Origin of the sequence: Rothia sp. HMSC065C03, assembly GCF_001837295.1 — a bacterium.
In the GTDB taxonomy this organism is placed as follows: Bacteria; Actinomycetota; Actinomycetes; order Actinomycetales; family Micrococcaceae; genus Rothia.
This window is the reverse complement of the sequence record NZ_KV832006.1, coordinates 161455-205153: the sequence shown is the minus strand read 5'-3', so window position 1 is coordinate 205153 and position 43699 is coordinate 161455. Positions and strand designations below refer to the sequence as shown.

At 61.6% G+C, this 43699-nt stretch carries 34 protein-coding genes (1 of these 34 cut by a window edge); 11 read left to right on the top strand and 23 right to left on the bottom strand.

All coding sequences use genetic code 11. The features are described from left to right. Positions 1-231 precede the first annotated feature (231 nt). From HMPREF2605_RS06580 to HMPREF2605_RS06550, 7 genes are all read left to right on the top strand, one after another. Positions 232-867, top strand: coding sequence for a DUF6318 family protein (locus tag HMPREF2605_RS06580; RefSeq protein WP_070847474.1), 636 nt, complete (start codon positions 232-234; stop codon positions 865-867). Further along, positions 822-1835 (top strand): YeiH family protein, encoded by a 1014-nt coding sequence (locus HMPREF2605_RS06575; RefSeq protein ID WP_070847472.1) that lies wholly within the window; start codon positions 822-824, stop codon positions 1833-1835. The genes HMPREF2605_RS06580 and HMPREF2605_RS06575 overlap by 46 nt, the downstream gene beginning before the upstream one ends. Before the next feature lie 92 nt (positions 1836-1927). Continuing rightward, positions 1928-2110, top strand: a complete 183-nt coding sequence (locus tag HMPREF2605_RS06570; RefSeq protein WP_049345143.1) for a hypothetical protein — start codon at positions 1928-1930, stop codon at positions 2108-2110. Positions 2111-2232: 122 nt separating this feature from the next. Continuing rightward, the gene (gene ybaK, locus HMPREF2605_RS06565) at positions 2233-2733 is read left to right on the top strand and encodes a Cys-tRNA(Pro) deacylase (RefSeq protein ID WP_005506356.1); all 501 of its coding nucleotides are present in this window, start codon (positions 2233-2235) and stop codon (positions 2731-2733) included. Positions 2734-2820: 87 nt separating this feature from the next. Continuing rightward, complete coding sequence (gene msrB, locus HMPREF2605_RS06560) at positions 2821-3297, top strand: peptide-methionine (R)-S-oxide reductase MsrB (protein ID WP_049352947.1); 477 nt, start codon at positions 2821-2823, stop codon at positions 3295-3297. 213 nt (positions 3298-3510) lie between these two features. Further along, a complete protein-coding gene (locus HMPREF2605_RS06555; RefSeq protein WP_070687033.1) occupies positions 3511-4776 on the top strand; it encodes an HRDC domain-containing protein in 1266 nt (421 codons plus the stop codon). Between the two features lie 224 nt (positions 4777-5000). Beyond that, positions 5001-5528, top strand: a complete 528-nt coding sequence (locus HMPREF2605_RS06550; protein ID WP_049345140.1) for a Rieske (2Fe-2S) protein — start codon at positions 5001-5003, stop codon at positions 5526-5528. Positions 5529-5701: 173 nt separating this feature from the next. Here the strand turns inward: HMPREF2605_RS06550 and dxs are convergent, their stop codons facing one another. The 3 genes from dxs to HMPREF2605_RS06535 form a co-directional block, all read right to left on the bottom strand. Continuing rightward, complete coding sequence (dxs, locus tag HMPREF2605_RS06545; protein WP_083324855.1) at positions 5702-7774, bottom strand: 1-deoxy-D-xylulose-5-phosphate synthase; 2073 nt, start codon at positions 7772-7774, stop codon at positions 5702-5704. 215 nt (positions 7775-7989) lie between these two features. Next, a complete protein-coding gene (locus HMPREF2605_RS06540) occupies positions 7990-9642 on the bottom strand; it encodes a class I SAM-dependent RNA methyltransferase (RefSeq protein WP_070847471.1) in 1653 nt (550 codons plus the stop codon). 240 nt (positions 9643-9882) lie between these two features. Beyond that, positions 9883-12024 carry an APC family permease gene (locus HMPREF2605_RS06535; RefSeq protein WP_070847469.1) on the bottom strand — a complete coding sequence of 714 codons (2142 nt, stop codon included), beginning with the start codon at positions 12022-12024 and terminating at the stop codon, positions 9883-9885. A gap of 193 nt (positions 12025-12217) precedes the next feature. Here HMPREF2605_RS06535 and HMPREF2605_RS06530 point away from each other — a divergent pair, with 193 nt between their 5' ends. Together HMPREF2605_RS06530 and HMPREF2605_RS06525 are read left to right on the top strand one after the other, a co-directional pair. After that, on the top strand, positions 12218-13084 hold the full coding sequence (locus tag HMPREF2605_RS06530; RefSeq protein ID WP_070847467.1) for a potassium channel family protein: 867 nt from the start codon (positions 12218-12220) through the stop codon (positions 13082-13084). Then, positions 13085-13738, top strand: coding sequence for a potassium channel family protein (locus HMPREF2605_RS06525; protein ID WP_005506372.1), 654 nt, complete (start codon positions 13085-13087; stop codon positions 13736-13738). A 127-nt stretch (positions 13739-13865) separates the two neighbouring features. Here the strand turns inward: HMPREF2605_RS06525 and HMPREF2605_RS06520 are convergent, their stop codons facing one another. The 5 genes from HMPREF2605_RS06520 to HMPREF2605_RS06500 form a co-directional block, all read right to left on the bottom strand. Beyond that, positions 13866-14672, bottom strand: a complete 807-nt coding sequence (locus HMPREF2605_RS06520; protein ID WP_070847465.1) for a DUF3159 domain-containing protein — start codon at positions 14670-14672, stop codon at positions 13866-13868. Further along, complete coding sequence (locus tag HMPREF2605_RS06515; protein ID WP_049326956.1) at positions 14662-15201, bottom strand: asparaginase; 540 nt, start codon at positions 15199-15201, stop codon at positions 14662-14664. The genes HMPREF2605_RS06520 and HMPREF2605_RS06515 overlap by 11 nt, the downstream gene beginning before the upstream one ends. Next, positions 15201-15995 carry a DUF3710 domain-containing protein gene (locus tag HMPREF2605_RS06510; RefSeq protein ID WP_070847464.1) on the bottom strand — a complete coding sequence of 265 codons (795 nt, stop codon included), beginning with the start codon at positions 15993-15995 and terminating at the stop codon, positions 15201-15203. Before HMPREF2605_RS06510 ends, HMPREF2605_RS06515 begins: the two co-directional genes overlap by 1 nt. 79 nt (positions 15996-16074) lie before the next feature. Further along, positions 16075-16521, bottom strand: a complete 447-nt coding sequence (dut, locus tag HMPREF2605_RS06505; RefSeq protein ID WP_049354821.1) for a dUTP diphosphatase — start codon at positions 16519-16521, stop codon at positions 16075-16077. Positions 16522-16765: 244 nt separating this feature from the next. Then, positions 16766-17065, bottom strand: a complete 300-nt coding sequence (locus HMPREF2605_RS06500) for a DUF4193 domain-containing protein (protein WP_005506382.1) — start codon at positions 17063-17065, stop codon at positions 16766-16768. Between the two features lie 326 nt (positions 17066-17391). Here HMPREF2605_RS06500 and sepH point away from each other — a divergent pair, with 326 nt between their 5' ends. Next, positions 17392-18564 carry a septation protein SepH gene (gene sepH, locus HMPREF2605_RS06495; RefSeq protein ID WP_210401042.1) on the top strand — a complete coding sequence of 391 codons (1173 nt, stop codon included), beginning with the start codon at positions 17392-17394 and terminating at the stop codon, positions 18562-18564. Between the two features lie 127 nt (positions 18565-18691). Here sepH and HMPREF2605_RS06490 read toward each other — a convergent pair whose 3' ends face one another. Both HMPREF2605_RS06490 and HMPREF2605_RS06485 read right to left on the bottom strand, forming a co-directional pair. Next, positions 18692-19972, bottom strand: coding sequence for an alkaline phosphatase family protein (locus HMPREF2605_RS06490; RefSeq protein WP_070847460.1), 1281 nt, complete (start codon positions 19970-19972; stop codon positions 18692-18694). A gap of 81 nt (positions 19973-20053) precedes the next feature. Continuing rightward, positions 20054-20647: a DUF5998 family protein gene (locus tag HMPREF2605_RS06485; protein ID WP_005506389.1), complete on the bottom strand. Its 594-nt coding sequence runs from the start codon at positions 20645-20647 to the stop codon at positions 20054-20056. A gap of 286 nt (positions 20648-20933) precedes the next feature. Here HMPREF2605_RS06485 and HMPREF2605_RS06480 point away from each other — a divergent pair, with 286 nt between their 5' ends. Further along, entirely contained in the window at positions 20934-23459 is a 2526-nt protein-coding gene (locus tag HMPREF2605_RS06480) for a DNA gyrase/topoisomerase IV subunit A (RefSeq protein WP_070847457.1), read from the top strand. Between the two features lie 230 nt (positions 23460-23689). Here HMPREF2605_RS06480 and HMPREF2605_RS06475 read toward each other — a convergent pair whose 3' ends face one another. The 13 genes from HMPREF2605_RS06475 to HMPREF2605_RS06415 all read right to left on the bottom strand — a co-directional run. Beyond that, positions 23690-27679, bottom strand: coding sequence for a thiol reductant ABC exporter subunit CydD/CydC (locus tag HMPREF2605_RS06475; protein ID WP_246828175.1), 3990 nt, complete (start codon positions 27677-27679; stop codon positions 23690-23692). Between the two features lie 178 nt (positions 27680-27857). Then, on the bottom strand, positions 27858-30107 hold the full coding sequence (locus HMPREF2605_RS06470; protein WP_070847453.1) for an ABC transporter ATP-binding protein/permease: 2250 nt from the start codon (positions 30105-30107) through the stop codon (positions 27858-27860). Beyond that, complete coding sequence (locus HMPREF2605_RS06465) at positions 30104-31231, bottom strand: efflux RND transporter periplasmic adaptor subunit (protein ID WP_070847451.1); 1128 nt, start codon at positions 31229-31231, stop codon at positions 30104-30106. The genes HMPREF2605_RS06470 and HMPREF2605_RS06465 overlap by 4 nt, the downstream gene beginning before the upstream one ends. Before the next feature lie 114 nt (positions 31232-31345). After that, the gene (locus tag HMPREF2605_RS06460) at positions 31346-32275 is read right to left on the bottom strand and encodes a multidrug transporter (RefSeq protein ID WP_083324854.1); all 930 of its coding nucleotides are present in this window, start codon (positions 32273-32275) and stop codon (positions 31346-31348) included. Positions 32276-32503: 228 nt separating this feature from the next. Further along, positions 32504-33574, bottom strand: coding sequence for a cytochrome d ubiquinol oxidase subunit II (cydB, locus tag HMPREF2605_RS06455; protein WP_049357651.1), 1071 nt, complete (start codon positions 33572-33574; stop codon positions 32504-32506). 21 nt (positions 33575-33595) lie between these two features. Then, positions 33596-35167 carry a cytochrome ubiquinol oxidase subunit I gene (locus HMPREF2605_RS06450; RefSeq protein ID WP_070847448.1) on the bottom strand — a complete coding sequence of 524 codons (1572 nt, stop codon included), beginning with the start codon at positions 35165-35167 and terminating at the stop codon, positions 33596-33598. 481 nt (positions 35168-35648) lie between these two features. Continuing rightward, positions 35649-37751, bottom strand: coding sequence for a DNA gyrase/topoisomerase IV subunit B (locus HMPREF2605_RS06445; protein WP_070847446.1), 2103 nt, complete (start codon positions 37749-37751; stop codon positions 35649-35651). Between the two features lie 223 nt (positions 37752-37974). Continuing rightward, positions 37975-39204, bottom strand: coding sequence for an RDD family protein (locus HMPREF2605_RS06440; protein ID WP_070847444.1), 1230 nt, complete (start codon positions 39202-39204; stop codon positions 37975-37977). Between the two features lie 319 nt (positions 39205-39523). Beyond that, positions 39524-40180 (bottom strand): non-canonical purine NTP pyrophosphatase, encoded by a 657-nt coding sequence (locus tag HMPREF2605_RS06435; RefSeq protein ID WP_070847442.1) that lies wholly within the window; start codon positions 40178-40180, stop codon positions 39524-39526. 38 nt (positions 40181-40218) lie between these two features. Continuing rightward, positions 40219-40950, bottom strand: coding sequence for a ribonuclease PH (rph, locus tag HMPREF2605_RS06430; protein ID WP_005506419.1), 732 nt, complete (start codon positions 40948-40950; stop codon positions 40219-40221). Positions 40951-41077: 127 nt separating this feature from the next. Then, positions 41078-41971 (bottom strand): MBL fold metallo-hydrolase, encoded by an 894-nt coding sequence (locus HMPREF2605_RS06425; protein WP_070847440.1) that lies wholly within the window; start codon positions 41969-41971, stop codon positions 41078-41080. Next, positions 41962-43014, bottom strand: a complete 1053-nt coding sequence (gene murI / locus HMPREF2605_RS06420; protein ID WP_070847439.1) for a glutamate racemase — start codon at positions 43012-43014, stop codon at positions 41962-41964. Before murI ends, HMPREF2605_RS06425 begins: the two co-directional genes overlap by 10 nt. A 154-nt stretch (positions 43015-43168) precedes the next feature. Next, a protein-coding gene (locus tag HMPREF2605_RS06415; RefSeq protein ID WP_070641903.1) for a DUF2017 domain-containing protein crosses the window boundary here: on the bottom strand, positions 43169-43699 show its 3' portion. 102 nt of this gene lie beyond the right edge of the window; the window shows 531 of its 633 coding nt (coding positions 103-633); its start codon lies off the right edge, out of view; the stop codon is at positions 43169-43171.

Genomic DNA, 43699 nt, shown 5'->3' with positions numbered 1-43699 from the left:
TGATGGGGATACGGAGTATTCGCTGCACCGCGATTGGCCCGACATGTAAAGCCCCCCACTATGGGTCTTACGCTGAGAAGCCACATGTTTGCCGAGAAGCCACTTTGTTTGTGGCTTTTCGAAACACATGTGGCTTCTCAGCTATCGGGTTCTTCCCTTCGGATGGTTATTCTTCAAGTTTTTAGCCAGCCTTCTATTCACACTTCACCCCGATATAAGGAATACACTTCCATGACTTCCAATCTTTTGACCCGCCGCGCGATGCTGAGCGGCGGGGCGTTGCTGGGCATGAGTGCTCTGCTTTCTGCGTGCGGCCAGCAGGCAAATAACGAGGCGGCAGCCACCGCATCCACCGCACCGAGCGAGACCACTTCAGCCACCGGCGGTGAGTCGCCCACAGCGAGCGCTACTCCATCCACTATCCGCGGCTATTCCGGCGGCTCGAAGGCACCTGATGGTGAGTACCGCAAAGCAGACGGCTACGGCCCTGCGCAGAATGTTCCTCTTCCGAAAGCCGAGCCGCAACAGTACCCCGAAACTACGCAGGGCCTCTACCGAATGATGAAGGACTGGGTGGTTGCCCATAACTATGCAATTCAGACTGGCGACTGTTCCTATGCATTCAAGTATGTAACAGAGGATGCTGAAGAATATGGGTTCTACGAATATCTTGAAGAGATGTACTCCCATGGAGGCTGGGTCGCCGATGGACTAGATATTTTTATCAGTATTCCGTTAATTTACAACCTTATTCCTACTTTCTATTTTATTTTTCTGACAAATAAGATTATAATAAGGAGTGTTTATTTTCGGAGGTTTTCATGTCATTTCTATCAAAAAATTGGGCAGGACTGTCAGTCTGTCTGATCATTTCTATCATCTCTTGGGTTTTAGGAGGATTTCTGCCTGTTGTGGGAGCACCTGTTTTCGCCATTTTTATCGGAATGATTCTCCATCCCTTTCTCACTTCCTATGCACAACTGGATGCCGGTTTGACTTATAGCTCCAAAAAACTGCTTCAGTATGCTGTTATTTTGCTTGGGTTTGGACTCAATATCTCACAAGTTTTCGCAGTTGGAAAATCTTCCCTTCCTGTTATCCTTTCAACTATTTCAATTGCTTTGATTATAGCTTTCTTTTTCCAACGCTTTTTTAACCTTGATACAAAGCTAGCTACCTTGATTGGAGTTGGATCTTCTATCTGTGGCGGTTCTGCCATTGCAGCGACTGCTCCTGTTATTCACGCCAAGGAAAAAGAAGTAGCCCAAGCCATTTCTGTTATCTTTTTCTTCAATGTCTTGGCAGCTCTTATCTTTCCAACTCTAGGTTCTTGGCTCCATCTTTCCAACGAAGGTTTTGCTCTCTTTGCGGGTACTGCGGTCAACGATACTTCCTCTGTGACAGCTACTGCTAGTGCCTGGGATAGTCTTTACAATGCAAACACTCTTGAGCCTGCAACTATTGTCAAGCTGACGCGTACTCTAGCTATTATCCCTATCGTTCTCTTCCTCTCCTATTATTGGCAAAGCCGTCAACAAGGCAACAGCCAAGGAGTGAAGCTTAAAAAAATCTTCCCCGTTTTCATTCTCTACTTTATCCTAGCTTCTCTGATAACTACTCTTCTCACATCTTTCGGTGTCAGCAATAGCTTCTTTTCACCTCTCAAACAACTCTCCATATTCCTCATCATCATGGCTATGAGTGCTATTGGTCTCAAAACCAACCTCATTGCTATGATCAAATCCAGTGGAAAATCCATTCTTCTTGGAGCCCTTTGCTGGATTGCTATCATCCTGACTAGTCTTGGCATGCAATTACTCATCGGTATTTACTAAGAAAAAAGGGAGCCTAAAGGCTACCTCAGAACGTAGACAAACGTCATTTTTGGCGTTTTATCTATGATGAAAAAACTAAAGAATACACTCTCATGCTGAAGCACATTTGGGAATTCGTAATGTATGTTGAACCCGACGGGTCATATACAGAAGACAAAAATACGGCCGAGGGGGACGATAGCGGCGCTTACATTCTCCAATATTCAGATGGATTTTGGACTGTCGTTGGCTCGCTTTCTCAAGAGCAGCTGAAGGAAAAAGGGCTACTGAAATAACCCCATAACCTTTGAGAAGCCACATGTGTTTCGAGAAGCCACCAAAGAAGTGGCTTTTCGAAACACATGTGGCTTCTCGGCGCATAGGTATCGGCGCATGGTGACTTCCGTAAAATGGTTGTATGGCTAAGAAAACTAAAGGTAAGAAGAGCGGCGCAGCAACCGCCGCCGTAGCACTGCTGACCGAGACGAACACCCCCTTCCAGATGCGTGAATACGAGCACGTTGAGGGCGTCACTTCCTTCGGTGAAGAGGCCGCGAAGAACCTCGGCGCATCCGAGGAGCAGGTGTTCAAGACCCTGCTGATTGTGCACGAGAAGGATTTCGCGGTCGCGATCGTGCCGGTCTCTGGCAAGCTGAACATTAAGGCTGCCGCGGCAGCCCTGGGTTGGAAGAGCGCCTCCATGTGCGACCCGAAGGTCGCTGAGCGCCGCACCGGCTACGTGGTGGGCGGTATTTCTCCGCTGGGTCAGAAGACTCCCTCCCCCACTCTGCTCGATGAGTCTGCGCAGCTTTTTGACACGATCATGGTTTCTGGCGGTAAGCGCGGCCTGGATGTTGAGCTCGCTCCGGACGACCTGCTGAAGCTCACCAACGGCAAGTACGCTGACATCCGCGCTTAGTCCGCGCTCAGTGGGAATAATCCGCCCGGCCGCGGCGTTACATATGTCGTAAGAGCCTGGGCATGAGAGCAAACTGAAGGAGTCATGATGGGCAATTCGCTACCCGGCGTGGGTGCTATCGCCAAGAACTGGCGTGAAGTGCTCAAGCCTGAAGAGTACGCTGTTCTGCGTGAGGGCGGCACCGAGCGCGCGTTCACGGGCGAGTACTGGAACACCCACACGGAGGGTGTGTATTCTTGCCGTGCCTGCGGTACGGAGCTGTTCCGTTCCGATCAGAAGTTCGATTCGCATTGTGGTTGGCCGTCGTTTTTCGCGCCGCTGGCTGAGGACCGTGTGCGTTACTTGGAGGACACGACGTTCGGTATGCGCCGTGTGGAGGTGCGTTGCGCCGCCTGCGATTCGCACCTGGGTCACGTGTTTGAGGGTGAGGGCTACCCGACTCCCACGGATTTGCGGTATTGCATTAATTCGGTGTGTCTGACGCTGGCCCCGGCTGGTGAAGCACAGCCTGGTGATACTCCGGTTGACGAGGCGCCAGCTGACGAGGCGGAAGCCGCCGAATAAACCCCGGCAAGACCCCCAGCGGGCACGCCGGTGAACCCCTTATTGTGAGTCTCTCTAAATTCGAGGCTTTAGGCTCGGGCGGGTAGAATGGCGTAGTGCCTTCGCGGGCACGCCACCCCGCCCGGGCTCATGTTTGCTCGGGCGTGCGCCTACCCGGGCATCTGGCGCATCATATGGGCGCGTCGAATCAGACAGAGGAAAAGGATTGAGTGCATGAGTACCGCAGCTGAACAGAATGCCGCAGGCACCCCTCAGCTGACCCTTAACGGTATCGAAGTTCCGGACGTTGTTCCTCTGGAGGCCCCTTCCTCACCGATTCCGACTCTCATCACCACTGAGAGCGGTCTGCGTCGTGCCGCTGAGCAGTTGGCGGCGGCGTCCGGCCCGGTGGCTGTTGATACGGAGCGTGCCCAGGGCATCCGCTACGGTTCGCGTGCTTTTTTGGTGCAGCTTAAGCGTGAAGATCAGCTGTACCTGATTGACCCTGAGGCGTTTAAGGATTTGCGCATTATTAACGATGCTCTGGCGGATGCTGAGTGGGTTATTCACGCCGCAATTCAGGACTTCCCGAGCCTGGATATGCTCGGTATGCGCCCGAACCGTCTGTTTGATACGGAGCTTGGTGCGCGTCTTGCCGGTCTGGAGCGCGTGAACCTGGGTGCGACCGTTGAGGAGCTTCTCGGCTATAAGCTGGCGAAGAAGCACTCGAAGGAAGACTGGTCGCGCCGCCCCCTGCCGGAATCCTGGTTGAACTATGCTCTGCTGGACGTTGACGTGCTCATTGATTTGCGTGACGCGTTGGAGGATTTGCTCCGCCAGCAGGGTAAGCTGCAGTACGCCCTGGAGGAGTTCGAGTACCTGTGCAAGACCCCGGTGAAGGATCCGACGGATCAGCCGGAGCGTTGGCGTAAGACGAAGGGCCGCACGATGTTGCGTTCGGTCAAGCAGCTGACGGCGCTACGTAACCTGTGGGTTGAGCGTGACTCGCTGGCACGTAAAAAGGACGTCGACGCGAAGCGTCTGCTGCCCGATTCTGCGATTGTGGAGGCGGCACGCACCATGCCGCGTAACGTTCCCGCCATCATGGCGATCCCCGGTTTTCAGACGCGTGGTTTGCGTCGTGAGGGACCGCGTTGGGTGCGTGCTATTGCTGCGGCGGCACGCGGTGAGAACGCTGTACCGTTCACTTTGCCGTCGACTGCCCCGCCGCCGTTGAAGGCGTGGGAGTCTAAGCGCCCCGAGAACTTGGCGCTGTTCACCGAGGTTCGTCAGGCGATTGATGAGCTGTCGGAGAAGCTGACCATTCCGGCGCAGAACCTGATCACGACCGATTATGTTCGCCGCCTCTGCTGGGAGCCGCCGGCTCGTTTTGACGAGCAGACCTTGCGGGATGCGCTCGCCGAGTACGGTGCGCGTTCGTGGCAGACGGGTCTGGTTGCCCCCGTGATTGCGCCGATTTTTGCCCGCCACCTGGGGTAGATTTCTCTAACGTTGAATAGATGTGCGTGCCGGTTGGGTGTGTTGCTGATGCGACCGCCCGACCGGCATTTTGTGTGCCTCGGGAGTTTGACACGGTAGTTTGTCCCGGTATTTTGCCTCAGCAGTTTGTCTCCGGTGCAAACGTGAACCAAGCTTAGCCTGCTCTCATTCGATTTTTGTCCCAAACCGGCATAGGGTGGAGAGAGTACACGAAAGGAACCACCATGCCCGCACCCAACGGATGCTGCCGCTCTCAGAAGGCATGCGCCTCCCCTGCTACTGAATCTGCAACCGTCGACACCGCAGTCGATACCACAGAAACTGATTCTTCTGCGCGCGTCTTCTCCCGCCGCGCAACCCTCATCACCGGTGCCGTCGCATCCGGTGCGTTGCTCGCCTCCTGCGCTGAAGGTGACTCCAACGTCACCGCCCCCGAAGGCACCGTTGAGGTAGGTTCCGCCTCCGCAGTGGGCGTGGGCAAGGCAGCTAAGCTGACTCACGGTTCCACGACCGTTATCGTGTCCCAGCCGTCCGCGGGTGAGTACAAGGCGTTCAGCACCGTGTGCACCCACCAGGGCTGCCAGGTGCAGGTGCAGGATTCCAACCGTATCGTGTGCCCCTGCCACGGCTCCGAGTACGCCGTAGCTGACGGCTCGGTCGTGCACGGCCCTGCAGAGGAGGCGCTGACCAGCTACCCGGTGCAGGTGAAGGGCGGCAAGATTTTCGTCACCCACACCTCCAACGATTCCTAAACCGGCGGCTCAGAACCTACGTACAGCAAAACCTCTACACAGCAAGACCTGCGCACAGCAAAGTCCCGCCCATCACAAACGATGGGCGGGGCTTTGTGCTGTCTTATGGTGCCCGCTGCTACTGATGCCCGTTACTAAGGCGCGCTCAGGCGGCACATCTCAGGTACGACCGCTTAGCGGGTGTGGCGCGGCTTCTGGCCCTCTTCACGAGCGAACGGAACCTTATCGCCAGCCAGCTGCGCACGCAAATCCGCGATAATGGTTTCGGCGGTCAGGCCAACCTCCTCCAGAATCTGCTCGCGAGAAGCATGCGGAATGAACTCCGCCGGAAGACCCAGCTCGCTCAGCGCGGTATCCACGCCAGCCGCACGCATTTCCTGGCGGATGCGCGAACCCACGCCGCCGGAACGCACGCCGTCCTCAATGGTCACCACAATGCGGTGGTCACGAGCCAGCTCAACGACCGAAGACGGCACCGGCATCACCCAGCGCGGGTCAACCACGGTGGACTGAATACCCTCGGCGGCAAGCACCTTGGACGCTTCCAGAGCCACGCGAGCCATAGCGCCCACGGCAACGAACAGTACGTCACGCTGACCGGTTTCCGGGTGGGGTTCACCGGTGCGTGCCAGCACGTCCACGCCGTCGCTGCGGCGCTCCAGGGCGGGAATGTCCTCGCCCACGGAGCCCTTCGGGTAGCGAATCACGGTCGGTGCGTCGTTAATAGCTACAGCCTCACGCAGCTCTTCGCGCAGGGTCGCGCCATCACGCGGAGCCGCCAGGTGCAGGCCCGGAATGAACTGCAGCATCGCCAAATCCCACATGCCGTGGTGGCTTGCACCGTCCGGGCCGGTAATGCCGGAGCGGTCCAGCACCACGGTCACGCCCGCCTTGTGCAGGGCAACGTCCATGAGCAGCTGGTCAAAGCCGCGGTTCAGGAAGGTTGCGTAGAGGGCAACCACCGGGTGCATGCCGCCGTACGCCAGGCCGGCGCTCATCGCCACGGCGTGCTGCTCAGCGATACCTACGTCAATAACGCGCTCGGGGTGGCGCTTCTGGAATTCGCGCAGACCCACGGGAATGAGCATCGCGCCGGTAATACCGACGACGTTCTCCTGCTCATCCGCAATATCTGCAATTTCGCGGCCAAAGACGCCGGTCCACGACTCAGAGGTGCTGGTCGAAACATCCTCACCGGTCAGCGGGTCAATCTGGCCCACCGCGTGGAACTGGTCGTCCTCATTAGCGCGGGCGGGTGCGTAGCCGTGGCCCTTCTCGGTAATGGCGTGCACAATCACCGGGCCGGCGTAGTTCTTTGCCGCGGTCAGTGCGTTCTCCACAGCCTGCTGGTCGTGGCCGTCAATGGGGCCCACGTATTTCATACCCAGGTCTTCAAAAATGCCCTTGGGTACGACGACGTCCTTAATGCCCGCCTTCATGCCGTGCAGGCCGCGGTACACCATCTGACCGACGGGGCCGCCACGCTGCAGACCGATGCGCACTGCATCCAGAGCGCTGTCGTAGCGGTGATCGAGGCGCACGCGATCCACCTGCTGCTGCACACCGTGCTTCAGCTCAGAGAGCTGGTTCGCGAAACCGCCAATGGTCGGCGCGTAGGAGCGGCCGTTATCGTTGACCACAATCACGACCTTGCGGGTGCGGTCGGCAGCAATATTGTTCACAGCCTCCCACGCCATGCCGCCGGTCAGCGCGCCGTCACCAATGAGGACCACGGTGTAGCGGTCATCTTCACCGTTGAGCTTGTGCGCGCGAGAAATACCGTCAGCCCACGAAATTGAGCTGGAGGCGTGCGAAGACGCAATAATGTCGTGCTCAGACTCGCCACGATCCGGGTAACCCGACAGGCCACCCTTCTGACGCAGAGTCTTAAACGCGTGACGACCAGTCACCAGCTTATGCACATAGGACTGGTGGCCGGTGTCGAAAAGAATGTTGTCCTTGGGAGATTCGAAGACACGGTGAATGCCGAGGGTCAGCTCCACAACGCCCAGGTTCGGACCCAGGTGACCGCCGGTCGCCGACACATTCGTCACGATGAACTGGCGAATCTCCTTAGAAAGCTCCTCCAGCTGCTCGTAGCTGAGGTTCTGCAGATCCGCCGGGGACTGAATGCCGGGGAGCAACTTGGCAGTGGCACCGTCGCCAATGCTGTAGTCTGCGGTGGGTGCGCCACCGGCGACGCTATTCGGGGTCTCCTCCTGCGGCAATGCGTTTTCAGCGGACATACACCCACACTCCTCAAGGTCGGGGCACGGCTCATTCCGTGCGTTGGTTCTTCAATGATTCTACCGTTTACGGTGCCAAAAAGCAGATTTATGCGCCCGCAGAGCAAGACGCACCGGGTTGAGTGAAAACGGCCTGAAATAACCCCTAGTGGGCTGGCTGGTGAACAGTCCAGCCAGCCCAACACGGTGGTTATCTACGTACGGCTAGTGCTGCGCTACTTGGTGCGGCGGCGACGCGGACGAGGCTTCGCCGGGGCACGCTCAAACAGCGCCACAGACTCCACATGATGCGTATTCGGGTACATATCAAACGCCCGAAGCTGCACCATATCCCAACCCAGCTCACGCAAAATACCGGTGTCACGGCCCAGGGCTGCCGGGTCGCACGCCACGTACAGAATACGCTTGGGGTCCAGCGCATCCAGGCGTTCCAGGGTGGTGCGGTTCGCGCCCTCACGGGACGGGTCAAGAACTACCGCATCGATAGCGGGGATTTCACCGAACTCAAGGGCGGTCTTCAAATCGACCAGGTGGCGCGCCACGTCACCGCGAATCACCTCAATACGGGTGTCCGCCGAGTTCTCGGTGCGGGAGCAACCATCCGGCGCGAAGTTCGAACGGGCATCCTTATGGGTCACCGGGGAGCCCTCAATGCTGACGACAGTACCCGTTGAGCCCACGGCGTCCGCGAGCGCGGCGGTGAACAGGCCCGCGCCGGCGTACAGGTCCAGGGTGCATTCGCCTTCCTGCGGGCGGAGCATGGTGAGCATGGTGCCGACCATGGTGGAGGGGGCGGCGCGGTGAATCTGCCAGAAGCCGCCAGCAGATACCTGGTAGCTGAAGCGGCGGGAGCCGAAGGTGACTTCTTCGGTGACGGATCGCAGGCCTGCGCCGAGCAGCTGGTCGCCTTCGGGTACGCGGCGGTAGGGGCTGTGGGAGGAGCCGGGGCGGCGGCGCTTGGGCTTGCCGTTGGAGGTGGACTGCGGGGTGAAGAACAGCGAAATCTTGCGCTTGGCGAGCAGACCCCAGGCGTCGGATGCCTGCTGTTCGATGTCCTTGGCGACCTCTTCGATGGAGAAGCGCGGGTCAACAATGAACTGCAGCAGGACCCTGCCGCGGGAGGAGACGGTCGCCTCAACCTCACGTACGCCGCGCAGGTTCAGCTTCTCAAGCTGCAGGTTGCGTAGCTCGGTGGCGGCAAGGGGAAAGTCGACGACCGGTACGGGCTGGGAGGCGCGGTACGGGTGCATGCCGATGCGCCAGGTGACGGCAGGGTTCTTCTTGCCGCCGTTCTTCTGCTCGCTGTTCTTCTCTTCGCTATCGTGCGCGCGGACCTTGGTCACGTTGTAGCGCACTCGGGTACGCCAGGACAGGCCCTCGTTGTTATCGCGCAGGGGAAGCTCTTCAACGATGAGGTTGGTCAGCAGGGGCGATTCAAGGGGCAGGCCGCCCAGTCGGTTGATTTGGGTGCGGACGATATCGGTCTTGTAGCGTCGCTGCTCATCCAGGTTGATGTGGCCGTACTCCATGCCGCCGAGCAGTTCGGGTACGCCGGTGGCGGCGGCGCGTTCCTCGTCGGTGGCGAGCGCATCCGCCTGAATCCAGGGGTGGGCACGGCGTGCCAGGGAGGGTACGGGTACGGAGATAACATCCGCGAAGTAGAAGCGGCGCTTGGGGCCGATTGCGGTGATGCGCACTTCTGCCTGTTCGCCGACGATGCCGTGACGCACGAAGATGACGCCCTGTTCGGTGCGCGCTACGAAAGCGCCGCCGTGCGCGGGTGCCTCACAGGTGACGGTGAGGGTCTGCCCGACGCTGTATCCGTCTACATTGTTGGAGGCGGCAGGCGTGGTAGCAGGGTGAGTCACAGCATTGTCTCCTAAAGAATCACTTAATGTGAATTATTTTACACCGGTTTGTACCTTTACTCCGATTCCGACGCCCCGCAGGGGGCACCGAATAGGACGTAAAGGGCAAAGTCCAGGCGCTATGCGGGGTTATTTGAACGAGTTACAGACCCCGGGCGGGGTGCCGGGCAATCATGCTGGGCGCCGGGCAATTATGCTGGGCGCAGGGCAATTATGCTGAGCGCCGGGCAAACGTTACGGCTAGTGCTTCTTCTCACGCGCCACGGCATCCGCCTCGTGCAGGCGACCGCGGTACACGGCGTGGCGGTTACTCTGAAACAGTTCGCGGCCACCACCGGCAGAACGGGTCACGTTCGGAGCGACTGCCGCCGTAGAACCGTCAGCCTCTGCGGTCGAATCGTTGGCAGTTTCTTTACCTTGCAGGCGCTGATCAAAAATTTCGTCGTACACTTCGTCCTCGTGCATCGCCCACGGCACAGTCGCGGTCATGACGCCCGGCTCGTGCAGAAGCGCCTGCTTGAGGCGGCGCACCGTGCGGCGGTGCAGAAGACGCTGCCACCAGTGCTCCACCACGAACTCGGGCAGGTACACCACCAAAATATCGCGGGGCGACTTCTTGCGGCGGCGGCGAATATACGAGACGACCGCCTCCACGGTGTCACGGTACGGCGAATCAATCACCGACAGCGGCACCGGAATGCCCAGGGCGTACCAGCGCTTCTTCACGACCTCCAGGGCGGCGCGGTCGTTGTTAACAGTCAGCGCCTCAATCGTGGAGGGGCGACCGGCACGCGCATACGAGAGGGCGCGAACCGCCGGGCGGCGCACACGCTCCACGTACACGATGGCGTGCACACGCGAAGGCAGGGCCGCCACATCCGCAACGGATTCAGCGTTCAGGGGGATGTCCAGGGCGGCATCCACCGCATCGTAGTGGCGGCGAGTCACAACCATACCTCCAACCATCAGGGCAATCATTCCAAGGGAGAGCCACGCACCGGCGGCGAACTTCGTCACCACGACGGTGACCAGCACCGCGGCGGTCACCATCACGCCCACCGCAGAGACCGCAATATCGCGCAGCAGGGCGCGGCGCGGCATCTGCGCCAGGGTGATGCGCAGCAGACGCATGCGGTAGCGCACCACCGCCAGCTGAACCAGCACCATGGACAGGCACATGCCCACGATGTACAGCTGAATCAGCGAATACACGTCCGAATTAAAAACGGTGGTGAGGAAAATCGAAATCGCAGACAGCGCCAGCACACCGTTCGCGTACAGGCCGCGCGAATCCACGCTGCGGAAGAACACTGGTAGGTACTGGTAGTCGGCCAGCGACGAAGCAATCACCGGGAAGCCCGTAAACGCGGTCAGCGAGGCAATAATCAGCACGCCCACCGTGGCAAAAACCAGCAGCTGCGCGAAGAACGGCACACCCTGATAAATTGCCAACGCCACCTGGTACAGCGCAGGCTTCTGGTGGAAGTACTCCCCCGGCGTGTGCCCGTCAATGAACAAGAAACGGGTCGTATCGTGCACCATGTGAACGCGGGTTGCCGCCGCAAAACCGAGCAGGCTCACCAGCAGGACCGAGGTGATCAGGCCCATCAGCATCATGGTGACCGCCGCGTTATATTTCTTCGGGCGGCGGAAATACTTCACCGAATTAGAGATCGTAGAAACACCCGAGAACGCCACCAAGCCAGCAGAGAACGAACGCGCCAGAAGTAGCACCAGCGCCAGGCCCTCAAGCGAATGGGTCTCCAGCTCAGGGGCAATCACGTAGGTCGCTGATTCAGCCAGCGGCAGCGTACCCGTGGCGGCACGAACCCAACCCACGATGAGAGTGACCCCCAACAGCGCCAAGAAAACGTACAGCGGCCAGTACGCAATCTTTCCCAGCAGCTGCACGCCACGCAACGCAAACAGCGTCAGGGCAACAATGAGCAACACCGCAATGAGGGTGCGCCAATCCTGAATCTGCGGGTACAGCGCCACCAAAAACGAGGACGCCGAAGACATAGACACCGCCACCGTGAGCATATAGTCCATCAGCGAGGATGCACCCATCACGATCGAGGGCAGCGCACCCAGCTTGCGGTGCACCAGCTGAATATCGCCCTCGGAAGCAATCTGGTTGATGTTGTACCGGTACGTGCCAATCACCAGCAGACCGACCATCGCCACACCCAAACCGATCCAGGGTGAAAAAGCGAGCGCAGACGCACCCGCAGCGGCAAGGGTCAGAATCATCTGGTCGGCGGCGTAGGCGACCGAAGAAATGCCGTCAGCACCGAAAAGAGGCAGGGCGTAGCGCTTCGGCAGCGCGACTGCCGAAAGATTTCGCGTGCTGACCGGCTGACCGATCAGGGCGATGCGCATCCTATCCCAACGATTCCTCACGCTGTTAAGGCTATCGGTCGCGGCTTCAAAGCTCAATTTTATTCAGCCGAATAGTGGGCATTGCGAGCGGAATATCACGGAGCATCGGCGTGGAGGCTCACCCGCCCATTACACTGGTAGAGGTAGGCGGTAACGCCTTATCACCGTAAAACATCAACACTCGGAGGGATGTATGCCTCACTTCGTCATTATGGGTGCCGGACGCGTGGGCGTCATGCTGGCGCGCACTCTGGAAGCTTCGGGGCATACGGTCGCCGTCATTGACCAGGACGAACGTGCTTTCCAGCCGCTGCGTAAGGGCTTTGAGGGCCGCCTGGTGACCGGTGTCGGTTTTGATGAGGACACCCTCAAGCGTGCCGGTATTACCGAGGCGTACGCTTTTGCCGCGGTCTCTTCGGGCGATAACTCGAATATTATTGCCGCCCGTGTGGCACGCGAAATGTTCAAGGTGAAGAACGTTGTGGCGCGTGTGTACGACCCGAACCGCGCCGAGTTCTTCCAGCGCATGGGTATTCCCACGGTCGCTTCGGTGCGTTGGTCCACCGACCAGGTGCTGCGCCGCCTGCTACCCGAGCAGGCGCTCAAGGGCGACTTCCGCGAACCCTCGGGCCGCCTCATGCTCACCGAAATTCCGCTCGACGACGGCTGGGCGGGTCACGCCCTGACCAGTATCGAACGTGCCGCCGGGGTGCGCATCGCCTACATCACCCGCTTTGGTGAGGGCATGCTCCCCCGCCCCGATTCCGCCTACCAGCAGGGCGATAGTGTGCACGTCATGATGCGCACCGACGACGTTGCGGACGTAACCCGTATTCTCTCCCGTCCGCCGCGCGTTGAAGACGAAGAAGTGGAGGCGAACTACGCCCCCGCCTCGGGCCACCGCAAGCACCCCCACGCCCCGAAGAAACCCGCTGAACAGAAGCACAACGACGCACCCGTTGCCGAGCATGAATTCCACCTCGGTGACACTCCCCCGGAGCTGCCCGACCCCCTCGAACTCATCGGCCGCCATCGTGATTCCTCGAAAGGTGAGAAGTAAGTGAAGGTCCTCATTGTTGGTGCTGGCTCCGTGGGTGCCTCCATCGCTAAAGAACTCATGATGAACGGCCACGACGTGACCATCATCGACTCCAAGCCCGAAGTCAAGAAGCGTGCCGATCTGCCCGGCGTGCGCTGGCATATAGGTGACGCCTGCGAGCTGTCCGTACTGCGCCAGGTGCACCCGAACAAGGCGGACGTGGTCGTTGCCGCAACCGGTGACGATAAGGCAAACCTGATGGTCTCCCTGCTGGTTCGCAGTGAGTTTGGTGTGCCGCGTACCGTGGCGCGTGTGAACAACCCGCGTAATGAGTGGCTCTTTGACGACTCCTGGGGCGTGGACGTTGCCGTGTCCACCCCGCGTCTGATGACCGCCCTCGTCGAGGAAGCCGTGGAAGTCGGCGACGTGGTGCGCCTGCTGACCCTGCAGGCTGGCGGCGCGACCCTCGCCGAGTACACCGTGCCGGATGACCACCCCGTCATCGGTTACCGCGTGGACCACGTGCAGTGGCCCGTCGATACGGTGCTCACCGCGATCCTGCGTGACGGCGCGCCAATCCCGCCCAGTGCCGACGTGGCGATTGAGGGCGGCGACGAGCTGTTCTTCATCACGACCATTGCCGGTGAGGATCAGATCCGCGCGCTGTTCGCCTAAGCGTTTATGCGCAAGCTTTTGCATAGCGTTTATACGTAAGTTTTTGAGGAGGCGAAAGCCCCGGTCACGGGTACCGGGGCTTTCGCTTACTTTTATGAAGCTATTTCACGAAGTTGCGGGCTGTGATTTAGCGGTTCTTGGAGCTTTCAGACTCTCCGGGCACCTCAGTTTCTTCAGCATCCAGCGCCTCGGGGTCCTCGCTCACCGGCGCCTCCTCGGGAGCCGACACACGCCACGCCAGCCACACGCCCAAAGCGTACAGCGGCAGACCCATAATCAGGCGGGTCGCGCCCAGCGCCTCCACATTATTCGCAAAATACAGGGGCACCTGCACGGCAAGGCGCAGCATCATCAGCACGGTAATAATCCAGGTCGCCAGCATGTACTGGCGCAGGCGCACCGGGTTCTGGCGCCAGCTCAGCGCCTCACCGCGAATGACCGCGAAAATCAGACCCATCAGCGGCCAACGCGCCAGCATCGACAGCAGATACGCCAGGATGTACACGCCGTTCGTCCAGAAGCCCACCACAAAGTAGTCGCTCGCATTACCGGTACGGTACGCGGCAAACGCACAAATCGCCACGCCCACCAGACCGGTCAGCGCACTCACCAGCTTAGAGCCCTGCACCAGACGAATCAGCGTGAACACGCCCGCCGCAGCCAACGCCGCAATCAGGGACAGGTTCAGTTCCTTCGTCACGGTGAACAGCACCAGGAACGCCACAGCGGGCAGGGAGGATTCCACCAGGCCGCGCCAGCCGCCGATAGCGTGCAAAATATCCACATCACCGTTGGCGGTGCGGCGCATATTCGCACCCATGGAGGCGCTCAGGCTCTGCGCGAGCTGGTTCTCCTCCCCCGCAGGGCCAGTTTCAGAGCTAGTTGCGGGGTTAGCGTTCGGATCGGGCTGGGTCGAAGACTGCTCAGCGCTCATGTTTTCCCTTCTCAGCAAAGAATTGCGGCACGATCTCATAGCGCGGGTTATAAATCACCGGCTGATGAGCCCTCACCGATACCACACCGGAACAGCGCAACAACGCACCGGCAAGCACGCCGGGCACCATCTGCTGCCCCTGCCACTTCAGCAGCACCCTATCCCCCGGGTTGAACGGCGCATACGGCGGGAAAGACACCTCGTGAGGCTCCTGCACCGCCACGGTCGCCAAAGACGCCGTGTTCAGATGGTGCTGCTTCTCGGGGTCCTCGGATTCCTCCTCGAAGTCCTCACCGGGCGGCTCCACAATCGGCATACCAATCAGCGCCAGCGGGCTCGACCACTGCAGGGGCTTCGACTTAGCCACCACCAGCTCGGCACGGTACATCGGCTTATCCTGCAGCGCAGGTAGCCATACCTGCTCCACGCGTCCGGCAAGGCGTACGCGAAAGCGCTCGGGGTACCCGGGAGCAAGAATCTGCTTCTCAGGAACCGCGAGCGCACTCGGGTAGTTCGAGAACTCAGGCATTAGCCAATCTCGGTAATCTCAGGGCCGCGGCGAGGCATCGGGCGCAGCTTGCTGTGCTCGTTCTCGGTTTCTTCCTCCACGGCGGGCTCTTCCTCAGCCGCAACGACCAGGTCGGCGGGCAGAGTCATGGGCAGCAGCTCGCGCGGCGGGCGCGGGTCGTCGCCACGGTCCACCACGACGGTGCGGAAGACTTCCTCCACGGAGGCGGCAGCCTTATCGTCACCGAGCACAGCCGCGCCAGAGATGACGCCGCGCAGGAACCAGCGGGGGCCGTCCACGCCCACGAAGCGGGCGATGCGCTCGCCGGGCTGACCGTCCGGGGTGACGGCGGGCAGGCGGGTGAGCATCTCGGCACCGAATACGCCGGCGTAGATTTCGACGATGCCGCCCTGGGATGCGACGGACTCGGTCAGGTCATGACGGATGTCGTCCCAGATGCCGGTGGTGCGCGGTGCGGCGAATGCCTGCACCTGCAGGGTTGCGCCGTCGCGGGTGATGGTTGCGGCGATAACCGCGCCGGTTGCGTCGTCAGTTTCGAGGCGCAGGTTCATGCCGTCGAGCAACTTGATGCGCAACGCGCCCAGGTCGACGTAGTCTTCGAGGTCTTCGGCGGTGACTTCTTCAATGTCGTGGGGGCCGTTGACGCGGTCGTACTTAATGACCTCGGGAGAGTTCTCCTCTTCCTTCAGCTCCTCAACCTCGACGTTGGTCTCTTCGACCTCTTCGGCGACAGCCTTGTCGATGGCGGCCTTTTCAGCCTCCTCGGCGCGCTTCTTCTTACCAAATCCGAACATGGTATTCCTACTTTCACCGCACGCAGGGTGCGGGGGGGGGTTCTTCTCTTCTCTCGTGCCGTTTCGCGGTGAGAGCAGACTAGTGGATTCCGCTGGAGCCGAAGCCGCTGGAGCCGCGTTCGGTCTGATCCAGTTCGTCCACCACGGTAAAGGTTGCGTGCTCGTACTTCTGAATGATCAGCTGGGCGATGCGGTCGCCGCGCTGCACGTGGAAGGACTTGGTCTTGTCAGTGTTGAGCAGGGTGACCATCAGCTCGCCGCGGTAGCCGGAATCAACGGTGCCGGGCGCGTTCACAATGGTGATACCGTTCTTGGTCGCCAGGCCGGAGCGCGGGTGCACCAGGCCAACGTAGCCTTCGGGCAGGGCGATTGCCACGCCGGTGGGTACCAGGGCGCGTTCGCCCGGCTCCAGTTCGAAGTCGATGCGGGAGCGCAGGTCAGCGCCAGCGTCGCCGGGCTTTGCGTAAGCGGGTGCGGGCAGCTCGGGGTCGAGCAGCTTAATGTGGACGTTTACGGGGGTCATCATGGTCAATACTCTAACCTTTCGCGGGTGTCTGTGCCATTACCTCGCGCTGTGTTGAGGCTCTACTGCGGGGTGTTTGGGGTGCGTGTTCGCGTTCAGCACGTGCCGCGGCGTGCCGTGCTGGGTACGACGCGGCGCTGTTTGTGTGTGTGCGCGCGGCTTTCACATACTCAACGGGGCGGGTGCACTCGGCACTCGCCCCGTCATGAGGTGTATGTCGGGTGGGTGTTATCCCTTCCCTAAAGTTTTAGCCCTCGCACTCGATGCAGTAGGACAGGCCGCCCTCTTCGCGCGCAATCTGCGAGCGGTGGCGCACCAGGAAGCAGGATGCGCAGGTGAACTCGTCGTCCTGAGCGGGCAGAACAACAACGTTCAGCTCCTCGTTGGAGAGGTCAGCACCGGGCAGCTCGAAGCTTTCTGCTGCGCTGTTTTCGTCTTCGTCCACCGCACCGGACTGCATCTCGGAACGGCGGGCGTTCAGCTCCTCGTAGGACTCTTCGTTCTGCTCTTCGTCCTGCTTGCGAGGTGCATCGTAATCAGTTGCCAAACTTTCACGCTCCGTTGGTTCTGTGGCTGTGTGTTGAACTAGGCCACGCTGGTTTAATGAGTGCTCTAGGTGCCGCTGGTGAGGATTTAACCCCGACGGCATGCCAGGTATTGTTCACCATTGGCACCCTATTTGTCTAATCCTGGGTAGGCTTTGGACTGTTTAGGCGTCACATTCTAGCTTTTTCGGTCCGAAAAGTACATCTTTTTTTGGGGAAAATCCCGCCTCCGCTACTGATTTACCGCGCTTTCACGGTACCCTGGAAGGTAGTTTGCGTTCCGTGCAACACATTCACGAACGCGTCCGGTTCACCTATGGAGGTTCTCATGCTTGAACTGCGTCTGATTGGCGTTCACGATGACGGCGAAAATCTGGTGCTTGAGTCTGCTGACGGCACCCGCTTCTTGCTGCCGATTGACGCGAACCTGCGCACGAGCATCACCAAGGCTCGCCGTATTCAGCCTGCCCGCGGTCTGGGCGCTAAGGGCACTTACGGCCCGCGTGATATTCAGACCCGTTTCCGTCAGGGTGCCTCCGTTGAGGAAATCGCTGAAGAGTCCGGCTGGGAGCCGGAGCGCGTGCGCCGCTACGAGTGGCCGATCGTTGCTGAGCGTGCCCACATTATTCGTGCGGCTCAGAGCGTGAAGATTGGTCGCCGCAGCTCCGCTTCGGGTACCGCACAGATTCCGGTGACTCTGAGCGCCCGCATTGAGGAAGTCTCCGAACGTTACGGTTTTGAGGAGGCAACCCAGGACTGGACCACCCGCCAGCAGGAGAACGGCCAGTGGCGCGTTGAAGTTGATATTGCGCTGAAGGATTCGGTGCGTCAGAACCTGCCCGCGCAGGTCGTCTTCCCCGCACGCTGGGTGTACAACCCCGCGAACCAGGGCCTGTACGCTTCGAATGAGGCGGCATACTTCCTGATGGGCAACAGTGAGGACGCTGTTGCCGCCGCCGCGAAGAAGGCTCCCGTGGAGGTTCCTCCCGCCCGCTTGCCGAAGGCACCCGAGCCCGTACCGGCACCCCTTACTTCTTCTGAGAGCGCTGATGAGCGTAAGCTCAAGGAGCTTCTGGAGCGCGCCCGCTCGGTGCGCCCCGCACAGGTTGAGGAGCCCGAGGTGTTCGTGCACCGCGAGTCCGCTCAGCCCGCTGAGCCTGCAGCACCGGCTGCTCCCGCTACCCCGGCTGCACCGGCAGAGGCACCGAAGGCTGCAGCACCCGTAGCTCCGGCACCCGCCGAGGCCGCATCTGCACGAGGCCCGCTGACCGGCGCACCCGCCGCACACACCCCCGCGGCGCATCCGGCACCGGAAGACTACAGCGAACACGCACCCGCCGCAGAGACTGCTGAGGCATCGGCGGCTGAGGCACCGGCAGAGTCCGCACCCGCAGAAGCTGCTGAAGAACCTGCTGAGGAGAAGCCCAAGTCCTCCTCCTCGAAGAAGCAGCGTGTAAGCGTTCCGGCGTGGGACGACATCATCTTCGGCAGCCGCAAGTAAGCGACCGCCCTCGCGCTGCCCGATAGGGGCATCGAGACGAGAGCATCTAGACATACGAAAACCGCTGGTTATTCACCCGAATAACCAGCGGTTTTTTATGCCCTCTGGGTTTTAGAAGACTAGTACTTTAGAAAGTCTTGAGCATGCGCAACGGCACCAGACGTTCCGCGTCCGTGAGCGAACCGTGCTGGCCAACCATGTGCAGGGCACGCTCCTGATAGTGGCGCATATCGTACAGCGCCCAGTCATCGCGAGCGCACACCATCAGGTCGCCAACGCGGCCGCGCGCCGCATCCGTGATGACCGGGCCGAAATAGCCGGCGCGCATCAGCTCGCGAGAGTCAATCACCCAGGCGCGCTCGCCCCAGTACTGCGCCCAACGCTGAGCGGTGGCGGTACGTGCCGCCTCCGAGGTGTCTTCCAGGTACAGGTGCACGGCGCGCGGTTCACCGGCGGTCATCGCGATGTTGCGGGTCAGCTCCTCCACGCCAGAGTAGTCGATGCGCTGGTGCTCGGGCACGTTCACCATGCCGTGATCGGCGGTCACGAAGAGTGCCGCCCACGCCGGGGCGCGCTCCGCCAGACGCTTCAGCGCCGAGTTCAGTTCCTCCAGCTGCTGTAGCCATTCGTCGCTACCCACGCCGTAGCGGTGGCCCGCCGCGTCAATCTCGCCCCAGTACAGGTACACGGTGGTCGGGGTGCGGCTGGAGAGCGCCTCCAGGGCGTAGGTGACGCGGGCGTTATAGCCGACAGCATCCACGAAGTCGCCGCCACGCAGCGCCGCCTCCGTCAGGCCGGTACCGCGGTACTTACCCAGCGAAATGGTGAGCACGCGGCGGTTCGTATGGTGGCGTTCCAGCACGGTCGGCAGCGGCTGCCAGGCGTGCGGGTCCACCGTCTGATCCCAGCCGGACAGGTGGTTCATGACCGAGCCCGCTCCCCCATTACCTGCCGGGTTGCGCACCTCGTAGCCGGCAATGCCGTGCGCGCCGGGTGCCGTGCCGGTGCCCAACGAGGTCAGGGAGGCGGCGGTCGTGGTGGGGAACGCGGCGTCCAGCGGGCCCAGGTTCAGGGTCTTACGCAGGGCGGGCGCGTAGCCGCTGTAGCTATTGAGCAGCTGCTCACCCAGGCCGTCCACCATGACCACGCAGGCGTGACGGAAAGACACCGGATCAACATCCTGCTCCGCGAGGCGACCGGCAAGGTTCAGCGGGTCGGCAACAGAGTTGAACGCCGGGTCAGAATCCAGGGCGTGCGCGGGGCGCGCCAGGCTTCGCTGAGCCACCAGAGAGGAGGCGGACTCCAGCACATCGGCGATGCTATTGCTACCGTAGGCGGGCGCGGGAGGCAACGGCGCGCCCAGAACATCGTGCAGGGTGGGCTGTTCGGTGCGGGACGGGGCCGTCATAGGTTCCTCTCGGGTGTGTGTCTCAGGGTGTGGCGAGCGCTAATCGCGAGCGCCGTGGGGGCAGGCGCGCGATGCCGGTGCTTATCGGCGGGTTGCGTACATGCGGGCGCGGTGCAGGGCACGCGCAAAATGCTGCGCACGCTGAACCGACTCCGGGCCGTCAGCAGTCGCAGAAACACGCACCGCAATGTCCTCGCGGCGCGCATCGCCGGTGAAGCCGTGGTCGGCGTTGCACTGCGGATCCTGGCAGCCGGCGGGAGCCAGCTCCATGTGCAGCGAACCGGTCCACGCGATCTGGAAGGAAATCTCAGTCGGGGCGGTGCTACCGGCGTTGTACGCCTGCGGCTGGCTGAAACCGTAGCTGATGGTGACCGCGTTCAGGGCGCTCAGGTGCACCGCCTCCACGCTCACATGCGCCACGGTACCCTGCGCGTCACCCTCGAGGTGCTGGTCGTCCAGGTGCGCAAAGATGACGTGCTCGCCGCAGAGCACCATCACGGTGATGTGGCGGTGAAAATCATCGCGCGAGAAGTGGGTTTCGTGCTGTACGAAGTGCGCGTCCGGGTTCATGCCCGCTAGCGCGTCATCCACCACTTCCAGCACGAGGTCGGGGTAGAAACCGGCATGCTTAATGTCTGCGACCAGTTGCTCGCGTTCGGGGGTGGTGGCGTACATCGTACCTCTTTCGTGCTGTGCCCTCATGAGGCGACGTCGGTCGGCGCACACGATGAGGGCGGTTAGGTATTACTCCCCTCTACCTTAGAGGGTTCCAGCCGGGCTGTGCTACTTGACCACGCTAATACAGGCTCATATGACGGTGTGCAATCCCCCGGTATGCTTCGGTTACTGCCCCGCAACCGCCTTGGCGCACCCCACAGATGACGCCGACCAACCAGCCCGTCTGATCCGCTACCACCCGCTAAAATAGGAGGAGCGAAAACACACCGACACGAGGAGATATATGGCTCGCCGATCCAAATCCGCCGTCAGCGACTACCCGGTGGATGTGGTAGAGAATATCGTCGACATCGACGTATCCGCCGAGATGGAAACCAGCTTCCTGGAATACTCCTACTCGGTGATTTATTCGCGCGCCCTCCCCGACGCCCGCGACGGCCTCAAGCCCGTGCAGCGCCGCATCCTCTACATGATGCAGCAGATGGGTCTGCGCCCCGATAAGGGCCACGTCAAGAGCGCCCGCGTGACCGGCGAGGTCATGGGTAAGCTCCACCCGCACGGCGACGCCGCCATCTACGACGCGATGGTGCGCCTCGCCCAGCCCTTCGCGCTGCGCCTGCCCCTCGTTGACGGTCACGGTAACTTCGGCTCCCTCGACGACGGCCCGGCAGCCGCCCGATACACCGAAGCACGCATGGCGCCCGCCGCGCAGGCACTCACCGCGGACCTCGAAGAAGACGTGGTTGACTTCGTACCGAACTACGACAACCAGTTCATGCAGCCCTCCGTGCTGCCCGCAGCGTTCCCTAATCTGCTCGTCAACGGCACCACCGGCATCGCGGTCGGCATGGCGACCAATATGGCGCCGCACAACCTGCGCGAGGTCATCGCCGGTACCCGCCATCTCATCGCCCACCCCGAGGCGACCCTCAAAGACATCATGAAGTTCATCCCCGGCCCCGACCTGCCTACCGGCGGCACCATCGTGGGTCTGGGAGGCATCCGTGATGCCTACGAAACCGGCCGCGGCACCTTCAAGACCCGTGCGAAGGTCTCCATCGAGCAGGTCAGCCCCCGCAAGCAGGGTATTGTCGTCACCGAACTGCCGTACATGGTCGGCCCCGAAAAGGTCATAGAAAAGATCAAGGACGGCGTCAACTCCAAGAAGCTCACCGGCATCTCCGACGTGGTCGACCTGACCGACCGCACCAACGGTCTGCGCCTCGTCATCGAAATTAAGAACGGCTTCAACCCGGAGGCGGTGCTCGCCGCCCTCTACAAGCACACTCCGCTTGAGGATTCCTTCGGCATTAACAACGTGGCGCTCGTGGACGGTCAGCCGCAGACCCTCGGTCTGCTCGACCTGATGCGCGTGTACATTGATCACCGCCTGAACGTGGTCCGCCGCCGCACCGAATTCCGCCTGGGCAAGCGCACCGACCGCCTGCACCTGGTGGAGGGCCTGCTCGTGGCGATCCTCGACATTGACGAGGTCATCCAGATCATCCGTGAGTCTGACGAGACCGCTCAGGCACGCGAAAAGCTGAAGGTCGTCTTCGACCTGACCGACACCCAGGCGAACCACATTCTGGAGCTGCGTCTGCGCCAGCTCACCAAGTACTCCCGCCTGGAGTTGGAAGCAGAACGCGACACCCTGCAGCAGGAAATCGCGGAGCTGCAGCGTATCCTCGGTTCCGATGCGGCGCTGCGCGAACTGGTCTCCGAGGAGCTCGCAGAGGTCGCCGAACGCTACGGCACCGACCGCCGCACCCAGCTCAAAACCAAGGACGAGATGCAGGTCGCCATTGAGGCAGTTACCGCGCAATCCAAGGCGAAGAAGAGCCTGGGTCTCGCCCTCGAAATCGCGGACGACCCGTGCTGGGTGTTGCTCTCCGCCTCCGGCATGATGGGACGAACCCCCGGCAAACCCATCCGCGAGGCGCTCGTGGATCCCGGCAAGCGTTTCAAGCACGACGTGTTCACCTCGATTGTGCCGACCACCGCGCGCGGCGAGATCGGTGCCGTGACCTCCGCAGGACGCATGGTGCGTCTGTCCGTCATGGACATTGCGGTGCTGGACGAGAACGGCGGCACCCCCTCCATGGCCTCGGCAGTGAAGGCAACCGAGCTGGTTCAGCTCGCCAAGGGTGAGAAGCTGGTCGCCCTCGTACCGCTGAACACGGTGCTGGCGCTGGCAACCGCGGGCGGCGTCATCAAGCGCGTGAACCCCGACTACCCGCTGAACCAGACCGAGTGGGACATCATGAAGCTCAAGGACGGCGACGAAATCGTGGCCGCCGCCCCCTGCCCCACCGACGATGCGGTGCTCACCTTTGTCACCCGCGATGCGAAGCTGCTGACTTTCGACGCTGCGAAGGTCCGCCCGCAGGGACGCACCGGCGGCGGTATCGCAGGCATCAAGCTTGCCGACGGCGACCGCGTGATTGCCCTGGGCGTGACCGCGCCCGGCGACGCGGCGGAGGTCGTGACCGTCACCAACGGCAAGGACGGCCTGGCGAGCGCCAAGGTCACCGCCCTGGCCGAGTACCCGCAGAAGGGCCGCGCAACCGGTGGCGTGCGTGCGCACCGCTTCCTCACCGGTGAGAGCCAGCTGGCTCTGGCATGGGTGGGCGTGGGCCCGGCGAAGGCGGCGTCCTCCGGCGGTGTGGCTCGTTCCCTGCCGACTGAGCACGGTGCCCGCGACGGTTCCGGCGTGATGCTGACCCAGAGCATCGGTATTGTGGGCCCGAACTATGCGGCTGTTTCCGCGGCGCTGGCGGTTAGCCCGGAGGGTGAAAAGCTCTTCTAGGCGCGCGGTTCACTGCCTTTCGTGGCGGCGCCACTACCCGCCGCTCAACGACCGATTGAGCCACCAGACGGTAGCTAAATCGCCACAACTCCAAATGCAGAAATGCCCCGGTACTTTCGTGAAGTACCGGGGCATTCCCATGCACACTATGTTTTTCTAGGGGCGTTTTTCTGAGGTGCCATTCCGGGGCACATCATCGGCGCGCCCCGTAGCCTGATAGAGCGCAACTGCTAGAGGCGAACCACTTCATCGCAGCGGGCAATATCCTCAGGACGGTGCGACACCAGAACCGTAGCCACGGAGCTGGAGCGGGTCGCCGCATCCAGGTCAGCCATCAGCGCGCGGGCAGATTCAGCGTCCAGGTGCGCGGTCGGCTCATCCAGCAGCAGCACCGGCGAGTTCACCAGCAGGGCACGAGCCACCGCCAGACGCTGGCGCTGACCGCCGGAAAGGAAGGAACCGCCAGCACCCACCGGGGTGCGCAGGCCCTGAGGCAGAGCGTCAAACCACTCGCCCAGACCCACACGGCGCAGAACCTCAATCAGCTCTTCCTCGCTCGGGCGATCCGAACGGTCACGAGCCAGCATCAGGTTACCCTCAAGGGTCGACTCGAAAATGTGAGCCGCCTGCGGGCACCACGCCGCGTAGCCGCGCAGCTGCTCACCTTCCAGGACCTCGCCGGAAGCCAGCACGCGGCCGGACTCCAGCGGCAAGAAGCCCAGAACGGTTGCAAGCACGGTAGACTTACCGGAACCGGAGGGGCCGGTCACCGCAGTCCAGGAGCCCGCGCGGGCGTTCATGTTCAGGTCGGTGAAGACCGGGTGATCCATGCCGGGCCAGCGGGCGGCAGCGTCCTGCAGGCTCAGGGCGGGTTCGGTGACTTTCACGCCGAGTTCCTGCGGGGTACCGCAGCTGACCAGGGTGGGTTCGCCGGGCTTCGGCGGGCGCGGGGTATCGCTCTTAGAACCAGCCGCAGATTCGGGGCGAGCAAAACGCTGAGCACGCTGACGGTCAGCCTCCAGCAGCTCCTCCATCTCAGCCTCCGCGCGGGCACGCAGACGCTCAACACGACGCGGCAGAACGTGGGTGTCCACCTCAGCCTCGGTCGGCACGGAACGCTTCAGGGTCGAGGTCGCAACAACGCCCTCCAGGGATACGTCACGCACACTCGGGGCAATCGTAGCGAGCAGGCGGCTGAACGCGGGCCAGGAGCGGACCGCCTCAACATGGCCCAGGGAGCTTTCCAGCATGCCGGTGCACAGCAGCACCACAATCGCCGCTTCGGGGGCACGCACGGTGCCGTCAACAGCCAGCGGGTACGCAATGACTGCGCTCGCCAGAGCCGCACCGAACCAGCTCAGAGTCACGAGGGTACGACCCACGCCCTGAGCGGTCGAGCCCTTCTGCAGGGCGGACAGGTTCTCGGCGTCCAGAGCGCCGTTAGCCTTCTCAGCGGTGGTTGCCACGCCGTTAGCGCGCAGGTCCTCAGCCGCCGAGAGCATGCCGGTACCCAGGCGCAGCATCTGCGCGGTGGAGCGGCGAGCCAGCGCCTCCGCACGGGCATCGGCGCGAAGTACAATCCACGGAGCCACAAAAGTACTAACCAGCACGGCAAGCAGGACCGGAATCAGAGCCTGCGGCAGAATGCACGCGGTTGTAATCAGCGCCGCGGTCATGACCAGCAGGTGCGCAGCCGGCGGAATAATAACGCGTGGCACGCCGTCGCGCAGCTCATCAATACCGCCCACGAGGCGTTCGAGCAGCGCGTCACCACGCAGCAGGGCACGCACGCTGCTCACGCTCTGCCATGCACCAACCCAGGCGCGCAGACGCAGAATATTTGCGGCGGCAAGAACCTTCGAGTGGGTCATCAGACGCTCAGCGTAGCGGGCGCAGGCACGACCCAGGCCGAAGAAACGCACGCCCACAATGGCGACCATCAGGTACATCATTGCCGGGCCCTCAGCGGCGCGAACAATCAGCCAGCCGGACAGCGCGGTCAGTGCCGCAGCCATCAGGGAAGTAATCGCAGCCATGATGACCGGGCCGGTTGCGGCGCGAACACCGATACCGGTCAGTTCCTTCAGGGTGCGCAGGCTTGCGAACAGGCCGGCAGGCTCGGCTTCCTTGACCTCGGCAGCTGCGGAGGCGCCCGCCGGGGCAGTGCTTTCAGCCTCGTACTCTTCCCTGTCCTTGAGCAGGTGCGCGGGGGCTTGCGCGGGAACCGCAACGCGGGCGGTATTCGCCTCGGCGGTCCATGTGTAGCCCTGGGCGGTCTGCACGGCACGAACGAGGATATCGCAGCCAGCGGCGAGCTCCTGCTCGTGGGTCACGATCAGAACGGTTGCGCCAAGTTCCGCCAGGCGGTGCAGGGCGCGGGTCACCAGGTATGCCGAGTAGGCGTCCAGGTGCGCGGTCGGCTCATCCACCAGGACGGTCAGCACGGTCTGCTCACCGCCGGCACGGTAGATAGCCTCGGCACGAGCCAGGGTACGTGCCACGGCGAGGCGGCGCGCCTGACCAGCACTGAGGGCACCGGGTTCAAGGGCGGTCAGCTTCTCCATGCCCAGCTGAACCAGCGGGCCAACCAGCAGCGCAGACTCGGCATCGGTGATGGACAGCTTCTTGGAGTCCATCGCTTCACCGAGCAGAGCGGCTGCACGCTCACGCTCCGCCTCGGTAGCGCTGAGTGCGTAGAGCGCCATTTCGGTCTGCACGGTCGGTGCGGTGAAGACCGGCGACTGCGGAATAACCAGGGTGGTTCCCAGACCGGTCACGCTACCGGTCAGGTGCACGGGCTCCTCCGAGCCGGTGGGCACCAGACCCTCGCGCACGGCACCGGAGAACACGTTCAGCAGGGTGGACTTACCGCAGCCGGACTCACCCATCACGCCGATAACTGCACCGCGTGCGTCCTGGGCGGTTTCAGTCTGGGTGTTGCCAACGCGACGGTCCAGGTTCAGGGACAGGTTAGTCAGCACGGCAGGACGCGCCGGGTAGCTCACCGACAGGTCCTTAACGGCGATGGTGGAAGGCTGGCCCTTCTGCGCTGCCGGATCCTGTGCAGACGAATCCTGCGCATTCGAGTCCGCAGCGGCGGCGGGCAGGGGCGCATCAATAATCTTCTGGGCGCTACGCAGGGCGGCAACGCCGTCCTCCGACTGGTGGTAGGCGGCACCCACATCACGCAGCGGCTGGTAGCATTCGGGAGCCAGCAGTAGTACAAGAATTGCGGTGTCCAGGCCCAGGGTACCGTTGACCAGGCGCACACCAATCAGCACAGCAATCAGCGCCACCGAAATGGTGGTGATGAGCTCCAGGGCGAGCGAAGACATGAAGGCGCTACGCAAAGTCTGCATGGTGCGTTCACGGTAACGCTGGCCGAGGGCGTTCATGGAGCGGGTCTGTGCACGTTCACGGCCCAGACCGATAATGACGGGCAGGCCGCGCACCAGCTCCAGAATATGGTCGGAGAGGCGGTGCAGTTCAGCCTGAGCTTCTGCGGTTTCGTCGCGGGTGTTCTTACCAATCAGAATCATGAACACCGGAATAAGCGGCAGGGTGCAGGCAAGCACCATGGCGCTCATCCAGTCTAGGGCCGCCACAACAACCCAGAGGATGAACGGCACAATCGCGGTGGACACGAACGCGGTCAGGGTCTTGGTGTAGTAGTCATCCAGGGCGTTCAGGCCGCGGGACAGCAGCACAGCGGTCGCGCCGGTACCCTCGGGGGTGTCCGCGCCACCGGTGGCGAGCACACGCTTGAGCAGCGCGGAACGAATTTGAGACTTCGCTCCGGAGGCGGCACGCTGCGCGCTCACAGCCAGCAGGTAGTCGGTGCCCGAGCGGACAAGCAGCGCAATGACGGCGACCGCGATCAGGCCGGGGGTGATGGCGTCACCGTCACCAAAGATGCCGCCGAGGCCGAGCAACCAGCCGCCGTGCGCCTCCAGCTGTGCCTGCGCGGAGCCGGCGAACTCAACGTAAGCGCGGTACACGTCCGGCGCGCTAGTCTCTTTGAGGCGCGCGTGTTCGGCTGCGACAGCGGCGAATCCGGCGTGTGCCGCGCGGGCAATAATCACAGCCAGGGCGGCGCTGAAAAGCACCGTCGCGAGGGTGTGCACGGCGGTAATAATGCCGAACGTGCTGAGGGTTTTACGGGCGTCAGGGCCCAGAGGCGGGCGACGGTCAGCGCGGTCGTTGCGCTTTCCTTCGGCCACCTCTGGTGCCTCTGTGTTCTGATGTTTGTCAGCGTGGCGCGGTGTGTGCGTTCGACTCACGTGTTGTCCTTAGTCTTCTGCTGTTTTTACCTCCCATCAGTTTAAGGGTTGGGCTATCCAATACCTATTTGACCAGTCAAGTTTCGGATAATTGGCTGGTCCTCACCCAGCGCTAGTTCTAGCCGCGCATCGCGTCGGCGGGGCTCTTGCGGGATGCCACCCACGCCGGGTATGCCGAAGACACCAGACCGGTAAGGGCGCCAACGCCCACGCCGAGCACCACGAATCCGGGTGAGAGAACCGCCTGCCAGCCCTGCACGAGCGAAAGAATAATCGTCGCAATCATGCCGGAGCAGGCGCCGATGGAGCCGCCGAGCACACCGAGCATGACGCCCTCCATGAGGAAGATGCGGGCGATCAGCCATTTACTCGATCCGATGGCGCGGCGCAGCGCAATCTCTGCGGTGCGCGATTGCACGGACAGGTACATGGCGGTTGCCGCCGAGAGGGAGGCGAGCACCAGCAGAATACCGGAGAGCACACCCACGTACAGGCCCAGATCCGAGGCGATAGACGCGCGTAGGCTCTGCAGGTCGGAGGGGGTTTCCACGTTAATCTGGCTGGGTTCAGCGGGCTTGAGCGTCAGCGGAATTGCCTTGGCGACCGCCTTGCCGTAGCCTCGTTCGGTTTCGGCAATGTAGGTCACCTGGCCGCGTCCGGTGCGCTGAAGGGTGCCCGGCGAGACAATGACCGTGTTCCTGAATTCGTAGCCGCTGTTGCCGGGGTCGAAGAGGCCGATGACCGGCATCAGCTGACCTTCCACCCAGATGCTCACACCGGGTGCCACCTGCGGCAGCCCGCCGAGCTTAATGCCGTAGTCGACGGCGGGTAGCTCGCCGGGCCTGGGCTCGGTTGTGGCGTTATCTGCAGCCTTATCTTCGGGAATAATGCCGAGGGCGCGGGCAGCGGAGACCGACACAATAGCGCCGGAGAGCTGCTCGGAGCGTTCACGGTCAGCAACGTTCTGCTGGGTGAGGGTCGAGTTCATCTGTTCGAGCGCACGCAGGGTTTCGGGGTTCATGCGGGCACCGATTTGCTCGAGCCGGGTCTTCGAGGTGGAGCTGAGACCAATCGCCGTTTTGGGTTCGTCCTCGTAGGGGCTGAACCGGGTGATTCGCACGTCGGCGGGTGCCACGCTGCTGACGAACCCGGTGTTCTTCACGTAGTCCAGCGCGCTAATGCGGTCGGCAACATTCTGCGCGGATTCGCCCTGCCGGTAGGTTCCGAGCATGTTCTGGTCATTGTCCCTGTCGCTGATGTAGAGCGTGGATTGTTCGGATCCGAGCAGGCGCTGGTTCACCTGGTAGCTGGCGGATTCGCTCATGCCGGAGGCGCTGATGAGTCCACCCACGCCCAGCGCGAAGGACAGACCCAGTAGCAGGGTGCGTAGCGGTCGTGAGGTGAGCGCGGAAATCGCCTCGATGCTGTCGTCGGTGAGGAAGCTTCCGCGGCGATGCGTAGCGGGCTTCTCCCCCGGTGCGAGGCTGGTGGTAGCATCTACCGGGGCACCAACCGTGGCTTCTGCCGGGGTGTCCGTTGCAACCGGCACAGCCTCGGCAACCGGCACCTCAGCGACCGGCACCGTAGCCAAGTCGGCGCGGCTCTGCTCGTGCAACTGCCCATCCTCAATGCGAATCACACGGCGGGCGGCGGCGGCAACCTCCGGGTCGTGGGTAATAACCAGCACGGTACAGCCGGTCGCGTTAATGCGCTGCAAAATCTCAATGACCTTGGCGCTATTGTGGCTGTCCAGGTTGCCGGTGGGCTCGTCGGCAAGAATCAGCGGCGGGCGCGTGGCGAGGGCACGAGCAATGGCGCAGCGCTGCTTCTCGCCGCCGGAGAGGTAGCGGGTGCGGATGCTGGCGCGGTCGCTCAACCCCAGAAATTCTAGGGTTTCTTCGGTGCGTTGCAGGCGCTCGCTGTAGGGTACGCCCTGCACGCGCAGACCCATGGAGGCGTTGGTCGTGCTGGTTTCGTCCAGCAGCATGTTTGAGGATTGGAAGATGAAGCCGAGGTGATCTCGGCGCATTTCGTCGCGTTCTCTGTCGCTGAGTCCTTCCGTGTTTTTGCCGAAGAGGCTGTAGGTTCCGCTGGTGGGAGTGTCGAGCAGACCAATGGCGTTGAGCAGGGTGGATTTACCGGAGCCCGACGGACCAATAATGGCGAGGAATTCACCGCGTTCGACCACCAGGTCGAGGTGGTCGAGGACTGCTCGTTCGCTCCCCTCGAAAACACGGGTAATGCCGTGCATTTCGATAGCGGGCGCGGTACCGAGCCCGGCAGCAGGTGTAGCGGCGGACGCTACGTTGGGCGCAACTGTAGGCGCACGTCCTGGGCTTGTGTCTGGGGTTATCTTACGGCGGCTCATGAGACAAGCACCTTCTGTCCCGTGCTGAGGTTCGCGTTGATTGCGGCGTATCCGCCGGCGGTGCGTAGAACCTCAACGTTGACTCGTTCGGTGGCGGGCGCATCCTTGCTGGTCGAGGTGGAGCTTCCGCCCTTTTCAACGAGCACGTAGGTGCCCTGGGAGTCCTGGCGTACCGCGGTAGTTGGCACCGCGAGGGTGGTTGAGGTGTTGCCCTTGCTGGTGATGGATGCGCTCTGCCCCGGAGTGAGCTTGCTCGGGTCGTCGGCGCTGAATCGCACGCTCTTTGCCGCACCCTTGGAGGGGTCGTTCTGCAGCTCACCAATGCTGGTGATGGTGCCCTCCACGCTGCCGGTGGAGGTGCGCAGGCTAACGCGGTCGCCGGCCTTGAGCTTGTTGGCAACGGAGAGCTCAACGCTGGATTCCACGTAGGGTTCGCTAGTTTCTACACTCGCGATGGGGTTGCCGTCGCTGATGAGCTGTCCGACTGCCGCAACTGCGGTGACGGTGTGGCTTCCGCCGGGCAGAATCGCGTAGTTGTTGCGGGCAATGCTGGTGACCCCTTCGCTGGGCACGCCGGTCAGGTGCGCGCGGTGCAGGCGCGTGACAGCGTCGAGGGTGTCTTCGGTGACGGTGCCGCTCTGAGCGGTGGCGTACCCGGCGGAGTTCAGTGCCTTCTGGAAGGCGAGCACGTCGTCGCCGTTATCGCCCAGGTTGAGGTCGCGGTACAGCGGCAGCGGTCCTTCCAGCACGAAGACGGGGTCGGCGCCAATGATGCCGATGAAGTCACCGGCTTTGAGCACGTTACCGGGCTTCTGGTTCTGGTAGACGAGCACCGGTTCACCGTTGGTGCGCGCGCTAATCGGGGCGGTCTCTCCCGCCTTGGTGGTTCCGGCGATGGCGAGGCCCTCGCTGACGGTTCGTTCTTCAACCTTCGCCCAGACCGGGATCACGGTTTTTGCCTGCACGGCCGGGTCGGGGCCCGTGGCGGCGTAGCGGGTGCCCAGGTAGAAGGACAGCATGAGCGAGCCGATGGCGAGGATAGCCAGCAGCAGGAGCACGCGGGGTCGGGCGATGCGCTCGCTGAAGCGGTGCCCGCTGTTTTGGTTTTTCGTGTGAGTGGTCATGGCGGTGTCTTTCTGAACTGTGTCAGCGCTGTCTATTTCTCTGCGCTGTCTATTTCTCTGCGCTGCCTATTTCTTAGCGCCGTCTTTCGGTGCGCTGTCTTTTAGTGCCCCGGTTTACTGGTGCTCCAGAACGTACTGCTTGAACTTCTCGTCACGCTCACGTTCTGCCTTGCGGTCCTGCTCAAGCTGTGACTGGTACTTGCGGATGAGCGGCATCTGGTACTGAGCTTCCAGGTCGTAGAGCTGCTTGCTCATGCCGACCTGCTGGTTACATTCGGCCTGGATGGTGGCGATGCGAATCTCTTCTTCGGAGGCGGGCTCGTTGAAACCGCCGTTCTTGCTCTGCTGCTCATTCAGCGGGCTTTCCTCGGCGACATAGCCTGCCTTAATGGGGGTGAGCCCCCGGTTTGAGACGCATTGCTTCCACTTCTCTTCGAGCTCGCGGTGCAGTTTGCTACCGTAAACGGCGTTGGTTGCGTCGATGGAGATACGACTGTATGTGGACTGCACGTCATTCTCGGGCCTCTTACCTTCGGGAACCGCGGCCTCCAGGGTCTCGCGGGCCTTGTCATGACATTCGGTGCGAAGCTGCTCCTCGGGGCTCAAGCTCTCCGGTGAGCTAAAGGAGATGGGGGCGGCGTTGGGGTCTCGCTTCTGGAATCCGTACTTCTTGGCGTATTCGACGTTCCAGGGACCGTACTTTCGGCCAAAATCGCCACGCGGCGCACTCTCAGAGTCGGGAGCCGGGATGGTGTAGTTCTGCCCGTGTTCGGCGAAGCACTGCTTCATGGCAATCTGCAATGCCGTGTATTCGTAATGAGTGCCCCCCTCGTAGTAGAGGTAATCGTCCAAGGGCATCTTCACGATGTCCTGTTCCGCGTCGAAGATGGCGTGGACGCTTTCGTCGCGTTCCAGCGGCGGGTTGAAGAGCGAGCATGCGCTCAGCGGGAGCACGCCGATGCAGAGCAGGGCGCCCGTGGCGAACAGGCGGCGGCGCGTGCCGGTACGAGGGGCGGGTCCGGTGCGGCGGTTGAGGGACTTCATCGTTGAACGCCTTTCATAAGAGTGAGTTGTACACCACATTACACCTTTTACTCCCTGTCGCGCCCGAATTTCGGGGGGGGCACCAAAAATTTTTGCGCGCCCACTCATCTGCCGAGAGCTGCAGCCTCTGCGGGAATATCCTCTGTAGGAATAGTCCTCTGGGGGCATAGAAAAATCCCCCGAACTTCTCAGAAGAGAAATTAGGGGGATTCTTCAATCAGCTACATGCTACTTGGTCGGCAGTTCAGCCAGTTCGGTAGCGTCGTGAGCCTCGGGGATGTGATCCACGTGCAGACGCTTACGGAAGACCCAGTAGGTCCATGCCTGGTAGACGAACACGACCGGCAGACCAAGGCAGGTCACGAAGGTCATAACGCCCAGGGTGTACTCGGAGCTGGAGGCGTTCGCAATGGTGAGCGAGTATGCCGGGTCCAGAGTGGAGGGCAGAACGTTCGGGTACATTGCGGTGAAGATTGCCAGAGCGCCGAATGCGAGGAACACGGACAGACCAGCGAAAGCGCGACCCTCACGGCCACCCTTTGCGGAGATCCAAGCAATCAGAACAGCAACCACAGCCAGGATGGTGCACAGCCAGGAGATGCCGTTACCGGTGGTGAAGTCCAGAGTCAGAACCCATGCAACGATCGGCAGCAGCAGGACGGGAGCCCAGCGTACCAGGGTGTTGCGGGCACGGTCGCGGATATCACCGTCGGTCTTCAGGGCGATGAAGGCAAGACCCTGAACCAGGGCGAAGCCAACGAAGCCCAGACCGCCGAGCAGAACCGGCAGGGAGACCCATGCGAAGGCGCCGCCGACGCGGTCGCCGTTCTCGTTGATGGGCAGACCCATGGAGGTCAGACCGAGCAGAGCGCCGACGAGCAACGCGATGAAGAAGGAAGAAACAGACAGAGCGATGTTCCAGTTACGGATCCACTTCTCATCGTTCTTCTTACCGCGGTATTCAATGGCGACCACGCGCAGAATCAGGAAGACCAGCGCGAGGGTCAGGGGGATATACAGAGCCGAGAAGAGGGCTGCGTACCAGATGGGGAATGCTGCGAAGATAGCAGCACCGCCGGACACAATCCACACCTCGTTACCGTCCCAGACGGGGCCGATGATGTTCAGCAGCAGACGGCGTTCCTTCTCGTTCTTGGTGAACTTGGAACCCATCAGCATACCGACACCCAGATCGAAACCGTCGAGAATCATGTACATGATGAGGAAGACGCCAATGGCGACAAACCAGAGGGTGGGCAGGCCAGGCTGACCGGCAAAGATATTGAAATCAAAGTTCATGGTGAATCAATCCTTACCCGCCTAGTAGGCGAACTCCAGCACATCGCGCTTGGACTTGTCGTTGGACTCGTCCTCGTGGGGCGACTGAACCAGCTCGGGCATTGCTGCCACAACACCGGCCTTGACGTACTTGATGAGCAGGTAAACCTCAACCACCATCAGCACGCCGTAGAGCAGGCCCAGGGTGAGCAGGGAGAAGAGGATTTCTTCACCGGAAACACCCGGGGAGATAGCTGCTGCGGTGAACAGGTGGATCGAGGGATCACCCTGAAGGTTCGGAGCCACAACGAAGGGCTGGCGGCCCATTTCGGTGAAGATCCAGCCCAGTGCGATTGCGAAGAAGGGAGCCATGATGGACCAGACAGCAACGTTCTTGAGCAGCTTGGACTCGGGAACGGTGCCAACGCCCTTCTTACGGGTTACCCACAGTGCGTAGAGGTAGAGGGGCAGTACGACTGCACCCAGACCAATCATGCCGCGGAAGCCCCAGTAGGAGACCTCGAGGGAGGGCAGGTAGTCAATCTTCTGACCTGCACGCTCGCCGTAGAGCGGGTTGTTGGGCAGGTTGGTGCCGAACTTAGCTTCGTACTCGGGCAGCAGGGTCTGAATACCCTTCACCGGGGTATCGAAGTTGTCGTGTGCCAGGAAGGACAGCACGCCGGGGACCTCGATGATGGGGGTGATCTTGTCGCAGCTCTGAGCGCCGAGCTCGCCGATGGTCAGAACAGAGAAGGCGGTACCGTCGTGGCACGCAGCTTCTGCGGCAGCCATCTTCATGGGCTGCTCGTGGATCATCATCTGTGCCTGCAGGTGGCCGGATGCACCAACACCTGCGAACGCGAGGAGACCAACGACTGCGCCCAGGCGCAGGGACTTGAGCCAAACCTGGAAGTCCTTCTTGTCTCGTGCGCCCTTGTCGGACTCACCAACGACGACCTTGCCGTCAACGACCTTGTCGATGCCGTCCTTGCGGCGACGCCACAGCTTGTACCAGGCAATACCGACCAGGAAGCCACCGGCAACCTGGATGGATGCGGTGATGACGTGAGAGAAGGTCACCCATGCGAGGGGGTTCATCAGCACTGCGCCAATGTCGGTCATGCGGGGACGACCGTCAATCATTTCTGCACCGACGGGGTGCTGCATCCAGGAGTTTGCAACCAGAATGAAGAATGCAGAAATCCAGGAGCCGAGAACTGCCATGAACAGCGAGAATGCGTGTACAGCAGGCTTGAGGCGGTCCCAACCGAAGATCCACAGACCCAGGAAGGTCGACTCAACGAAGAAGGCGAAGAGGCCTTCCATTGCCAGCGGAGCGCCGAAGACGTCGCCGACGAAGCGGGAGTATTCGCTCCACGCCATGCCGAACTGGAATTCCTGAACCAGACCGGTGGCCACACCCATTGCGAAGTTAATGAGGTACAGCTTGCCCCAGAACTTCGTCATGCGCTTGTATTCGTCCTTCTTGGTACGAACATAGCGAATGTACAGGTAGGTCACAACAAGGCCCAGACCCAGAGTCAGCGGAACCATGAAGAAGTGGTAGACGGTGGTAATACCGAACTGCCACCTACCAAAATCAAGGGGATCCATTGATAGGTCCTTACTATGTGTGTACTTAATGTGTGTTTGTGCCAGATTTCGGGTAGTCCGCCATCGATGGAGGGCATACGAGAGTTACTGACACACTGTCTCTCATGCTTCTAAGGTACAGGGTTTTCTTGAGAAGCTGTGAGTACGCTGTGCATAGTATGGACGTTTATTGTTTGACGTTTCGCTAAAGGTACGTTGAACGTTATCCCCCGGTGTGCGGGTGGATTGAGGGTTGGAACACGGAGGGGCTGTGTGGGTCTGAGAGGCACTTTCAGAACCGCGGTAAAACTTTGCAGTTTTATGCAGTTTATGCAGATTTTTGATGACACATTCTCGGAATATGACAGGCGCCTCAAGTAGTACTTAAGGCTTAAATTTGCATGATTTATGCTGAATTTACGCGGATTTCAGAGAATCAACGTGACTATTCTCACATAAAATTCCTGGATTGTGACACGCTAGTCACACACTCCCCCGCAGGTTACATATCGATGTTCTCGGTATCCAACTGATGCGCACCGGCAATGATGAACTCCTTACGGGGAGCCACCTCAGAACCCATCAACAGGGAGAACGCACGCTCGGCAGCCTCCGCATCCTCAATGCGAATACGGCGCAACATGCGATGACGCGGATCCATAGTGGTCTCAGCCAACTGGTCGGCGTCCATCTCACCCAGACCCTTATAACGCTGAATGGGTTCCTTATAGGACACGCCCTGCTCCTGCAAAGAATCCAGAAGCTCGTGCAGCTGCTTCTCCGAGTAGGTGTACACCATCTCGGTCGGCTTGCCGCGGCGCACCACCTCCACGCGGTGCAGGGGCGGGACCGCGGCGTACACGCGACCCGCCTCAATCAGCGGACGCATGTAACGGTAGAACAGGGTCAGCAGCAGGGTACGAATGTGGGCGCCGTCCACGTCCGCATCGGTCATCATAATGACCTTGCCGTAGCGAGCAGACTCCAGGTCAAAAGTACGACCCGAACCGGCACCAATCACCTGAATCAGCGCCGCACACTCGGCGTTCGCGAGCACATCGGTCACCGAGGCACGCTGAGTGTTCAGGATCTTACCGCGAATCGGCAGCAGGGCCTGGTACGAGGAAGAACGCGCCAGACGCGCAGTACCCAGCGCCGAGTCACCCTCCACAATGAACAGCTCAGAATGCTCAACATTGGTCGAACGGCAATCCACCAGCTTAGTGGGCATGGACGAAGACTCCAGCGCGGTCTTACGGCGCTGAGTTTCCTTGTGGATGCGCGCCGAGACGCGGGTCTTCATCTCAGAGACGACCTTCTCGCACAGAGCGGTCGCCTGAGCCTTCTCAGCACGCGCGGTCGACTCCAGGCGCGCCTTCAGCGCATCACCCACGACCTTCGACACGATCTGACGAACCGCGGGAGTACCCAGAATCTCCTTGGTCTGACCCTCAAACTGCGGCTCGGCAAGACGCACGGTCAGCACGGCGGTCAAGCCGGCGAGTACGTCGTCCTTCTCGATCTTGTCGTTACCCACCTTGTACTTGCGGGCGTTATCGGCAAGGTGCTTGCGCATCACGCGCAGCAGGCCCTGCTCAAAACCGGTCGTGTGAGTACCGCCCTTGGGGGTGGCAATAATATTCACGAAGCTGCGGACCGTCGTCTCGTAGCCAATACCCCAGCGCAGCGCAACGTCCACTTCGCAATCGCGCTCCACGTCGGTCAGCTGCGAGCGGCCATCCTCACCCAGCACCGGCACGGTCTCGGTGAAAGAACCGCTGCCGCTAAAACGCCAGGTGTCGGTAATCCGCTCATCGTGCGCCAGAAACTCGACGAACTCGCTAATGCCGCCGTCGTACTGGAAAACTTCCTCGTGGGGCTCCAACTCGCCGGGGGTGCCGGGCAGTCGGCGCTCATCGCGGATGCAAATACGCAGACCCGGAATGAGGAACGCGGTCTGGCGCGCACGAGCAGCCAAGTCCTCGTAGCTGAACTTAGCGTCGGGGGTGAAAATCTGCGGGTCAGCCCAATAACGCACACGGGTGCCGGTCACGCCGCGCTTAGCGCGACCCACAATCTGCAGGGCGTCAGTGCCCTCGGTTGCGGGAGTGAACGGATCTTCGGGCTTGGGGGTACGGCCGGACTCAAAGTGGCCGGGAATGCCGTGGCGGAAGGACATCTGGTAGGTCTTCGAGCCACGATCCACCTGCACGTCCAGACGCGAAGACAGCGCGTTCACCACGGAAGCGCCCACGCCGTGCAAACCACCGGACGCGTTATAGGAGCCGCCGCCAAACTTACCGCCGGCGTGTAGCTTAGTGAACACGACCTCCACACCGGACAGGCCGGTACGCGGCTCAATGTCGGTGGGGATACCGCGGCCATCATCACGCACCTCAACCGAACCGTCACGGTACAGAATAACCTGAATGGACTGGCCGAAACCGGCGAGCGCCTCATCCACCGAGTTGTCGATAATCTCCCAGAGGCAGTGCATCAGGCCGCGAGAGTCCGTGGAGCCAATGTACATGCCCGGGCGTTTGCGTACAGCTTCCAGACCTTCCAGCACGGAGAGGTGACGGGCGGTGTAGTTCGAAGACGCCACGGGATTCCTTTCGGGTGAATATGTCTGCGGTGGTGAACGCGTGCCACCGGGCGGAGTGCGAGTCCGGCTCAAGTGCTACGGGGGCAGAACGACAGCGGGGCACGACGCGTGTCGTGCCCCGCAGAGCGTTCAACGTTCGGAACTCTATTCTAGCGTGGCTTGGGGAAAAGAGTGATTATGACAGTCACCGCTAATGCGCTGCTCTGCTCCCACGTTCCTTCCCCTAGTGCGCCTCACCCGAGGCACGCGAGGAGCTCTCGTGACGGTTCGTGACCATGATATTGGACTTGAAGTAGAACTCTTCGGGAAGCTCATTCGTAACCGGGCCGTGAGGGAATTCGCTGAGCTTCGGCACGAAGTACCAGTCCATCAGCTCGCCGCTGCTCTGTTTGAGGACGCGGCGTTCCCTCATGGCGTGGCGTACCTTGCGGCGCAGGCGCGGGCTGTCTTTTAGGGTGCTGGTGAAGACCCACGGAGTCTCGTAACCCTCGGTGATCATGCCGAAGGTGATGCGCAGGTTGCCGTTCTCGTCGGCGTCCATCGTGAAGTCGCCGTCTGCGATATCGGTGAAGGCGAGCATCCAGCTGTGTCGGCGTTCGTAGCTTTCGCGGGTGGTCTGCAGCGCCGCAATGATGCGGTGGTCGATCAGCAGCTCCACCTTGCGTTCGGTGATTTCGCCCAGACGAGCGTAGGAGCCGAAGGCGCGGTTGGCGCCGCTGCGGCGAGGCCACTTCGTCACCGCACCGTGCGGCACCTCCCCCGCAAAGGTAAAGGGGCCCGTCATGGTGCCGGGCAGACGCAGACGCTCAAACGGAGCAGTCGGCAGGAAGGTCGTCAGCAGCTGATCGGAGCTGACCGACTTACCCCAGCGCGCCATCTCAAAAATGGTCGGTTCAGGGCCTACAGGGTAGATATGCGGCATCTTGCGACCGAACTCGTCAAAGCCCTCAATAAACTCGCCGTTGGAGCTGTACCCGGGCATGGTCGCACCGAGCGGGCGAGTCCACGACCCCGAATACGGCTTGGTCAGATGCGGGTTCTCCACCGGCAGGATGCTGGTGCGAGCACCCAGGTAGGCGGGCATGCGCGAGAGGTTACGCCAGGCGAACTTCGCGGCAACCGCCTCGCGCCACCACATCGGGCGTTTGCCCGGGGTCTGCCCACCCAGGCAGTGCATGAGCAGCCAGAATCCTGCCCAGCCGAGGCACCCTACGGCAACCACGCAGAAAATAATCGTCAGCACAGTGTGCAGGGTTCCGGTCGCCCAGATATTCGTGGCGATCAGAGCCATGAACGCCACCCACGCCGCCATGACGTACGGGCCGAGCGTAATCATCGGATCGACCACCTTCACGGCGGCAATGACGCGGCGGTTCAGTCCGCGCCACACGTAGGAGTACGCCCAGCAGCCGGCGGCAAGGGCGAGTGCCATCAGCAGAAGAAGGATGAGCATCGGTGTGTCTCTTTCGCTGCAGGTTTTTCTACCGCGGTCGGTGACAGCAAGCGTCGGACAGATGCCCCGCTGAAAGGCTCTTCAATAGCAAAACTCGTCTGCCGAAGGTACCTTCAGCAGACGAGTTTCTTTGGTGTCACTAACCTTGAGGTAAAGCTTCTCTACCTATTGTGCCTTTAATTGGTATCCCTGTGGGGGATTTTAGGGGGATGCACGAAAAAATCGTACCCAACCCCGCCTTTTCACCCATCAGACAGGCACCGTAAGTATGCTCTGGCGCCTCAGCGACGGTTTTAGACAGAGGTTTTAGACAGCGGTTTTAGGAGGTCAGCGCAGCAGCAATCTGAGGAATCAGCGCTTCAAAAGCACGCGCACGGTGGCTAATCGAGTTCTTAATATCGGCGGGAATCTCAGCGCAAGACTTGCCAGCGTACTGACCCTCGTACAGGGCGTTCTCACCGTTCAACTCCATGGGGCGCAGAATCGGGTCGTAACCGAAGCCGCCCTCCCCCGCCGGTGCGGTCAGCAGCTCACCGGGCAGCTCGCCGTACTCGACCGCCTCAAAACCGCTCGGGGCGGCAACCGAGGCCGCGCAGCAGAACTTCGCGCCGCGGTGCTCGGCAGAAATATCGCTCAGCTGAGCCAGCAGCAGGTTCAGGTTCGCGGTGTCATCGCCGTGGCTACCCGCCCAGCGCGCCGAGAAAATGCCGGGAGCGCCGTTGAGCACATCCACCGACAGGCCGGAATCGTCAGCAATAGCGATCAGCCCGGTTGCCTCGGCAACAGCGCGCGCCTTCAGCAGGGAGTTCTCAGCGAAGGTCACGCCGGTCTCGGGAACATCGGGGGCGTTCACGCTGGAGGCGTCAACCACCTGGGTATCAACGTCCAGGCCGTCAATGCGTCCGCGCAGAATTTCGCGCAGTTCCTTGAGCTTGCCCTTATTGTGGCTTGCCAGAACAATCTTTGCGTCTGCCATAGTTTCTCCTTGTCGACGGAACTAGTTACTGGGACGGGTTAGTGTGCCAGTGCTTCACGCTGAATCTGAGCCAGCTCTGCGGTGCCTTCCAGCGCCAGGTCGAGCAGGCTGTTGAGCTCGTCGCGGTCGAAAGGCGCGCCCTCGGCGGTGCCCTGAACCTCAACGAACTTGCCGCTGCCGGTGACGACCACGTTCATGTCGGTCTCGGCGCGAACGTCCTCGGTGTAGGGCAGGTCCAGCATGGGGGTGCCGTCAATAATGCCCACCGAAATTGCGGACACCGAATCGATCAGCGGGTTCGCCTTAGCGGGCAGAATCTTCTGCTCCTTCGCCCAAGAAATAGCGTCAGCCAGCGCCACGTATGCGCCGGTAATAGAAGCGGTGCGGGTGCCACCATCAGCCTGCAGAACGTCACAGTCGAGCACGATGGTGTTCTCGCCCAGCTCATCCATGTTGATGACCGCACGCAGGGAGCGACCAATCAGGCGAGAAATCTCGTGGGTGCGGCCGCCCACGCGGCCCTTCAGCGACTCGCGAGAAGAACGGGTGTTGGTGGCGCGCGGCAGCATCGCGTACTCGGCGGTCACCCAGCCCTTACCTTCGCCCTTGAGCCAGCGCGGCACGCCCTCGGTGAAGGATGCGGTGCACAGCACGCGGGTGTTGCCGAACTCGATGAGGGCGGAACCCTCAGCGTTGCGGGACCAGCCGCGGGTAATGGTGATGGGGCGCAGTTCGTTGAGGGCGCGGCCGTCTTCGCGGGTTGCAGTCATGGGTTCTCCTTGAATCTGTCTGCGGAATCTGTGTCTGTCTGTTGACTCTAATATCGAAAGGCAGGCGGAGCTGAGCGCAGTTTGCACTAGTCCAGTTTGTTTTAGCCTAGTCCAGCTCGGGCTTCGCCTAATCTAGCTCTGGCTTGGGCAGCGCAATCGCGGTGTTCAGCGGCGGGTCAAGCACCTCCACCACGTTCAAGGTGGACGTGACCGGGTGAGCCTCCGTCGGGCGCGGGTAGATGCGGTAGCTTGCCGCCATTTCGGCAATGCCGACCGGGCCGGAGAAAGCACTGCGCGCCTCCGCGCGAGCGATGTCCGGGTCGTTCCACACGGGCAGGTGGGTCAGCAACAGGTTACGCACACCCGCCTCCGTGGCAGCCTCGCCGGCGCGCTTGCCGGTCAGATGAATACCGCGCAGGGCGTCGTCTCGACCCTCCTGGTAGGCTGCCTCGCAGAGGAACAGGTCAGCACCGCGCGCAGCCTTGACCAGGCCCTCGCACAGGTCGGTATCGCCCGAGTACGAGAACACGGTGTGACCCTCGCGGTCATTGCAGATGATGCGCAGCGCGTACGGATCCTTCGAGGGGTGAACCACGCGGAACGGCTCCACGCGGAAGGGACCAATCTGCACGGGCTCACCCTCAGTCCAGGTGTGGTACTCGAACTCGGTGCTCATGCCCGGCTCCGGGTCCAGTCCGTGAGTCGCCGAAAGGTACTCGTTAATCGCGGCGGGACCGTACAGCGGAATGCGGCCCTTAGGCCAGCCGCGCGGATCCCACTTGACCGCCACGTGCAGACCGGACAGGTCGATGCAGTGGTCCGGGTGCAGGTGCGAAATCAGAATCGCGTCGATATTGCTCAGGTCGATATGGCGCTGGAGCATGCCGAGGGAGCCGTTGCCCATGTCCATGATGATGCGCCAGGTTCGACCCGCGAAGTCCGTGGCGGTGAGCATATAGCAACTAGCCGGTGAGACGGGGCCGGGAAAGGAGCCCGTGCAACCGATAACGGTTAGACGCATGAGGTGTCGTCCTTAGGGGTGGTGCCAGAAAATTCGGTGCTCGCAGAGGTGTGTGCTTCCTCTGCAGGATCTGCCGATTCGTCGAGGGTGATGTTGCGGTGTGCCGCAAGCATTTCGGGGGTGAGTGCCGCCAGCGAGCCGGTCGGGTAGCGTTCCGCCACGGAGCTGGTGTGGCGCACGTTCGTGACCTCGGGGCCGAGGAAGCGGCGTGCCAACTGCGAGAACGTCTCAGATTCGCCGGTGGCGAGGAATTCGTGGCGCGGATTTTCCTCGGGGACCGGGCTTTCAATGGCGTGGTTGAGCAGTTCGCGGTACACGTCCTTCGCGGTCTCATCCGCGGAGGAAACCAGGGTGACGTCCTCACCCATAATGTAGGAAATCACGCCGGCCAGCAGCGGGTAGTGGGTACAGCCGAGCACGAGGGTGTCCACGCCGGCGTCCTTGAGCGGCTGCAGGTACTCGCGGGCGGTCTCCAGCAGCTCGGGGCCGGAGGTAATGCCCTTCTCCACGAACTCCACGAAGCGCGGGCACGCCACCGAGTGCACCTCAAGGTTCGGGGTAATCGCAAAAGTGTCCTCGTAGGCGCGGGAGGTGACGGTCGCCTCCGTCGCAATCACGCCGATCTTGCGGTTACGGGTTGCGGCGAGCGCACGGCGGGCGGCGGGCTGAATCACCTCGATGACGGGGATGCCGTACTGGCGGGTGTAGCGTTCGCGGGCGTCGCGGAGCACCGCTGCGGAGGCGGTGTTGCAGGCGATGACGAGCATTTTCACGCCGGAGTCGACGAGTTCGTCCATGATGCGCAGGGCATTGGCGCGTACTTCTGCGATTTTGAGGGGGCCGTAGGGGCCGTGGGCGGTGTCGCCGACGTAGATGATGCGTTCGTGAGGCAGCTGGTCCATGATGGCGCGTGCCACGGTGAGTCCGCCAACGCCGGAGTCGAAGACGCCGATGGGTGCCGCGGCGGTGGGGCCTACAGGCGCGGGGCTTCCCCAGGGGGTGCGGGCACGGTAGGGATTTGTTGCGTCGATGCTGTCACTCATGTGTCACCTACACTTCGTTATCGGTCGGGTACCACGTTCTATGCTAACTCGCTAAGGTTACCCTTTTAGTCCGTTGGGCGGTTAGATGAGTCGAGAACCACCATTATGTGGTTGTATATGACGATAGTTTGAAGGGGAATTTGAAAAATTCGTTCTATTCTTGCTCTTTTTCCCCGCCATTTGCCCCGTCAAATGCTCCGCCGGTCACATCCTCTTCTTCGTTGTCCAGCCCGTCGAGCATGGCGAGCATGAGCGAGTCCTGAACCCAGGAGACGAAGTTGTACACCACAGCCATGTACTCTTCCTGGGTCTCGATCTCGGACGGGTCGGTGAACGCTGCAATATCTTCTGCGGTGTCTTCGTCCACGATGTAGAGGCGGTCGGCAAGCACCAGGCGAATATCGCCGAGCGCAGTAGCCCAGGCGCGGGCGTGTTCCTCGTTCAGGCGCAGGTCGCTGGACTCAATGTCGAAGGCGAGCATGGCGAGGTTCGCGCGTTTGGTTTCGCGCAGGTCGCGTTCGGTGTAGCGGCGGTATTCGGTGGCGGCCTCGTCGTCACTGCTTGCGGCGGGAAGCAGGCGCGCCACGGCGCTGTCGGCGGGGATGGTGGGGTTTTCGGTGATGCCGACCAGCGCCTCCAGCGGGTCGACGGTGCCGCCGTCGGCGGTGGTATCTGCCGGGCGCAG

Bases quoted from the DNA above. Each gene is read 5' to 3' on its own strand.
- HMPREF2605_RS06550 (WP_049345140.1), top strand. From the start codon at position 5,001: ATGCCCGCACCCAACGGATGCTGCCGCTCTCAGAAGGCATGCGCCTCC.
- rph (WP_005506419.1), bottom strand. From the start codon at position 40,950: ATGACTGCAACCCGCGAAGACGGCCGCGCCCTCAACGAACTGCGCCCC.
- dxs (WP_083324855.1), bottom strand. From the start codon at position 7,774: ATGTCCGCTGAAAACGCATTGCCGCAGGAGGAGACCCCGAATAGCGTC.
- msrB (WP_049352947.1), top strand. From the start codon at position 2,821: ATGGGCAATTCGCTACCCGGCGTGGGTGCTATCGCCAAGAACTGGCGT.
- HMPREF2605_RS06450 (WP_070847448.1), bottom strand. From the start codon at position 35,167: ATGGATCCCCTTGATTTTGGTAGGTGGCAGTTCGGTATTACCACCGTC.
- HMPREF2605_RS06570 (WP_049345143.1), top strand. From the start codon at position 1,928: ATGCTGAAGCACATTTGGGAATTCGTAATGTATGTTGAACCCGACGGG.
- HMPREF2605_RS06580 (WP_070847474.1), top strand. From the start codon at position 232: ATGACTTCCAATCTTTTGACCCGCCGCGCGATGCTGAGCGGCGGGGCG.
- HMPREF2605_RS06440 (WP_070847444.1), bottom strand. From the start codon at position 39,204: ATGCTCATCCTTCTTCTGCTGATGGCACTCGCCCTTGCCGCCGGCTGC.
- ybaK (WP_005506356.1), top strand. From the start codon at position 2,233: ATGGCTAAGAAAACTAAAGGTAAGAAGAGCGGCGCAGCAACCGCCGCC.
- HMPREF2605_RS06425 (WP_070847440.1), bottom strand. From the start codon at position 41,971: ATGCGTCTAACCGTTATCGGTTGCACGGGCTCCTTTCCCGGCCCCGTC.
- HMPREF2605_RS06555 (WP_070687033.1), top strand. From the start codon at position 3,511: ATGAGTACCGCAGCTGAACAGAATGCCGCAGGCACCCCTCAGCTGACC.
- HMPREF2605_RS06510 (WP_070847464.1), bottom strand. From the start codon at position 15,995: ATGTTCGGATTTGGTAAGAAGAAGCGCGCCGAGGAGGCTGAAAAGGCC.
- HMPREF2605_RS06480 (WP_070847457.1), top strand. From the start codon at position 20,934: ATGGCTCGCCGATCCAAATCCGCCGTCAGCGACTACCCGGTGGATGTG.
- cydB (WP_049357651.1), bottom strand. From the start codon at position 33,574: ATGAACTTTGATTTCAATATCTTTGCCGGTCAGCCTGGCCTGCCCACC.
- HMPREF2605_RS06515 (WP_049326956.1), bottom strand. From the start codon at position 15,201: ATGCCTGAGTTCTCGAACTACCCGAGTGCGCTCGCGGTTCCTGAGAAG.
- HMPREF2605_RS06530 (WP_070847467.1), top strand. From the start codon at position 12,218: ATGCCTCACTTCGTCATTATGGGTGCCGGACGCGTGGGCGTCATGCTG.
- HMPREF2605_RS06490 (WP_070847460.1), bottom strand. From the start codon at position 19,972: ATGACGGCCCCGTCCCGCACCGAACAGCCCACCCTGCACGATGTTCTG.
- HMPREF2605_RS06520 (WP_070847465.1), bottom strand. From the start codon at position 14,672: ATGAGCGCTGAGCAGTCTTCGACCCAGCCCGATCCGAACGCTAACCCC.
- HMPREF2605_RS06535 (WP_070847469.1), bottom strand. From the start codon at position 12,024: ATGCGCATCGCCCTGATCGGTCAGCCGGTCAGCACGCGAAATCTTTCG.
- HMPREF2605_RS06465 (WP_070847451.1), bottom strand. From the start codon at position 31,231: ATGACCACTCACACGAAAAACCAAAACAGCGGGCACCGCTTCAGCGAG.
- HMPREF2605_RS06435 (WP_070847442.1), bottom strand. From the start codon at position 40,180: ATGGCAGACGCAAAGATTGTTCTGGCAAGCCACAATAAGGGCAAGCTC.
- HMPREF2605_RS06470 (WP_070847453.1), bottom strand. From the start codon at position 30,107: ATGAGCCGCCGTAAGATAACCCCAGACACAAGCCCAGGACGTGCGCCT.
- murI (WP_070847439.1), bottom strand. From the start codon at position 43,014: ATGAGTGACAGCATCGACGCAACAAATCCCTACCGTGCCCGCACCCCC.
- dut (WP_049354821.1), bottom strand. From the start codon at position 16,521: ATGATGACCCCCGTAAACGTCCACATTAAGCTGCTCGACCCCGAGCTG.
- HMPREF2605_RS06460 (WP_083324854.1), bottom strand. From the start codon at position 32,275: ATGAAGTCCCTCAACCGCCGCACCGGACCCGCCCCTCGTACCGGCACG.
- HMPREF2605_RS06575 (WP_070847472.1), top strand. From the start codon at position 822: ATGTCATTTCTATCAAAAAATTGGGCAGGACTGTCAGTCTGTCTGATC.
- sepH (WP_210401042.1), top strand. From the start codon at position 17,392: ATGCTTGAACTGCGTCTGATTGGCGTTCACGATGACGGCGAAAATCTG.
- HMPREF2605_RS06485 (WP_005506389.1), bottom strand. From the start codon at position 20,647: ATGTACGCCACCACCCCCGAACGCGAGCAACTGGTCGCAGACATTAAG.